Consider the following 53,963-nt stretch of genomic DNA (forward strand, 5'->3'; position numbering starts at 1 on the left):
GGGCACACCGGCACCGAGGCGCACATGGGCCACCACCGGTACCTCACCCGCAACGACGGCGAGCTGATCGTCACCGACTACCCGTACGTGGCCGAGCCGGTGTCACCGTTCGAGGTCGAGTCGGTGGAGTTCCCGGCCCCGGAGCACCCGGTCCACGCGCTGCGGCCGGCCAACCCGCTGCACGTGTGCTGGGGCTTCTACGCGCCGCGCGTGTCGTTCGCGTACCCGGCCCGCCCGAACGTGCCGGACGAGGTGGCGGACCTTCACCAGGTGCCGGCCCGCCGGGCCCGCAGCGGCCTGCCGTCCGGGTCGTAGACCAGCCGGTACGCGGGCAGCGCCCAGAGCCGCGTACGCCAGGGCAACCGCTCCGGGCGGTGCGGCCGCAACCGGCCCGGCGGACGGGGACCCGCCCGGCCCCCGGCGTGCCAGCGCTCCAGTTCCTCCGCCGCCGCGGTGATCGCGGCGACCGCGTCCGCCGGGTCCAGCAGGTCGCCGTCCTGCGCGCCGCCGGGATCGCGGTCCAGGTGCTCGCGCCACAGCCGCAGCCGCAGGTCGCGGGCGAACACCCGGGCGCCGTCGCCCAGCCCCGCCGGGTCGGCCGGCGCCCGCTCGTCGCGGGTGTCGTCGAGCACCGCGCAGGACAGCTCGCTGTCGTGCGTCCAGGACCGGCGGTTGAAGTTGTCGCTGCCGACGCTGGCCCACACGTCGTCCACCACGCAGACCTTGGCGTGCACGTAGACCGGCGTGCCGTCGTGGTTCTCCACGTCGAACACGTGCACCCGTTCCGGCGCGGCCCGGTGGCACAGCGACAGCGCCTGCTCCCGGCCGACCATGTTCGGCGGCAGCGCGAGCCGGCCGTCCACGTCCGGATGCCGGGGCACGACCGCCACCAGGTGCAGGTCCGGGTGCTCCTGCAACGCCTGCGCGAACAGCTCGGCCACCTCGGTCGACCAGAGGTACTGGTCCTCCAGGTAGATCAGCCGCCGGGCCCGGCGTACCGCCTTGGTGTAGCCGCGGGCCACTGTGCGCTCGCCGTCCGGGGCGAACGAGTAGCGGGGCCGCACGGCCGGGTAGGTGCGCAGCACCTGCACGTGGTGCGGCCCGCAGCGCGGCGGGTCGGCGGGCTGTCCGGGCAGCGGGTCCGGGCGCAGGTCGGAGCCGCGCAGCCGGTCCCGCAGGTACGCCATCGGGTTCTCCGAGTCCAGCGGCATCGGGTCGGTCCAGCGCTCCCGGAACGTGGTGTCCAGCGCGCCGACCACCGGCCCGCGCACCGCCAGCTGCACGTCGTGCCACGGGGGCGTGGGGCCGTACCGGGGGGACATGCCGACCGGCTGCGGGTCGCCGGCGTGGCCGGCGTCGTCGCGGCGGCTGTGGCACAGGTCGATGCCGCCGGCGAAGGCGATGTCGCGGCTCGGGTCGCCGGGCCGGCGCAGCACCACGAGCTTCTGGTGGTGCGAGCCGCCGCGCCGGACCCGCTGGTCGAGCAGCACCTCGCCGCCGGCGGCGCGGATCGCCTCGCTGAGGTCGCGGTTCTCCTCCTCGCTGTAGGAGAGCGTGTCGAGGTGGGAGCGCCAGATGAGGCCCTTGACGATGACCCCGCGCTGGGCGGCCCGGGCGAACAACTGCGCCACGGTCGGGCCGTCCGGGCGCATCCGCTCGTCCGGGTCACCGCGCCAGTCGGTGAAGAACAGGTGGTCGCCCGCGGACAACGCCTCCACCTCGCTGACCAGCCGGTCGAAGTACGCGGCACCGTGAATCAACGGCTCGGCGAGGTTTCCATCGGCCCAGACGGGTAACTCAGACCTCGGGTTGGCGCGTTCCTGTGCGGTGAGGAACCAGTCCCGCAGAGTCACGTTCCACCCCCCGAGGTCGACGACGTCCTCACACGGTAGGACCCCCGGCAGGGCCCCGCACGTCGAGCAGCAGGTCGGCGCCGGTGCCGCGCGTCAGGGGTGCGCCGGACCCCTGGATCGCGATACCGAGGAGGCACCGACATGCCCGCCGAGACGACGAACACCGTGACCGACCGCGACCAGGCGGTGGAGGGGGAGCGGGGTGCGCTGGTGGCGGTCCTGTTGATGGTGATCCTCGGGGTGGCCGGGATCTTCGCCGTCTCCTGAGACCGCGGCCGGGCGCCCCGGCGAACCGGGGCGCCCGTAGCAGGTCAGGGCCGGTCGCCCTGGCCGTCGGTGTGCGGCACCCGCCCGGTCGGGATCACCCCGAGCCGGCCGGCCTGGAAGTCCTCGACCGCCTGGATCAGCTCGGCGCGGGTGTTCATCACGAACGGGCCGTAGTGCGCCACCGGCTCGCGGATCGGCTGGCCGCCCATCAGGTAGAGCTCCAGCGCCGGGGCGTTGGAGTCCTGCGTGCGGTCGGCGGTGATCCGCAACGCCTCACCGGGACCGTGCACGGCGAGCTGGCCGAGGTGGATCGGCCGCCGGTCGGTGCCGACCGTGCCGCGGCCGGCCAGCACGTACACCAGCGCGTTGAAGTCCGACCGCCACGGCAGGCTCAGCTCGGCGCCGGGCTGCAACGTGACGTGCGCGATGGTGATCGGCGTGTGCGTCGAGCCCGGACCCCGGTGCCCGGCGACCTCGCCGGCGATGACCCGGATCAGGCCGCCGCCGTCGGGCGTGGTCAGCAGCGCCGACTCCCGGCCGCGGATGTCCTGGTAGCGCGGCGCGCTCATCTTGGCGACCCGGGGCAGGTTGACCCAGAGCTGCAGGCCGTGGAACAGCCCGCCGCTCATCACCAGGTGCTCCGGCGGCGCCTCGATGTGGAGCAGGCCACTGCCGGCAGTCATCCACTGGGTGTCGCCGTCGGTGATGGTGCCGCCGCCACCCGTCGAGTCCTGGTGGTCCATGATCCCGTCGATCATGTAGGTCACCGTCTCGAAGCCGCGGTGCGGGTGCCAGGAGGTGCCCTTCGGCTCGCCCGGCGCGTAGTCGACCTCGCCCATCTGGTCGAGGTGGATGAACGGGTCCAGCTCGGTCATCGGCACGCCGGCGAAGGCCCGGCGGACCGGGAAGCCCTCGCCCTCGTACCCGCTGGGGGCGGTGGTGACCCGGCGGACCTGGCGGTATTCGGTGGCCTCGCCGAGCTCGGGCAGGCGGGGCAGGACGAGGACGTCGTCGACGGTGATCGCGGGCATCGCGGGACTCCTTACTTGTCGGCCGGGGTGGACGATGCGGTGTGGTCGGCGCGCAGGCGCCGGCCGAGCCGCTCGAAGACCCGGGTGAGGCAGGCGACCTCGGCGTCGTCGAGGTCGTCGATCAGGTGGGCGCGTACGGAGCGCAGGTGGTGCGGCGCGGCCTCGCGCAGGGCGAGCAGGCCGGCGGCGGTGAGCACGGCTTCGCTGCCGCGCCGGTCCGCCGGACACGCCTCCTTCGCCACCAGGCCGCGCTTGCGCATCGTGGTGATCTGGTAGGTCAGCCGGCTCGGTGAGAACACCAGCCGGTCGGCCAGCTCACCCATGCGCAGCCGCTGGCCGGGCGCCTCGGAGAGCAGCACCAGCACGTGGTAGTCGGCGAAGCTCAGGTCGCTGTCGGCGCGCAGGTCGTCCTCGAGCCGGGTGAACAGCCGCTGGCTCGACTCGATGTACGCGCGCCAGCAGGCCATCCGCTCGGCGTCCAGGCTCTCCGTCATGGCTCCGAGAATAGCACTACTTAAAATTTAAACAAGTGTCCCTGCTGTGCTCGGCCAGCCAGTCAAGGGTGACTCTTTAAAACCTGAACGGGTGGCCGGGCTAGGGTCGGGGGATGGACGATCTCGACCTGCTCGACTGGCGGGAGCGGGTGGCCCGGCTCTACCTGTCCGACCTCGACCTGGCCGGGTTCCGGGCCGCGCGCGACGAGCTGTTCCGCACCCACCCCAGCAGCCCGGTGCCGCCCGCCGACCGGCCGGGCTTCACCGGGCTGCGCTGGTACCCGCCCGACCCGTCGGCAGTGGTGGAGGCCCCGCTGCGCCAGGCCTCCGGTGAGCTGCGCATCGACACCGGCGGCCCGGACGGCGTGGTCGCGTACCGGCGGGTCGCGGTGGCCGAGACGCCGTGGGGACCGCTGACGCTCTGGTGGATCGAGGCGTACGGGGGCGGGCTGTTCCTGCCGCTGCGCGACGGCACCTGCGGCGACGGCTCGTACGGCGGGGGCCGGTACCTCACCGACACGGTCAAGGGCACCTTCGGCCGCGGCCTGACCGTGCTCCCCGGCGACCGGGTCCGGCTGGACGCCAACTACCTCTACAACCCCAGCTGCGCCTACGACGACAGGTGGGCCTGCCCGCTGGCCCCGCCGGAGAACCGGGTGGACGTGCCGCTGCGGGCCGGGGAGCGGGCGTACCACTGACGCGACGAGGGAGGACCCCGGCGGGGCCCTCCCTCGCTGTCGCGTACCGCCGGTCAGCGGGCGGTGGCGCCGGTCGGTGTCAGGTGCATCCGGCTGAGCAGCTGCTGCGCCTGACCGGCCATCTCCGCGTCCACCGTCACCGCGTACTGGGCGGCCCGCAGTGAACTGGCCGACGTGAAGTCACGCTGGCCACCGCTCATGGCGTGCGCGACAGCGCCGAACACCGCACCCCAGATCGCGCCGATCACCAGCCCGACCAGGATCACCGCCAGCCAGTTCCCGGCGGTGAAGATGCCGAACAACAAGCCGATGAACAACCCGAACCAGGCGCCGGTGCCGGCCCCGAGCAGGGCCGCCCGGCCCGTGGTGAGCCGTCCCATCACGGTCTCCACGAGCGTGAGGTCCGTACCGACGATCGAGGTACGTTCCACTGGGAACCGGTTGTCGGCCAGATAGTCCACCACGCGCTGGGCGGACGGATAGTCCGGGTACGAGCCGATCGTGACGGTCGCCGCCCCGGCCTGCGGGCCGTGCCCGTCCCCGCTCGGCGGCGTCGGGCGACCGCCCGGGCCGGACGGGAGGTTGTCGCTGCCCGGCATTCCGGGTTGCCAGGCCGCGGTCGGAGTCGAGGGTCTGGTCATGAGCATCCTCCTTCGTCAACCCGCCGCGTTCCCGGCGCCGGGCAGCGGTAACGCGCCGGGCCGGACCGATGTGGCGAGGCATGCCGGTGCCCCGGGCCGGGTAGCCACACCCGTGCCGACCCGACACATCAGCGAGCACGGCTTCCTCGCCGACGGGCGCAGCGCGGCGCTGGTCGACAGCGACGGCTCGGTCAACTGGTGGTGCCCGCCCCGGTTCGACGCGCCGTCGGTGTTCGGGCGGCTGCTCGACTCCGACGCCGGGCACTGGAGCATCCGCCCCGAGGGCGCGGCCACCAGCAGCCGGTCCTACCTGGACGACACGCTGGTGCTGCGTACCGTCTTCACCACGGCGACCGGCACGGTCGCCGTCACCGACGCGCTGGCGCTGGAGCACGGCGCGCGGGGTCACGACATCGGGATGCGCTCGCCCCGGGTGCTCGCCCGGCTGGTCGAGGGGCTCACCGGCGAGGTGCCGATGCGCGTCGAGTACGCGCCGCGCTTCGAGTACGGCCGGGTCGGCGCCTACCTCACCGAGCACGACGGCGTGGTGGCCGCCACCGCCGGCGCCTGCCGGCTGGAGCTGCGCGCCGACGTCCCGCTGACAGTCGCCGAGGGGGCCGCCGCCGGACGGTTCACCGCCCGCGCCGGCAGCGTCCACCGCTTCACCCTCGGGTACGCCCCGACGTACGCCGGCACCGCACCGGCGCTGCCCGACGCCGCCGAGGTGGTGGCCGGGACGGTCGCCGGCTGGCGGTCCTGGTCGGCGCTGCACGACTACCAGGGCGAGTACCGCGACGAGGTGCGGCGCAGCGCGCTCGCGGTGCAGGGCATGACGTACGCGCCCAGCGGCGCCGTCGTCGCGGCGGCCACCACCTCGGTGCCGGAGAAGGTCGGCGGCGACCGCAACTACGACTACCGCTACGTGTGGCTGCGCGACTTCAGCCTCACGCTCCAGGCGCTGTGGCGGGCGGCCTGCCCGGACGAGGCGGACCGGCAGTTCACCTGGGTGGCGCGGGCGATGGGCCGGATCGGCGACGAGCCGGTGCCGATCATGTACGGCGTCGAGGGGGAGCGGGACCTGACCGAGCACGACCTCGACCACCTGGCCGGGTACGAGCACAGCCGCCCGGTGCTGGTCGGCAACGACGCCTGGCGGCAGCGGCAGAACGACGTGCTGGGCGAGGTGCTCGACGCCGCCTGGCTGATGCGGTACTACCTCGACCCGATGTCACCGGAGGTCCGCGACCTGCTGCGGACGCTCGCCGACCAGGCCGAGCGCGGCTGGCACCGGCCCGACGCGGGGATGTGGGAGGGGCGGGGCCCGGAGCGGCACTACGTGTCGTCGAAGGTGGAGTGCTGGACCGCGCTGGACCGGGCGGTCCGGTTCGGCTCCCGCATCGGCGAGCCCGCCGACGTGGCGCGCTGGGCCGCCGCCCGCGACGAGATACGGGCGACGGTGCTCACCCACGGCTGGAACGAGCGGGTCGGTGCGTACACCGGGGCGTTCGGTGCCGACGACCTGGACGCCTCGGTGCTGGTCATGCCGCTGGTCGGTTTCCTGCGGGCGGACGATCCGCGGATGCGCGCCACGATGGACGTGCTGGAGCGGCGGCTGTCCCGCGACGGGCTGCTGCGCCGCTGGGACGGCGACCCGGCCGGGTTCGTGATCTGCTCGTTCTGGCTGGCCGCCTGCCTGGCCGAGGCGGGGGAGCTGGACCGGGCCCGGCGGCTGTTCGAGCGGCTGGCCGCCCGCACCAACGACCTCGGCCTGTACGCCGAGCAGATCGACCAGGACACCGGCGAGCAGGTCGGCAACTTCCCGCAGGCGTACTCGCACATCGGCCTGATCATCGCCGCCGGCCGCATCACCGACGCCGCCGCCCGTGCCCGTGCCCCCGCCTCCCGCCACCCCGCGCCCGCTTCGCGTCGATCATGAGGTTGACGGCGATGTCGATCTCCCTGAGTGCCGCCAACGTCATGATCGACCCCGGGAGCGGGGGGTGGGGGAGGATGAGGCGGTGGAACTCGTGATCATGGCGGACACGCATGTGCCGAAACGGGCGCGGGATCTTCCGGGGCCGCTGTGGGCGGCCGTCGAGGCCGCGGACGTCGTGGTGCACGCCGGGGACTGGGTGGACGTGGCGCTGCTGGACGCGCTGGAGGAGCGGTCGCGCCGCCTGGTCGGCGTGTACGGCAACAACGACGGGCCGGAGCTGCGCGCCCGGCTGCCCGAGGTGGCCCGGGTCGAACTGGACGGCCTGCGCGTCGCGGTGGTGCACGAGACCGGTCCGAAGACCCGCCGCGAGGAGCGCTGCGCCGCCGCGTACGGCGACCGCGACCTGCTCGTCTTCGGACACTCGCACATCCCCTGGGACACCGTCGCCCCTGGTGGCCTGCGCCTGCTCAACCCCGGCTCGCCCACCGACCGGCGGGCGCAGCCGTACGCCACCTACCTGACCGCGCGGGTGGCGGCGGGGCGGCTCGACCGGGTCGAACTGCACCGCCTGCCCCCGCGCTGACCTCAGCGGCCCCGGCCGGTCTCCGCCTGGAGCTCGTCGATCCGCCGGGACGCCTCGGCCTTGGTCAGGCCCTCCGGCACCGGCTCGCCCGCCTCCTGGGCCAGGGTGTGCAGGTACGACTCCTGGGCGGCGGTGGGCGGCTCGTCGCCGGTGACCCAGTCGTCCGGGTCCTTGACGGCGGCGTCCGGGTTCACGTTCCTGCCGCTGGTGTTGGCGCGCTCGGCCATGCTGATTCACCTCTCCTCGAACAGGTGTACCACTACCCCCGGCCCGGCGGGTTCATGCCGCCCGCCGCCTACGATCACCTGGTGGCGGCGGAGCGGGCGGGCGTGGTGGTGGTCGGCGCGGGCATCGCCGGGGTGGCGTGCGCGACCGAGTTGGCGCGGGCCGGCATCCCGGTGCGGGTACGCGAACGCGCCCGGGTCACCGGCGGGCGGATGGCCAGCAAGCGCTTCGACGGCCGCCCGGCCGACCTGGGCGCCGCGTACTTCACCGTGGACGACGCGGACTTCGCCGCCGTGGTGGACCGGTGGCGGGACGCCGGGCTGGCCCGGGAGTGGACCGACACGCTCGTCGCGTACGGGCCGCGCGGACGCGAGCAGGTCACCGGCCCGATGCGCTGGGCCGCCCCGCGCGGGCTGCGGTCGCTCGTCGAGCACCTCGCCGCCGACCTGCCGGTGACGCACGACCGGCTGGTGATGACAGTCGAGCCCGGAGCCCGGGTGGACGGCACCGCTGCCGAGGCGGTCGTGCTCGCCATGCCCGGCCCGCAGGCCGCGCTGCTGCTGGACCCGGCGCTGGCCGAGGCGACCCGGGCGGTGGCCGCGCAACGTTGGTCGTCGGCGTTGACCGGAGTGCTGCACTTCCCGGCCCGCCGCTGGGCGGACTTCCGCGGCGCGTTCGTCAACGACCACCCCGTGCTCAGCCTGGTCTGCGACGACGGCGACCGGCGTGGCGACGGCGCGCCGGTGCTCGTCGCGCACACCACCGCCGGGTTCGCCGCCGGGCACCTGCTCCAGCCCACCGCCGCCCGCCCGGCGATCGAGCAGGCGGTCCGCGACCTGCTCGGACTGCCCGAGCCGGCGGTGTCGGGCCACGTGCACCGCTGGACGTACGCGTCCCCGGCCGCGCACGCCGGGAGCGCCACGTTCCACCTGGACGACGACGGCATCGGCCTGGCCGGTGACGCGTTCGGCCGCCCGCGCGTGCAGACCGCCTGGCGCTCCGGCCGGGACCTGGGCCGCGCGCTCGCCGCCCGGCTGGGCTGATCCGGCCCCGACCCGGGGCGCGCTCAGCCGGTGGCGCCCACCGGTTGCGCCGCCGACCCGGCCCGCGTGTCCTCGCCGGTGCGTTCGCCCTCCCGGTCCAGCAACTGCATGACCGGTGTCGCGGCGATCCCGTGCGCCACCACCGACACCACCACCACGAGACCGACAGTGGCCCAGACCAGTTCCGCCTGCGGGAAGTCGGTCTTGCTGGTGGCGTACGCCAGGTAGTAGAACGAGCCGACACCGCGGATGCCGAACAACGAAATCACCCAGTGCTCGGCCGGTCTGCCCGGCGCCCCGCGCAGCGACAGCCACCCGGCCAGCGGCCGGATCACCAGCACCAGGGCCAGCCCGGCGAGCGCCGCCGGCCAGGTCAGCGGCGCGAGCAGCCCGCCGATCACCGCGCCGCCGAACAGCAGCAGCAACAGCACCGTGAGCAGCCGCTCCACCTGCTCGGCGAAGTCGTGCAGCACGGAATGGAACTCGTGCGTACGCTCGGCGGCCCGGATCGCGCGGGCGGCCACGAACACGGCCAGGAAGCCGTACCCGCCGATCACCTCGACCAGCCCGTACGCGAGGAACGTCGCGGCCAGCGCGAGGAAGCCCTCGGAGTGCCGGGCCAGCCGCAGCTTGCTCGGGGCGCGGAAGAACAGCTTGCCGAGCAGCCAGCCGACGAGCAGCCCGCCGCCCACCCCGGCGGCGAGCTTGTAGAGCACGTCCACCGCGAACCACTCGGCGAGCCAGCCGGACGGCGCGAGCCCGGTGGTGGCGATCGCGATGGCCGCGTACACGAACGGGAAGGCGAGCCCGTCGTTCAGGCCCGCCTCCGAGGTGAGCGCGAAGCGCACCTCGTCCTCCGAGTCCTCCACATCGGTCGGTTCGCCCACCTGCACGTCGGAGGCGAGCACCGGGTCGGTGGGCGCGAGCGCCGCGCCGAGCAGCAGCGCCGCGGCCGGCACCAGACCGGCCCACCACCAGCCGAGCAGCGCCACCGCGGCGATGCACAGCGGCATCGCGATCGCCAGCAGCCGCCACGTCGACGACCAGCGGGCCCAGCTCAGCGGACGGTCGATTTTCAGGCCGGCGCCCATCAGCGCGACGATCACGCCGACCTCGGTGAGGTGGGTGGTCAGTTCCGGCCAGCGCAGCGGGTCCGGTGTGGGCAGACCGGTGGGCAGCACGAACACGAGCATGCCGAGCCCGAGGAACGCGATCGGCATCGACAGCGGCCGTCGCTCCAGGACCCGGGGCAGCACCCCGGCCAGCAGCGCACCGACGCCCAGCAGAGCGAACGCGACATCGACCGGTTCCACGACACCACCCTTCCGACGCCCGGCGGCCGGGCGGTGGAGTCCAGCAGTGCCCCGAAGCGGGCCCGGTTAAGCGTTCGCGTGCCCGCCGGTTGACCGCCGGTCAGCCGAGCGTGCCGATGGCGCTGTCCGGCAGGGCGTCCAGCAGCGCCGCCGGGTCGTCGTAGACCGCCACCGCGCCCGCGCCGGCCAGCTCCGCCCGGCCGGTGCCGCCGCAGGTCAGCCCGATGCAGGGGATGTCCAGCTTGCCGGCCGCTGCCACGTCCCAGACCGAGTCGCCGACGAACACCACCCGCTCGGCGGTCAGCCCCGACTGCTCAAGCGCGGCGACCAGGATGTCCGGCGCCGGTTTGCTCTCCTGCGCGTCGGCTGACGAGGTGACCGAGTCGATCACGTCGTCCGCGTCCAGCGCGGCCCGCAGCGCTGTCACCTCGTGCTCGGCGGCCGAGGTCGCCAGCACCACCCGCAGCCCGCGCTCGGCGCAGGCGCGCAGCAGTTCCCGCGCCCCGGGCAGCGGCGCCAGCCGCTCCCAGTACTCCGCGTACAGCGCGTCGTGCGCGTCGCGCAGCCGGCCGTCGGCGTCCCGGTCCCGCTCCGCGCCGAGCAGGTGGTCGAGCAGCTTGTCCGAGCCCATGCCGATGGACCTGTGGATCCGCGCCATCGGCACCCGGTGGTCGGCCTGGCGCAGCGCCTCCCACCAGCTCACCGTGTGCAGGTACGTCGTGTCGACCAGGGTGCCGTCCACGTCGAACAGGACACCGCGTCGCTTGTCGTCGGCCATGTCCGGCTCCTACCCGGCCGGGGCGTCGCCGACGCGCGACTCACCCGCCGGAATGAGGATCTCGAACCACACAGTCGATCCGCGTACGGTCGGGTCGGTGCCCCACGCGTCGCTCAGCTCCTCGATCAGCCCGAGCCCGCGGCCCCGGCTGCTGAGCGTGTCGGTCTGCGCCCGGGTGACCTGACCCCGGGTGCCCGAGTCGGCCACCGACACCAGCAGCCGCTCCGCGGACAGGTCGACCTCGACCCGGGCGGCGGTACCGGCGTGCAGCAGCGCGTTAGTGGTCAGCTCGCTCGTGCACAGCACCGCCGCGCCGATCACCGCCTCCGGCACCCGCCACTCGCCGAGCTGCGCGGTCATCCAGTGCCGGACCCGGCTCGGCGCGGTCGGCTCGGCCGGCACCTCCATGCTCGCCGACCGGCTGGGGCGCACCGCGTACTCGACGGCGAGCACCGCCACGTCGTCCTCGGTGGCGCCCGGCACCGACGCGGTCGCCACCGCGCACAGCGCGCGCGGGTCGCCGCCGGCCGCCCCGGTCACCGCCGCGCCCAGCCCGGCCATCCCGGCGGCCAGGTCCTGCCAGCGCCGCTCCACCACGCCGTCGCTGTAGAGCAGCAGCGTGTCGCCCGGGCGGAACGGCACGGTGGCGGTACGCGCCCGCCCGCCCAGGCCCAGCGGAGGAGCGGGCGGCACGTCGACGAACTCGGCCACCGGCGCGCCGGGTCCGGCGCGCCGGATCAGCGGCGCGGGATGACCGGCGCTGGCCAGCGTGACCAGCTCCCGGTCCGCCTCGACCACCCCGAAGACCACTGTCACGAACAGCTCCTGGGTGCCGCCCTCGACGCCGAGGCTGGCGACCAGCCGGTCCAGCCCGTCGAGCACCGCGTCCGGCCGGGAGTCGACCAGGGCGAGCGCGCGCAGCGCGGCGCGTACCTGGCCCATCCGGGCCGCGGCCTGCACGTCGTGCCCGGCCACGTCGCCCAGCACCACGCCCAGCGCGCCGGTCGGCAGCAGGAACGCGTCGTAGAAGTCGCCGCCGGCCGCGTTGCCGTCCACGCCCGGGTCGTAGCGGGCGGCGATACGCAGCCGGGGCAGCTCCGGGAGCCGTTCCGGCAGCATGCTGCGTTGCAGCATCTGGGCGGTGCCGTGCTGGGTCTCGAAGCGGCGGGCCCGCTCGGCGGCCTGGCCGACCAGCTCCGCGGAGGCGGTCAGCAGCGCCCGTTCGGCGGGGGACCAGGGGCGCGGCGTCCGGTAGCCCACTGTCAGCGAGCCCCGGACCACCGTGGTCCGCAGCGGCAGCGCCGCCAGCGCGCGGATCTTCTCGTCGTGCCGGTCCGCCGCGACGCCGCGCAGCGGCTGCCCGTCGGCGGTGAACGAGGCCACGCCGCTGCGCGCGGTCACCACCGCCGGCAGCGGTGACTCGGCGGACATCCGGCGCCACAGCGGGGGCAGCCGCTCGTCGGCCTCGTCGAGCAGTTCGCCGCGGATGCGGCGGACCAGCCGCCACGCGCTGCCCTCGTCCACCGCGAACGACACCCGGTCGGCGTCGAAGGAGTGCAGGCAGTAGCGCAGCGTCACCCGGGCCACGTCGTCGAGCGTGAGCGTGCCGGCCAGTGCCGCCGCGAAGTCGCTCAGGCTCTGCAACTGCTGGGTCAGCTGGGTGGTCTGCGCCGAGACGGTCAGCACGCCGACGATGCGGCCGGTGGAGTCGCGTACCGGGCAGTGGCCCCTGGTGAACACGGCTGGCTCGGCCGGGCCCTGCCGGTCGGCCGGCAGCACCGCCTCCCGTTGCAGGAACGGCTCGCCGTGCCGGTAGACCCGCTCCAGCGCCTCGCCGGCGCCCGGGTCGCGCCACACCTCGGCGAACGCCTCGGCCGCCGGCCGGCCCAGCGCCTCCGGGTGCCGGTCGCCGATCAGTTCGGCGTACCCGTCGTTGTAGAAGACCACCAGGTCGTCGCCGAGGAGCAGGGCCATCGGGACCGGGGAGGCGAGCACCACGTCCGCCACGGCGCGGACCGCGGGGTCCCAGGTGTGCGGGGCGCCCAGCGGCGTACCGGCCCACGGGTGGGTGGTCCCGGCCGCCTGCCCGCCGACGACGGGATCGGTGGGCGCTCCCGGTGCGGGGGCGGACGGTGTGGGAACCCGACCGACGGTGCCTGGCATGACCGCAGCCTAACCGGAGCATGGCCGGGTGGTTCCGATCATGCGTCCGTGGCGGACGCGGCTGGCCCGCGGCGCGGATGTTCGGGCAGGTCACGGCCGATTCGGCAGGCCATGTCGGGAAATTGGCCCGGTCCGGCCCGGCGTGCGGCCCAGGTCACCGGGTATGCGGGCGGCGCAGTTCACGCGACAGGAGGGACATCATGCCGAAAACCCTCGCGGTCGGACAGGTCGACATCAGTGCGGCCTGGACCGACTTCTGGAGGTCGGTGCTGCTCTTCGTACCGCGGGCGATCGCGTTCATCGCGATCCTCGTCGTGGGTTGGCTCATCGCCCGAGCCGTCCTCAAAATCGTGGACGCGGCACTGGAACGGGTCGGGTTCGACCGCGCCGTGGAGCGCGGCGGGATCAAACGGGCCCTGGAACGCACCAAGTACGACGCCAGCGACATACTGGCCAGACTGGCCTACTACGCGGTCCTGCTGTTCACCCTGCAGTTCGCCTTCGGGGTGTGGGGACCGAACGCGATCAGCGACCTGATCCGCGGGGTGGTGTCCTGGCTGCCGCGGGCCTTCGTGGCGATCGTGATCGTGGTGATCGCCGCCGCCATCGCCAACGCCGTCCGGGACCTGGTCTCGGGTGCGCTCGGCGGGCTCTCGTACGGCCGGGTGCTGGCCGACGTGACGGCGATCTTCATCCTGGCGCTCGGCATCATCGCCGCGCTGAACCAGGTGGGCATCGCCACCACGGTGACCACACCGGTGCTCGTGGCGTTCCTCGCCACCGTGGCCGGCATCCTGATCGTCGGTGTCGGTGGTGGTCTGGTCAAGCCGATGCAGGACCGCTGGGACGGCTGGCTGCACCGGGCCGCCGAGGAGTCCCGGGCGATCCGGCAGCAGCGGCAGGCGCAGCAGGCCGGCCGTGGCGACTACGAGCGGCGGATGGCCGACCGGGGCGGGCAACCGGCACCGGCGGCGCAGCAGTCGTCCATGTCGGGCGCGGGCACGTACCGTTCCGGCGAGGCAGGGGACGAGACACAGCAGTTCCGCCGGCCGAACGGCTGACGGCAACGGGTGACGGGGTGTCCGCGGGGCGATCGCGGGCGCCCCGTAGCCGTGCCCTGGTCAGGCGAGGTGGCGCGGGTCCAGCCCGCGGGCCAGCAGGCACACCGCGAGCAGGCGGGTGAGCGTCCAGTCCGGCTCGGACCAGTCCACCGGCTCGGCCGGCGGCGTCCAGCCGTGCTCGGCCGCCGCGTCGCGCAGCCCTTCGACGTACCCGGCGAGCGCCGCCACCGTCAGTGGCCGGCGGTCGCCGTCGAGGCTGTCGCGTACCCCGGCGGCGTGCTGGTCGACCTCGGCGAGCAGCCCGGGGTTCGCGTGGGCCGCGGCGAGGCCGGCGGTGCCGACGGCGGCGGTCAGCGAGGTGAGGGTCGTCCGCGCGGCCACGGCCGCGGAGCGGCGGGTCGCGACCCGGTTGTTCGGCACGCGCATGGTGTCCGAGGCTAACGCCGCCCGCCGGGGTCCGGCCTCGGCCGAGCGGGGGATGTCCGGGTCGTCCGGGGGAGCCGTCGCGTCGTCCGGCGGGATTGAGTCGCCCGTGCGGGGGCAGAAGTCCGGTACGCAGAGCACGCGACCGGGGTCACGGAGGGACACGATGGGACAGCGGGCCGACGGACCGGACCGGGCACACCGGCGCCCGGAGGGAGTGAGTGACGCCACGGTCGAGGCGCTGGGCAAGCTCAGCGAGGCCCTGGAGTGCGTCGAGCGGGCCCGCGGCCACCTGTACGAGCTGCACCAGCTCATCGGCCACGCCGACCTGATGCTCGACGACGCGGTGGAGATGTTCCGCGCCGCCGGTCACCCGGCGCTCGCCGAGCGGATCGACAGGGAACTGCTCGGCCGCAACGTCATCGCCGGGCGGTGGACGTTCCAGATCGTCGAGGACTTCGACGACGGGTACTACGCGCTCTTCCGGGAGCTGGACCGGCGGGCCCGCGACGAGCTGGTCGAGGGCCGGCGGCACCTCTACGAGGCGGAGATGAAGGAGCGCCGCCGCAGCCGGGGGATGCCGGGGCACGAGGCGCGCCCCGGCACGCGCTGACTCAGTCGGAGGAGCGGGCGTCGGCCGGGCGGCGGCGGGCGCCGTCGTCGGCGATGATCACGGTCGCGACCATCAGCGCCACCACCAGGCTGAACAGCCAGGAGCTGTCCTCGGTGAACCGGGCGGAGACCGGAGCCTGGAGCGCGGCGAGCAGGAAGCCCAGCCACGCGAGCTTGCGCTGACGGTTGGAGAGGAAACCGGAGCCCTGTTGCATCCCGAAAGTCTTGCGCGCATGAGGGGGAGTGCCGTCAGCCGTTCGGCCGATTCTAGATGGGCTGTCCGTTTTCCCGGCCGTCCGTACCGCACTTTTTGTCGTTTCGGCCGAGCATGAATCCGGTGGCTGCGGGCATCGGCACGGGTGCCCGCAGCCACCGGCGGATCACATGCTGTCGGGGCCGGTCCGCCCGATCGTCGACGGCCGGTACGCCCGGTCCGCATCGGTCATCTCCCGCCGCTCGGCCTCCGGGCCGGCGCCCCGGTCCACCGCCTCCGGGCCGTGCCCGAACGCGGCCTCCTCGCCGGCGTCGTTGGCGGTGACGTCGTCGCCCTGGCCGTCCGTGGCCGACCGGGCGATGGCCTGGTCCAGCTCGTGCAGGGGAGTGCGGTCCTCGTCGCGCCACACGTGGCGGTCGTTGTCGGTCATTCCCCTGCGGTACCCGGACCGGATGATCGCAAACGGCCGGGCACGGCGATGGCCGCCGGCACCGCCGGCGGCCATCCAGACTCGGGTACGGGGGAAGGTGGCTCAGGGGGTGGGGCGGTCGACAGCGCCGCGCCAGGCGCCGGTCTCCTGACCGCGCCGCTCGATGAACTGCTTGAACCGCTCCAGGTCGCCCTTGGCACGCCGGTCGACCACGCCCAGCTTGTCGCCGGCCTGCTCGACCACGCCGTGCGGCTCGAACTCCATCTGGAGCGTGACCCGGGTGTGCCCCTCGTCGAGGCGGTGGAAGGTCACCACGCCCGCCTGCTGGGTGCCCCCGGTGGAGCGCCAGGCCACCCGCTCGTCCGGCAGCTGCTCGGTGATCTCGGCGTCGAACTCGCGCTTCACGCCCGCGATCTCCACGGTCCAGTGGGTCATCGTGTCGGAGAGCTGCCGCACCTCCTGCACGCCGTCCATGAAGTGCGGGAACTCCTCGAACTGGGTCCACTGGTCGTACGCGGTCCGGATCGGGACGTCCACGTCCACGTGCTCGGTAACGCCACTCATGTCGGGGTTCCTCCTGTTCCGCCGGTGTGTCTCGGACGGGCCGTGGGCCGGCCCGCTCACCAGCGCGTCGTCTCGTTCCTGTGCCCGAGCGCGGCCCACACCTCGGAGATCGTCTGGTAGTGGGCGCCCGCGGGCAGGGTCTCCAGGGCGGCGACGATGTCCGTCGGCGCCTCGTTCTCCCGCGCGTTCGCCAGCAGCGCCTCCCGGTCGCCGGGCAGGGCGGTCATCGTGATGAACCGCCCCAGACGGCTGCGCGCCTCGACGTCCTCGGAGCTCATGCCCTGCGGCGTGCCGCTGCGCAGCTCCCCGGCCGGCGCCGTGGTGGCCTCCGGCTGGTCCTCGCCGGCCGGCTCCGGGATCCGGAACTCCTCGGCCCGCGAACCGCCGGTGCCGGCGCCTTGGACGAGACCGCTGACCTCGCTGCTCATCTGGTCGTCGACCCTGGGCGAGTGCTTGCTGCTGCCACGTTCCATGCCTTGGGAGATGCCCCGGGGGACCGCCGGTAAACCGGCGCCGGCCGGGAGAGCCGGTCATCCGGGCGGCAACCGGTCGGCCGTCTTCTCCCCGTCCGCCTTCTCGTCGCCGGCCGGGGCGCGCGGCGGCAGCACCGGGTCGTCCGGGTCCTCGACCCCGGCCTGCATCGCCCGCCCGCGTTGCAGCTCGGCGTTCACCTGCACGCCGAGCATCAGCGCGCAGTTGGACAGGTAGAGCCACACCAGGAACGCGATGACCGCGCCGAGACTGCCGTACGTGACGTCGTACGAGCCGAAGTTCGCCACGTACAGGCCGAAGCCGAAGGAGGCGAGCACCCAGGCCACGAGCGCCAGCGCGCCGCCCGGGGTCAGCCAGCGGAACCGCGGCTGGCGGACGTTCGGCGCGATCCAGAACAGCAGCGACAGCAGCGTCATCGCGACCACCGCGAGCAGCGGCCACTTCGCTACCGACCACGTCGTGCGGGCCACCGCCCCGGCGTGCAGCAGGTCGCCCACCGCGTCGGTGACCGGGCCGCTGACGATCAGCCCGGTGGCCACCACCGCGAGCAGCACGATCGTCACCGCGGCCATGCCGATCTGCAACGGGCGCAGCCGGTAGAACGGCCGGCCCTCGCGTACCCCGTAGATCGCGTTGGAGGCGCGGGTGAACGCGCCGATGAACCCGGACGCGGACCAGAGCGCGCCGAGCAGACCGAAGCTGAGCAGCACCTTGGCCGAGCCCTGCTGCTCGACCACGTTGCGCACCACACCCACGAACGCGTCGTTGCCGACCACCGAGCCGGCGCCGATCTCCCGAGCCAGGTCGATCACGGTGTCGACGGTGCGCGGGCCGTCGGAGACCAGGCCGACCAGCGCCACCACCACGATCGTGGACGGGAACAGGGCCAGCACGCCGTAGTAGGTGAGCGCCGCGGCCCAGTCCGCGCAGTTGTCGGTGACGAAACCCTTGCCGCTGCGTACCAGCACGCCGCGCCAGGTGCGCCAGTTGAGCTGGCGGATCCGGCGGGGGAGGCGGGACCGCGTCCGGCCGCCGACCGTCTGTGGTGTCGTCACGGTCATGTCCGCCTCCTCCAGGCCTCGCCGTCGGGCGTGGCCGGGCGGTACCCCCGGGGGGAAATCGACAAACCGGGTGCCGGTTTGCCCGCCGGGCGGGAGGGAACCACACCAGACAGCCGATCGAGACTCCAGGAGGACGAGATGCCCGGGCGCGAGGTACTGCCCAGCACGCTGCGGCGCTCGCCGGCGAAGGCGCAGCGGACCTGGGAGAAGACGCACGACTCGGCAGTCGAGACGTACGGCGAGGGGGAGCGGGCGCACCGCACCGCCTTCGCCGCCGTCAAGCACGAGTTCGAGAAGGTGGGCGACCACTGGGAGCCCAAGGGCCGCAAGGGGCCCAGCGACAAGCAGGCCGAAGGCGGCGGCCCGGCCCGGCGCGCGCCGACGGCCGGCGGGGTGGACGCCAACGCCACCAAGGACCACCTCATGGAGGTGGCGAAGAAACTGGACGTGCGCGGCCGGTCCCGGATGACCAAGCCGGAACTGGTCAAGGCGATCGAGAAGGCCAACGACAACGCGACCCGCAAGGCCCGCGGGGGTCGCTGACCCCTGGGGGTACGCGCCGAGCCCGGGACCGCCTCGGTCCCGGGCTCGTGTCGTGCCGTCTCACCAGTGGCCGCCGCCCGGCGCCTCCAGGTGCACCGCCTTCACGGTGCTGAACTCGTCCAGCAGTTCCGGGCCGTACCCGAAGCCCTGACCGCTGCCCCGGCGCGGCTGGGACGCGCCGCCCGGCGCCCCGCCGAACACCGAATTGATCTTCACGGTGCCGACCGGCAGTTCCCGCCAGGCGCGCTGGGCGTGGCTCATCGAGCCGGTCAGCACGGTGGCGGCCAGGCCGTACGGGGAGTCGGCGGCGCAGCGCAGTCCTTCGCTGAACGAGTCGACCACCACCACCGGGGCGACCGGCCCGAACGTCTCCTCGCGGACCAGCGCCATGTCGTGGCGGCAGCCCTCGACCACGGTGGCCGGGTAGAACGCGCCGGGCCCGTCCGGCAGCACGCCGCCCGCGCGTACCCGGGCGCCGTCGGCGAGCGCGGCGGTGACCTGACCGTGGACGTGGTCCCGGTGCCGCCGGTCGACCAGCGGCGCGAGCTGCGTGCCCGGGTCCCGGCCGGGACCCACGGTCAGCGCCTCGGCGCGCGCCACCAGCGCGTCCAGGAAGCCCTCGGCGACGTCGCGGTGCACGTAGATCCGCTCGACCGCCACGCAGATCTGACCGGCGTTGGCGAAGCAGCCGAGCGCCGCCTGTTCGGCCGCCCAGATCGGGTCGACGTCCGCGTCCACCACGAGCGGGTCGCTGCCGCCGTTCTCCAGCAGCACCTTCGCGCCCGTCCGCGCGCCCGCGGCGGCGATCGCCCGGCCGGTGGCGGTGGAACCGACGTGGGCGATCACGTCCAGCTCCTGGCCGGCCAGCGCGGTGCCCACCTCGCCGCCGCCGGTGAGCAGCGACAGCACCCCGGCCGGCAGCGCCGAGTCCAGCGCGCGGGCCAGCAGCCAGCCGGTCGCCGGGGTCCGCTCGCTCGGCTTGTAGACCACCACGTTGCCGGTGACCAGTGCCGCGCCGAGCAGGCCGCAGGACACCGCCACCGGGTCGTTCCACGGGGTGATCGCGGCGACCACGCCGCGCGGCTCGGGGGCCATGAAGTCCAGCGCGTCGTGCGCGCCGTGCAGCGTCCGGCCGCCCCGTAGCGGGGCCAGCTCGGCGTACTGTCGCAGCGTGCCGATGCCCGCAGCCACCCCGCCCCGCGCGTCGTCGAGCGGCTTGCCCATCTCCGCCGTGGTCGCCTCGGCCAGCTCGTCGGCCGACGCCTCGACCGCGTCCGCCGCCCGGTGCAGCGCCGCGGCCCGTTCCGCCGCTGCGGTCGCGGCCCATTCCGCCGCCACGCCCCGGGCCGCCTCGACCGCCTTGGCCACCTCGTCGGCCGTCGCGACGGGCGCCCGGGTCACCGGCGACCCGTCCGCCGGATCGTGGACGACCAGTTCGCCGCCCTCGCCGCCGGCGCCCCACACTCCACCAATGAGCTGCGCAACCGTGTACATGCGGCCCTGCTTGCCCCGGCCTGGGCGGGGCAAACGCGTTTCGCCCGGGGACCGGCCGGGTAGGCGGATCGGATGACCTCCACCGCAGACGCCGTCGTCATCGGGGCCGGGCACAACGGGCTGGTGGCCGCGAACCTGCTGGTGGACGCCGGCTGGGACGTCGAGGTCCTGGAGGCCACCGAGGCGCCCGGCGGGGCAGTGCGCTCCGCGTACGTCACGGCGCCCGGTTACCTCAGCGACCTCTACAGCTCCTTCTACCCGCTCGGCTACGCCTCGCCGGTGCTCGACGGGCTGGGCCTGGAAGGGCACGGCCTGTCCTGGACGCACGCGCCGGACGTGCTGGCGCACCTGCTGCCGGACGGCCGGGCCGCCGTGGTCAACCGCGACCTGGACACCACCGCGGCCTCGCTGGAGGCGTTCACGCCCGGCGACGGGGAGCGCTGGCGGCACGCGTACGCCGACTGGTGCCAGGTGGCCGAACCGATGCTGCAGACCATCACCACGCCGTTCCCGCCGGTACGCGGCGGGCTGGGCCTGCTGCGGCAGCTCCGGGTCGGCGGCGCGCTCCGGCTCGCCCGCCGCCTCGTGCTGCCGGTACGCAAGCTCGGCGCGGAACTGTTCGAGGGCGAGGGCGGTCCGGTCCTGCTGGCCGGCTGCGCCCTGCACACCGACCTGTCCCCGGAGGACGCCGGCTCCGGCGTGTACGGCTGGCTGCTCGCCATGCTCGGCCAGCAGGTGGGCTGGCCGGTGCCGGTCGGCGGCGCCCAGCGGATCACCGACGCGCTCGTCGCGCGGCTGGTCGAGCGGGGCGGGCGGATCACGTACGGCGCCCGGGTCGAGCGGGTGCTCACCGCCCGGGGCCGGGCGATGGGCGTCCGTACCGCCGGCGGCACCGACTGGCGTGCGCGGCGCGCGGTGCTCGCCGACGTGCCCGCCCCGGCGCTCTTCCTCGACCTGGTCGGCGCGGCGGCGCTGCCGCCCCGGATGGTCGAGGACCTGGCGCACTTCAAGTGGGACGGCTCCACGCTCAAGGTCGACTGGGCGCTGTCCGCGCCGGTGCCGTGGAAGAACCGCGACCTGGCCGGCGCCGGCACCGTGCACCTGGGCGCCGACCTCGACGGGCTCACCACGTACGCGGCCGAGCTGGCCCGCGGCGAGCTCCCACGGGATCCGTTCCTGCTGGTGGGGCAGATGTCGGTGGCCGACCCGAGCCATTCACCACCGGGCACCGAGTCGCTCTGGTCCTACACCCACCTGCCGTTCCGCCGCGACTGGCGGGCCGAGGAGGTCGCGGGGCACGTGGAGCGGATGGAGGAGGTGCTGGAGGCGGCGGCACCCGGGTTCCGGGCGTCGATCGTCGGGCGGCACGTGGCCGGCCCGGCCGACCTGGAGGACGCCGAGCCGAGCCTGGTCGGGGGAGCACTCGGCGGGGGTACCGCCGCGGCGTACCAGCAGTTGTTCCTGCGGCCTATCCCCGGCCTGGGCCGCGCCGACACCCCGGTGGACCGGCTCTACCTGGCCAGCGCCTCCGCCCACCCGGGTGGTGGCGTGCACGGCGCACCGGGAGCGAACGCGGCGCGCGCCGCGCTGGCACGCGACCGGGCGGTCACCGGCGAGGTGTACGCCCGCACGATCGCCGCCGCCCACCGCACCATCTACCGCTGACCCGACCGAGCCCCACCACTGCCCCTCACGCTGCCGCAGACCGCCGCCCGCACCGACTGCGGAACACCCACCGCAGCCTCTCGGCGAACGAGATCGGGCGTCCACCTCTGAGGGCTGTTCCGGGGCGTCACGCTGGGTGTCCGGTGTCGCCCCGCGGGATGACCGCGCCGCCGCCTTTGCTCTGCAGCCGCCTGCGCATCGGTCACGGACCGTGTCCGAGGCGGGCGCTCGGCGAAACGGTGTCCCGGACAGCGCCCCTGCTCAGGGCGGTGTTGCGCCGATGGCTGCAGAGCAAAGGGGCGACGAGGGAATGTGGCGAGACGACCGCGCCCTCACGCGCGGTGACAATGACGCAGCGTGAGGGCGCGGTGGAGGTGCGGGAGAGACGGGTCAGGAGTCGAGGTTGCGGTGCCGGCTGCGCAGCTTGAACGGCATCAGCGCGCTCTCGATCTTCGTGGCGGTGGTCATCTTCGAGTCGCCGTCGCGGCGCTCCTCGAAGCGGATCGGCACCTCCAGGATCGTGTGGCCCAGCTTGGTGGCGAGGTAGTGCATCTCCACCTGGAAGCTGTAGCCGTTGGACTGGACCCGGTCCAGCCCGATCGCGCGCAGCGCGTCCGCCTGCCAGATCTTGAAGCCGGCGGTCAGGTCGCGGATGCGGACCCGCAGCAGCGTGTGCACGTACAGGTTCGCCCAGCCGCTGAGCGCACGCCGGTACAGCGGCCAGTTCTCGTCCAGCTCACCGCCGGGCACGTAACGGGAGCCGATGACCACCGAAGCCTGGGTGGACAGCAGCGCCCCGAGCATGCCGGGCAGCGCCTCCGGCGGGTGCGACAGGTCGGCGTCCATCTGCGCGACGAAGTCCGCGCCGTCGTCGAGCGCCCGGCCGATGCCGTCCACGTACGCCCGGCCGAGGCCCTCCTTGCCCGGGCGGTGCACCACCATCACCCGGTCCGGGTGCTCGATGGCCAGCTTGTCGGCGACCTCGCCGGTCCCGTCCGGGGAGTTGTCGTCGGCGACCAGCACCTTCAGCCCCGGCAGTGGCAGCGCGAGGAGGCGCTCGACCAGCACCGGGAGGTTGCCCGCCTCGTTGTAGGTCGGAACGACGACGGTCAGGCGCGCATCCCCCCACGGGGAGGGTAACTGCACGGGTTCGATCATCACGGACATCCTCGGTCAGCCGACAGGTTCACCTGAGAGGGTAGCCAGTCCCTCGCGCGGCGGCCGCACAGACGCCCCGCCGGCGATCGATCACCGCTCCGGCTTCTGCCGCGTCGCGATGTCGGACAGCCGGGCCAGCGTCTCCCGGTTACGAAGATGCAGCACCAGGTCGTTGAGCTTGGTCCGGATCCACCGCAACGGCCCGGCGGCGAAGTCCTCGCCGAGCGTCACCCGGGTCCTGCCGTCGTCGAGCGGCTCCAGGGCGAACGCCACGATCGCCTCCCCGGCCGGCCACAGCCCGGCGCGCAGCACCAGCCGGTGCGGCGCCCGGCACTCCAGCACCGTCGACTTGTCCTGGAGCGAGAACGGCCACGGCCCGGCCCGGTGGTGCAGCCGGCTGCCGACGCGCGGCCACGTGTCGTCCACGTCCCGCACGTGCGCGGTGCCCACCACCCAGTCGCTGTACGTCCACCCGTCCGCGAGCACCTCGAAGACCTGCTCCGGGGGCGCGTCGATCACCTTCTCCACAACCGCCATCACCGAGCGGTACCCCCGCGGGGGCGGTCGCTAACGGCGATCCGGGTTAGCTTCTCCGGGGCGGCGGGTATCGCCGGACCGGGCCGGTCGTGGCAGTCGTGCACCCGGCTGTGCGGCACCGGCGGGGCGGCCTGGCGCCGACGCCGACGTTTACTCCTCGGGGCCTCGGGAACCCGCCGCCCGTGCGACGGGACCAGGAGCGGGATCAGTGCAGGTCAGCCCGGGTTGACCCGGGTGCTGACCGGTTCCCGTCCGGCCTGTACGACGCGGTCCTGCTGGACCGGGACGGCACCCTGGTGGAGGACGTGCCGTACAACGGCGACCCCGAGAAGGTACGGCCCGTGCCCGGCGCCCGGGAGGCACTGGACCGATTGCGGGCGGCCGGGTTGCGGCTGGCCGTGGTCACCAACCAGTCCGGCCTGGCCCGGGGATACTTCACCGCGCACGACCTGCGTCTGGTCAACGCCCGGGTGGAGGAACTGCTCGGGCCCTTCGACCACTGGGTGATCTGCCCGCACGCGGAAGCCGACGGGTGCGCCTGCCGCAAGCCCGCGCCCGGCCTCGTCCACGAGGCAGCCCGCGCGCTCGGCACCACGCCCACCCGGTGCGTGCTGATCGGCGACATCGGCGCGGACACGGCAGCCGCCGCGGCTGCCGGCGCCGCCGCGATCATGGTGCCCACGCCCGCGACCCGGGCCGCCGAGGTGGCCGCCGCGCCCACTGTCGCCGCCGACCTGCCGGACGCGGTGGGCATCGTGCTGGCCCGGATGCGCCTGACGGCCGCGCCGCAACCCGCGCGCCGGTCGCGCCGGGGCACAGTGCTGGTGGTCCGCAGCGACGCGGCGGGCGACGTGCTGGTGACCGGGCCGGGCATCCGAGCGGTAGCGGCCGGAGCGCAGCGGGTGGTGCTGCTGTGCGGGCCACGCGGCCGGGCCGCCGCCGAACTGCTCCCCGGCGTGGACGAGATCATCGAGGCACCGCTGCCGTGGATCGACGCGCCCGCCCCACCCGTCGACCCCGGCGCCGTACGCGCGCTCACCGACCGGCTCTCGGAGGTACGCGCCGACGAGGCCGTCGTGTTCACCTCCTTCCACCAGTCCGCCCTGCCTCTGGCCCTGCTGCTGCGCCTGGCCGGGATACCGCGGATCAGCGCGATCAGCGACGACTACCCGGGCAGCCTGCTCGACGTCCGCCACCGCGTGCCGGCAGGCGTACCCGAACCGGAACGTGCCCTGTCCCTCGCGGCCGCCGCCGGTTTCGCGCTGCCCGGCCAGGACGAACCGGCGTTGCGCATCCGCGCCGACCGGCTTCCGCCGCCCGCGGCCGACGCCGGCGAGCCCGGCTACGTGGTCCTGCACCCCGGCTCGTCGGTGGAGACCCGCGCCTGCCCGGAGGAGCTGGCCACCCGCGTGGTCCGCGTGCTCGGCGCGGCCGGTTACCGGGTCGTGGTCACCGGCGGACCGGACGAGCGGGAGCTGACCGCGCGCGTGGCCGCGGCGGGCGGTGTGGACCTGGGCGGGCGGACCGGGCTGGACGACCTGGCGGCGGTGATCGCCGGCGCCGGCGCGCTGGTGGTGGGCAACACCGGACCGGCGCACCTGGCCGCCGCGCTCGGCGTGCCGGTGGTGAGCCTGTTCGCGCCGACGGTGCCGTTCGGGCAGTGGGGGCCGTACCGGGTGCCGACGGTGCGGCTGGGCGACGCGGGGGCGGCGTGCCGGGACACCCGCGCGACCGTCTGCCCGGTGCCCGGGCACCCGTGCCTGTCGGCTGTCGAGCCGGGACGGGTGCTGGAGGCGTTGCGGCTGCTCGGCGTGCCGGCGCCGGTGGCGGGCGGGGTGGCCGGATGAACATCCTGCTGTGGCACGTCCACGGGTCGTGGACGACCTCCTTCGTGCACGGCAAGCACCGCTACCTGGTGCCGGTCACCCCTGATCGGGGCCCGTACGGGCTGGGCCGGGCGCGCACCTACCCGTGGCCGGACAGCGCCGTGGAGGTCACTCCCGACGAACTGCGCGACACCGACGTCGACCTGGTGATCCTGCAACGCCCCGAGGAACTCGACCTGGCCGCCGAGTGGCTCGGCCGGCGGCCCGGGCGGGACGTGCCGGCGATCTACGTCGAGCACAACACGCCGAAAGGCGACGTGCCGAACACCCGGCACCCGATGGCCGACCGCGACGACCTGCTGCTCACCCACGTCACCGCGTTCAACGAACTGTTCTGGGACAACGGCGGCACCCGCACCACTGTCGTCGACCACGGCGTCGTACCACCGGCCGTCGAGTGGACCGGCGAACTCGACCGCCTCGCCGTGGTCATCAACGAGCCGGTACGCCGCTGGCGGGTCACCGGCACCGACCTGCTCGCCCGGTTCGCCGCGCTGGCGCCGCTGGACGTCTACGGGATGAAGGTGGACGGTCTCGCCGCCCACCTCGGCCTGCCCGAGGACCGGCTGACCAGCCACGACGACGTACCCCAGCACGCCATGCACGCCGAACTCGCCAAACGGCGCGCGTACCTGCACCTGTGCCGCTGGACCTCACTCGGCCTCAGCCTCATCGAGGCCATGACCATGGGCATGCCCGTCGTGGCACTTGCGACCACCGAGGCGGTGGAGGCGGTGCCACCGGCCGCGGGCGCGCTGTCCACCCGCGTCGACACGCTCGTCGACGCCGCCCGTGGCCTGCTGGACGACAGGGAGTCCGCCCGCCGGGCGGGCGCCGTGGCCCGGGCCGCCGCCCGGGACCGCTACGGCCTGGATCGATTCCTCGCCGACTGGGACCGGCTGCTGGAGGAGGAAGTATGCGCATCGCGATGATCTCGGAGCATGCCAGCCCGCTCGCCGTCCTCGGCGGGGAGGACGCCGGTGGCCAGAACACGCATGTCGCGGAGCTCTCCGCCGCGCTCGCGGCCGCCGGTCACGACGTGCGCGTCTACACCCGGCTCGACGCGGTGGACCTGCCGGTGAGCGTCCGCACCCCGGACGGGTACGAGGTGGTGCACGTGCCGGCCGGGCCGGCCGAACCGGTGGCCAAGGACGACCTGCTGCCGTACATGCCGTCGTTCGGGCAGTGGCTTGCCGGCCGGTGGCGCACCGGCGACTGGCAGCCCGAGGTGGTGCACGCGCACTTCTGGATGAGCGGGCTCGCGGGTCTCGCCGCGGCCCGCCGCGCGGGCGTGCCGGTGGTGCAGACGTACCACGCGCTCGGCACCGTCAAGCGCCGCCACCAGGGCGTGCAGGACACCAGCCCGCCGGGCCGCGTCGAGCACGAGCGGAAGCTGGGCCGCTCGGTGGACCGGGTGGTCGCCCAGTGCCAGGACGAGGTCGCCGAACTGGTCCGGATGGGCGTGCCCCGGTCCCGGATGACAGTGGTGCCGTCGGGGGTGAACCTCACGACGTTCTCCCCGCTCGGCCCGGTCGCCGACCGCGACGGCGGCCGGGCCCGCATCCTCACCGTCGGCCGGCTGGTCGAACGCAAGGGCTTCCAGGACGTCATCCGGGCCGTCGCCGAGGTGCCCGACGCCGAGTGTGTCGTCGTCGGCGGGCCGCCGGCCGGACTGCTGGAGACCGACCCGTACGCGCTGCGCCTGCGCGCACTGGCCCACTCCCTCGGCGTCGCCGACCGGGTCCGGCTGGTCGGCGCGGTCCCCCGGGAGGAGATGGGCCGCTGGTACCGGTCGGCCGACGTGCTCGTGGCCGCACCCTGGTACGAGCCGTTCGGGCTCACCCCGCTGGAGGCGATGGCCTGCGGCGTACCGGTGGTCGCGACCGCCGTCGGCGGGCTGATCGACACGGTGGTGGCCGGACGCACCGGCGACCTGGTGCCGCCCCGGGAGCCGGCCGCCCTGGGCGCGGCACTCCGGGGCCTGCTCGGCGACCGGATCCGCCGCTTCGCCTACGCCACCGCCGCGCTGGAGCGGGCCCGCACCCGCTACTCCTGGGCCACCACCGCGGACCGCCTCACCGAGCTGTACGGCGAGGTGGCCACCGTGCGCCGTCCGACCCGGGTGGTCGCCTGATGACGGCCGGGACGCCGGCGGCCGGCGCGACGGTGCTGGAGGACCACCTGAGCCTGCTGGCCGCCGCGCTGCTGCCGCTGCGGGAGGCGGAACAGATGCTGGCCCGCTGGGGTGAGGAACTGGCGCAGCGGCTCGCCGCCGGTGGCCGGCTGCTGGTGGCGGGCAACGGCGGCAGCGCCGCCGAAGCCCAGCACCTCACCGCCGAACTCGTCGGCAAGCTCCGCCACGACCGCCAACCCCTGTCCGCCATCGCCCTGCACGCCGAAACCAGCGCCCTCAGCGCCATCGCCAACGACTACGGATACGACGAGACCTTCGCCCGGCAGGTCCGCGCCCACGGCCGGCCGCACGACATCCTCCTGCTCCTGTCCACCAGCGGCACCAGCACCAACCTCCTCACCGCCGCCCACGCCGCCCACCAGACCGGCCTGCGCTGCTGGGCCTTCACCGGACCCGCACCCAACCCCCTCGCCGACCTCTGCCACGAGCACCTGGCGATCGACTCGCCGGACGGGCAGGTGGTGCAGGAACTGCACCTGGTGGCCTCGCACGTGCTCTGCGAGTACGTCGAACTGGCGCTGCCCGCCGCGCTCGCCGCCCAGACCCAGGCCGGGCCGGTACGCGCCGGTGTCGAGGTCGTCCTCACCGAGCCGGATCTCACCGAGCCGGACCCGACGGCGCCGGCCGGACGGGGAGGCCCGGCATGAGGGGACCGGTGGTGGTGCTCGGTGACACGCTGCTGGACCGCGACGTCGAAGGTCTGGTGAACCGGCTCTGCCCGGACTCCCCGGTGCCGGTGCTCGACGAGACCGTCTCCGCCGACCGGCCGGGCGGCGCCGGGCTGGCCGCCGTCTTCGCCGCCGCGCAGGGCGCCGAGGTCGCGCTGGTCACCGCCGTCGCCGACGACGCGGGCGGGGCCCGGCTGGGCACCCTGCTCGCCGCCGCCGGGGTCCGGCTGTACGCGCTTCCGCTGGCCGGCGCCACCCCGGAGAAGATCCGGCTGCGGGCCCGCGGCCGGGTGCTGCTGCGTCACGACCGGGGCGGGAGCGCCGGTACGCCGGGTCAGCCCAGCGACGCCGTGCTGCGGCTGATCGCCGACGCGTCCGCCGTACTGGTCAGCGACTACGGCCGGGGCGTGGCGGCTCATCCGGCGCTGCGCGCCGCGCTGACCGCCACCCGGGCGCCGGTGGTCTGGGATCCGCATCCGCGCGGACCGGCCGCCGTACCCGGTGTGCATCTGGCGACCCCGAACGAGCCGGAGGCCCGCGAGCTGGCAAAGACGCCGCCGGGTGGTTCCCGCCTGGCCGTCGCGTCCCGCAGCGCGCACGCGTTGCGCCGCCGCTGGCAGGCGCGCGCGGTCGCGGTGACACTCGGCGGGGACGGCGCCCTGCTCAGCCACGCCGGGTCCACGCCCCTTGTGGTGCCGGCGCCGCCCGCCGAGGGGGACACCTGCGGGGCGGGCGACCGGTTCGCGTCCACCGCGACCCTCGCGCTGGCCCGTGGGGCGCTGGTGTCCGAGGCGGTGCAGGAGGCGGTCGCCGAGGCGTCCGCGTACGTGGCCGGCGGCGGCGTCGCCGCCGCGCTGCCCGCGCCGGTGCGCGCGGTGGCCCCGGAGGTGGTCACCGGCGGCGGGGACCGGATCGGCGCCGGGGCGGCCGGCGAGGTGGTGGCCCGGGTACGCGCGGCCGGCGGCACCGTCGTCGCGACCGGCGGCTGCTTCGACCTGCTGCACGCCGGGCACGTGGCGACGCTCCAGGCGGCCCGGCAACTCGGCGACTGCCTGGTGGTGTGCCTCAACTCCGACGCCAGCGTCGCCGGGCTCAAGGGCCCGGAGCGCCCGGTCGTGCCGCAGGGCGACCGGGGGCGGCTGCTCGCCGCGCTCGGCTGCGTCGACGCGGTGCTGATCTTCGACGAGCCGACCCCGGAGGCGGCGCTGTCCTGGCTGCGTCCGGACATCTGGGTCAAGGGCGGCGACTACGCCAGCGGCGGTGGCCCGGAGACGCTGCCCGAGACGGAGATCCTGGCCCGCTGGGGCGGCCACACAGTGGTCGTGCCGTACCTCGACGGGCGCTCGACCACCGACATGATCGCGGCGGCGCGGGCCGGGCGGGGCAGCGGCGGCTGGCCGGCCGCGTCGGTCGACCCGGCCGAGGCCGTCGCGCAGGTCCGGTCCACGGCGAAGGGAGCACGATGAACGAGCGACGCATCCGACCCGGCGCGGTCGCGCCCGCCGGTCCGACGGTGGCGGCGTGAGCGCCGGCGCGCCCGGAGCCGGGCCGACCGTCCTGGTCACCGGCGGCTCCAGCGGGCTCGGCGCGGCGGTGGTCGCCGCGGTGGCCCGCGCCGGGGGACGCCCGCTGGTGCTGGACCGGCAGCGCCCCGCCGACGGGGTGCCCTGGGTCGAGTGCGACCTGGCCGACACCCGCGCCGCCGAGGCCGCCACCCGCGAGCTCGCGGAACGCTCCGGCGGGCTGGACGCCGTGGTCACCGCCGCCGGGATGGACGTCCCCGGGAAGCTGGCCGACATCCCGGCGGAGACCTGGGAGCGGATCGTCACGGTGGACCTGCTCGCCACCGCCGCGGTGATCCGGGCCGCGCTGCCCTGGCTGGAGGCGTCCCGGGGCAGCATCGTCACCGTGGCCTCCACGCTCGGGGTGAAGGCGGTCGGCGACGCGACCGCGTACTGCGCGGCGAAGTTCGGGGTGGTGGGGTTCACCCGCGCGCTCGCCGCCGAACTCGCCGGCGCGGTCGGGGTGACGCTGCTGATCCCGGGCGGGATGCGGACCGCGTTCTTCGACGAGCGGGACGCGCAGTACCGCCCCGGCCCGGACGCGGTGCTCAACGAGCCCGCCGACACCGCCGCCGCGGTCATGTTCGCGCTGTCCCAGCCGGCCGGTTGCGCGGTACGCGAGATGGTGGTCTGCGCCGCGCAGGAGTCCTCGTACCCGTGATCCTGGTGCTGCGCGCGCTCGGGGTCGGCGACCTGGCCACCGCCGTGCCGGCGCTGCGTGGCCTGCGCGCCGGCCTGCCGGGCCGGGAGCTGGTGCTCGCCGCACCGGCCTGGCTGGCGCCGCTGGCGGAGCTGACCGGGGCGGTCGACCGGGTGCTGCCCACCACCGGGCCGGACCGGATCGCGTGGACCGGACCGCCGCCCGAGGTGGCGGTCAACCTGCACGGCCGCGGACCGCAGTCGCACCGGGCGCTGGCCGCCGTCCGCCCCGGCCGGCTGCTCGCCCACCGCAACCCGGACGCCGGCCACCCGGACGGCCCGGCCTGGGACGACGACGAGCACGAGGTCCGCCGCTGGTGCCGGCTGCTGCACGCGTACGGGCTGCCGGCCGACCCGGGGGACCTGGCGCTGCGGCGTCCGGCGGCGACCGGCGTACCGGCCGGGGTGACGCTGCTGCACCCGGGCGGCAAGATCCCGGCGAAGCGCTGGCCGGCGGACCGGTTCGCCGGGCTGGCCCGGGAGCTGGCCGCGTGTGGGCACCGGGTGGCTGTCACCGGCTCGCCGGACGAGCGGGCGCTGGCCGAGCGGGTCGCCCGCGACGCCGGGCTGCCGCCGGGGGCGGTGCTGGCCGGCCGGACCGGACTGGCCGAGATGGCCGCGCTCGTGGCGGGCGCGCGGCTGGTGGTCAGCGGGGACACCGGCGTGGCGCACCTCGCCACCGGCTACGGCACCGCCTCGGTGGTGCTGTTCGGCCCGGTGCCGGCGGCGCACTGGGGCCCACCGCCGGACCGGCCCCGGCACCGGGCGCTGGGTGCGATCGAGCCCACGCCCGTCAACCCGGATTCGACCGGGTCGGGCGGGGTAGGAACCCACCCGACATTGGATGCCATCGGGATCGACGAGGTGGTGGCTGCGGTGGCCGACGTGGAACGGGTCTCCGGTGCGGTTGCGGCGTAGCGATCCGGGCCGGCCGGGATACGCGCGCCGGCGCCGCGGCAAGGGCTGGCTGTTCCTCGACCCGGCCGGCGAGCCGGTACGCGACGCCGGGGAGCTGACCCGGCTGCGCGAGCTGGTGATCCCGCCCGCCTGGCAGGACGTGTGGATCTCGCCGTACCCGAACGGCCACATCCAGGCCACCGGCATCGACGCGGCGGGCCGCAAGCAGTACCTCTACCACCCGGGCTGGCGGCGCAAGCGCGACGAGGCCAAGTTCGACCACGTGCTGGAGGTGGCGCACCGGCTGCCCGCGCTGCGCGACCGGGTCACGCACGACCTGGCGCTGCGCGGCCTGCGCCGGGAGCGCGTGCTCGCCACCGTCGCCCGGCTGCTCGACATGGGCGCGTTCCGGGTCGGCAGCGACCAGTACGCCACCGGGGACGACCCGACGTTCGGCGTGTCCACGCTGCGCCCCGAGCACGCCCGCTCCCGGGGCGGCTGCGTGGTGTTCGAGTTCCCGGCCAAGGGCGGCATCGACCAGGTTCGCCGGATCGAGGACGCCGAACTCTGCCGGGTGCTGCTCAACCTGCGCCGTCGCCGCCGCGCCCAGGAACGGCTGTTCGGCTACTGGGACGGCCGCTCCTGGCGCGACGTGCGCAGCGACGAGGTGAACGACTACCTGCGCGACGCCAGCGGCGGCGAGATGACCGCGAAGGACTTCCGTACCTGGCACGCGACGGTGCTGGCCGCCGCCGAACTGGCCACCGTGGGCCCGCAGCGCTCCGCCACCGCCCGCAAGCGTGCCGTGGCCGGGGTGATGCGTTCGGTGGCCGAACTGCTCGGCAACACCCCGACGGTGGCCCGCACCTCGTACGTGGACCCGCGCGTGGTCGACCTCTACCACGACGGGGTCCTGGCGCCGGTGCAGCCGGAGATGCCGCGCGAGGCGGTGGAGAAGTCGGTGCTGGCGCTGCTGGAGGAGGAGGCCGGCTGACCGCCGACCGACCCCGTCGGTCCTGGGGGAAGCGCGACGGGGCCGGAAATCTCGGCCGCCGGTGCGGTCCCGGGGAAGCATCACCGGGCGGGGCCGCCCGCGGCCGGGACCGCCGCGGGCGCCAAGCCCGGCCCCCCGATATCCGTGGGCTCACCGCGAGCGGTAGCCCAGGTTTCAGTATGTACGGGACAGGTTGACGGCGGATGCCGTGCTGTTGACGATCCGTGCCGGTTCCAGGTGACGGGCCCGGAACGCCTGCGGTGTCTCACCCTGCGCGGCCCGGAAGACCCGGCTGAAGTGCGCCTTGTCGCGGAAACCCCAGCGGGCGGCGATGACCTGGATCGAGCGGTCGCTCAGCGCCGGGTCGGCCAGGTCGCGGCGGCACCGGGCCAGTCGCTCGTCCCTGATGTACGCGGCCACAGTGGTCTCCTCGTCCTCGAAGAGCCGGTGCAGCGAGCGCACCGAGATGTGGTGCGCGTCGGCGATCGCGCCCGGGTCCAGCGAGGCGTCACCGAGGTGCTGGCGCACGTACGCGCGCACCTGGGCCTGGAGGGCGCGGCGCCGGACCTCGGTGGGCACCTCGTCCTCGGACACCAGGTTGCGGCCGAGCAGCGTGGCGATCAAGTCGAGCCCGACGGCGCCGAGCCGCTCCGCGTCGGCCGCGTGGTACTGCTCGGGGTGGGCGGTGATCCGGATGAGGAAGTCGGCGACCAGCCCGCCGACGCCCTCGGAGCCGGACATCCGGCCGGCGAACAGGGGAGCGAGCCGGCGGGGCGGCAACGGCAGCGCGTCGTACGGCATCAGCGCCACGATCGAGCGGGCGTACGCCGGCCCGCCGGTGTCGGCGTGGTGGCTGACCTCGTGCGGGCGGGAGCAGTCGTAGAAGGTGAGGTCGCCGGGGCGGCAGCAGGCGCGCTGCCCCGCCTGGTCGGCCTGGCTGGTCCCGGTGAGCGTCAGCGCGAGCAGGTAGTAGTCGGGGTCGGAGCGCTGGATCAGCTTCGAGGTGCGCACGCAGTCCACCGACGGGTAGCGGTAGCGGATGAGCTGCATCCGGCCCAGGTCGATGAACTCGGCCCGGGCGACGAAGTCGTCGGCGTGCGCGCTGTGCACCCGCAGGGGCGTCGGCGTGCCCGCCATCATGTCGAGCCACATGCCGAACCGCTCCGGCGGCGGCAGCGCCTCCGTGTCGAACACCTGACGTCGCAGCTTCCCGTCCATCAACGATCCCCCGTGGCTCGCCACTCCTGCTCTAAGCAGGACGCCCCACGGGGTCGAAAAGCGACACCCGTGGGGCGTGACGTCCGTCATTGACGGATCTGCTAACCTTCTGTTAGGAGTCCGTTCAGTCGTTCAGCACCTGGGACAGCCGGTCCCGGAAACGGCGCTCGGAATCGGTCACCGCGTCGCCGCCCAGGCCCAGGATGCCGCCGGTGGAGGCCGCGCCCACCACCTGCTCGGCGATCTCCACCAGCCAGTGCCGGTACGCCCCGGCCTGCCCCTCGTCCACCCGCGCGGTGAGCAGCGCGGACGCCTGCCCGGCCCGGGCCAGCACGTCCTCGATCATCGCCTTCGGGTCCTGCGGCGTGATCACCGGCAGCTCCGCGCCGGTCTCCGGGTCGCCGACGCGGTCGACGACCTCACCGGCCACCGCGGCGACCAGCGGGCTGGCCGACTCGCGGCCGGCGGCGATGGTCTCCAGCCCGGCGGCGTTCTCCGCCATGGTGCGGCGGGTGCCGTCGGACTCGGCGGCGGCCGCCGCGGTGAGGACCGACTGCGGCAGCCCCACCAGCAGCCCCCACTCCTCGTCGGAGACGCCGAACCGGGTGTACGCCGGCTGCTCGATCACGATCAGGCCCCTTTCGCCGTGGTCGTCGTTGTCGACGGGCGCCCCCGCGGCGCCCGGGTCAGGCTAGTCCAGCTCCAGCAGGCCCTGTTCGGACACCACGCGCACGGACAGCGTCTTGTAGCCCACCTCGTCGAAGAGCACCGTCATCCGGTCCTCCTCGTAGCTGAGCACCAGGCCGGCGCCCCACTCCGGGTGGCGCACCTGGCTGTGCACCGGGAACGGTCCGACCGCGCCGTCACCGGCGACGCTGGTGCCCGCGTGGCAGTTGTCGCAGTGCCCGCAGACCTCGTTCATCTGCTCACCGAAGTACGCCAGCAGGGCCTGGCCCCGGCAGCCGGTGGTCTCGGCGAACGCGCGCATCATGTCGGTACGCGAGCGGGTCACCGTCTGCTGCCGTTCCGCCTCGGCCAGCGCGGCCCGGCCCGACTCGGCGGCCGCCGGGGCGTACCGGGGCGCGCCGATGCGCTGCCTGGCGCGTGGCTCGGCGGCGCCGACCTGCTCCAGCAGGGACAGGTACTGCCCCATCTTGCGCGGACCGAGGCCGGTCAGCTCGCGCAGCTCCTTGCGGTTGCGGGCCTTGCCGCGCAGCACCGCGGCGAGTTCGGTCAGTTCCTTCTCGTCCGGCAGGCCGCCGCTGAAGTAGCGCTGGAGGCCGACGTCCTCGGCGCGCCACAGCAGCAGCACCCGGGCCGGCGAGCCGTCGCGCCCGGCCCGGCCGATCTCCTGGAAGTAGCTGTCCGGCGAGTCGGGCAGCGCCATGTGCACCACCCAGGCGATGTTCGGCTTGTCGATGCCCATGCCGAACGCCGATGTGGCCACCATGATCGGCACCCGGTCGGCGAGGAACGCCTCGTGCAGCTCGTGCCGGGCCGCGGTGGGCATGCCGCCGTGGTAGAACTCGGCCGGGAAGCCGGCGCCGGTGAGCCGCTCGGCCAGCTCCTCGGCCGCCCGCCGGGTGGGCACGTAGATGATGCCGGGCCGCTCGTCGTCGCGCAGCAGCGCGAGCAGCCGCCGCCACCGGTAGTCGTCGGTCGGGCAGTGGGCCACCTCCAGGAAGAGGTTGGGCCGGTCCAGCCCGGAGACCACCACCTCCGGCTCGCGCAGCCGCAGCCGGGCGATGATGTCGTCGCGTACCGGCGGGGAGGCGGTCGCGGTGAGCGCCACCACCGGCGGGCGGCCCAAGCCGTCGATCAGGTGACCGAGCGCCAGATAGTCCGGCCGGAAGTCGTGGCCCCACGCGGAGATGCAGTGCGCCTCGTCGATCGCCACCAGCGCCGGCTTCAGCTCGCGGACCTCGGCGAGCCGGTCCGGGTTGCTCAGCGCCTCCGGCGTGATGAACAGGAACTCCGCGCGCCCGGCCCGGATGTCCTCGATCGCCTCGGCCTGCTGGGCGGCGCTCTCGTCCGAGCTGATCCGCACCGCGCGCAGCTCCGGGCGCTGCCGTTCGTTGAGCGCGGCGATCTGGTCCTGCTGCAACGCCAGCAGCGGGGAGATCACCACCGTCGGGCCGGGGATCAGGCTGGCCGGGATCTGGTAGATCGCCGACTTGCCGGCGCCGGTGGGCAGCACCACGAGGGCGTCGCGGCGCTTCATCACGGCGCGCATGGCGGCGAGCTGGTTGGGCCGCAGCGCGGTCCAGCCGAACAGGTTCCGCGCCGCCCGGCGCAGGCTGGAGGAGTGCGTGGTCAGTTTCATCAAGCGCCTCAGCTACCCCCGGCGATCCCGCGCGAAACCGGCGCCGCCGCTCACCGCCCGGCGCGGATCAGCGGCGGAACATGGCCCGGATCGCGATCAGCAGGAACAGGCCGCCGACCACCAGGCCGAGCAGGCGTACGCCGGGGATGTCGGCGGCGCTGGTGGCGTCGGCGAGCGGCAGAACGGACATGTGGGAACTCTCCCACGCGAGGTCCGGGGGACGCCAGCGGCTAACAGTAAGGATTGTTGACTATTTAGCTGCGCGGTGTGACCATGTCAGCACCCGCCGGCCCCGGCGGGTCCGTGGGGGAGACGGGGGTACGACAGCACATGAGCGAGCGGACCGAGGGATCGACCGGAGACCTGGCGGCGCTCGCCGCCGCCGTCCTGCAACCGGGGTTCGTCGGCACGACACCGCCGCCGTGGGTGTGCCGCTGGCTCGGCGAGGGCCTCGGCTCGGTGGTCCTGTTCGCCCGCAACGTCGTCGACCACGAGCAGGTCGCCACGCTCACCGCGAACCTGCGCGCCGAGCGGCCGGACGTCATCGTGGCGATCGACGAGGAGGCCGGCGACGTCACCCGGATCGAGTCCGCCCGGGGCAGCTCCCGTCCCGGCAACTACGCGCTCGGCGCTGTCGACGACCCGGCGCTGACCGAGGAGGTCGCCCGCGACCTGGGCGCCGAACTCGCGGCCGTCGGCGTCACGCTCGACTACGCCCCGGACGCCGACGTCAACTCCAACCCGGCCAACCCGGTCATCGGGGTGCGCTCCTTCGGCGCCGACCCGGACCTGGTCGCCCGGCACACCGCCGCCTGGGTACGCGGCCTCCAGGCCGGCGGCGTCGCCGCCTGCGCCAAGCACTTCCCCGGGCACGGCGACACCCGTGTCGACTCGCACCACGACCTGCCCCGCATCGGCGGCGACCGGGCCCGCCTCGACGCGGTCGAGCTGGCCCCGTTCCGCGCCGCCGTGGCGGCCGGGGCGCAGGCGGTGATGACCGGCCACCTGCTGGTGCCGGCGCTGGACCCGGAACTGCCCGCCACGCTCAGCCCGCGCGTGCTCGGCGGCCTGCTGCGCGAGGAGATGGGCTTCGGCGGCGTGGTGGTCACCGACGCGGTGGAGATGCGCGCGGTCGCCGACCGGTACGGCTTCACCGGCGCCGCGGTGCGCGCGCTCGTGGCCGGCGCGGACGCGATCTGCGTGGGCGGGGAACGGGCCACCGAGGCCGACGCCCGCGAGCTGCGTGACGCGATCGTGGCTGCGGTGATCAGCGGGGAATTGCCCGAGGAGCGGCTCGCCGAGGCGGCCAAGCGCGTCGGTCAGCTCGCCGCGTGGAGCGTCGCCGCCCGCGCCCGCCGGGTCGCCGGCCAGCCGTCCGCCGACGGCTCACCGATCGGGCTCGCCGCCGCCCGCCGCGCGGTACGGGTCACCGGCGACGCCGCACTGCTGCCGCTGACCGGTCCGGCGCACGTGGTGGAGTTCGCGCCGCCGCGCAACATCGCCATCGGCGAGGAGACGCCGTGGGGCATCGCCGCGCCGCTGGCCCACCTGGCCCCGGGCACCACCACCGCCCGCTACGCCGCCGACGCCGTACCGGCCGACCCGGGCGCGGCGCCCGCCGGCCGGCCGCTGGTGCTCGTGGTGCGCGACCTGCACCGCCACGACTGGATGCGGGACGCGGTGCGCCGGGCGCTCGCCGCCCGCCCCGACGCGGTGGTGGTCGAGCTGGGCGTGCCCGAGCTGGTCACCGGCGCGGTGCACCTGGCCACCCACGGCGCCACCGCCGCCGCGGCGCGGGCCGCCGCCGAGGTGCTGACCGGGGCGCGCTGACTCCCGGTCCGGCCGGGTGGGGAGGTCCCCCGGCCGGGCCGGGCCTCACGGCTTGTCGGCCACCAGGTCGGCGTACTCCGGGTGGCGCTCGATGAACGAGGTCACGAACGGGCACTGCGGCACGATCCGGCCGCCCCGGGCGCGGACCTGGTCCAGCGCGCCCCGGACCAGCGCGGCCCCGACGCCCTGACCCTGGAACCGGTCGTCGACCTCGGTGTGCGTGAAGACGAGCGTCTCGCCCCGGGGCGTGTACGCGGTGAACCCGGCCAGCGCGTCGTCCACCAGGATCTCGAAACGGCGCTTCGCGGCGTTCTCCTCGACCAGAAAACTCACCGGATCATTCTCCCTCCGGGCCCGGCCAGCCGGTCCAGTTCGGCCAGCAGCCGGTCCACCTCGTCGACGGTGTTGTAGTGGTAGACGCTCGCCCGCACCGCGCCGCCGCTGCCCCGCAGGCCCATGCCCTCGAAGTACTCATAGGCGTAGTAGTCGCCGTGCGACAGGCACAGGCCCGCCTCGCCCAGCGCCGCCGCGATCTGCGCCGGGGTAGCTCCGGCCACCCGGAACGATACCGTCGGGCAGCGCCGCGCCGGTGCGCCGTACACGGTCACGAACGGGCGGTCGGCCAGCCCGGCGAGCAGCCCGTCGAAGACCGCCTCCTCGTGCGCCTGCGCGGCGGCCAGCCCGGCGCGTACCCGCTCCCGCCGGTCGCCGGTCGCGTCCGGGTCCAGGCCGGCCAGGTGGTCCACCGCGGCGGTCACGCCGGCCAGCAGCGGGAAGCTCGGCGTGCCGTACTCGAACCGGTCCGGCACCGCGTCGGCGGAGGGCACGAGCTTCGCCGGGCGCAGCACCTCCCAGCGCGCCGGGTCGGCGACCATCGCCGCCAGGTGCGGCCCGGACCACTTGTACGCGCTGGTCACCAGGAAGTCCGCGCCGAGCGAGGCCAGGTCGGTCGGGCCGTGCGGCACCGAGTGCACGCCGTCCACGCACATCAGCGCGCCGGCGGCGTGCGCGGTCTTGGCGATCGCCGCCACGTCCGGCACGGTGCCGATCGCGTTGCTGCCGGCGGTCACCGCCACCAGCCGGGTCCGGTCGGTGACCAGGTCGGCGTACTGGCCGGCGGGCAGCTCACCGGTCGCCGGGTCGAACTCGGCCCAGCGCACCGTGGCGCCGGACGCCTGCGCGGCCTGCACCCACGGGCGGACGTTCGCGTCGTGGTCCAGGCGGGAGACCACCACCTCGTCGCCCGGACGCCAGCCGGCGCCGAGCGTCCGGGCCAGCGTGTACGTCAGCGCTGTCGCGCTCGGCCCGAGCACCACGCCCGACGGCTGCGCGCCGAGCAGGTCGGCGACCGCCGCCCGCGCCCCGGCGACCAGGTCCAGCGCCCGGCGCCCGGGCCGGAAGGCGGTGCTGCGGTTGCCCGTCGCGGCGCGCATCGCCCCGGCCACCGCCTCGACGACAGCGGCGGCGGTCTGGGTGCCCCCGGCGCCGTCGAAGTGGGCGAATCCCTCGCTCAGGGCAGGGTAGGCGGCCCGGACCCGGGCGACGTCGAAAGCCATTCCGGCACCCTAGCGCGCACCCCGGACACCCCGCCCGGCGTGGCCGGGCGCACCCGCGTGCTCGGTCGCTGTGGAACGGGCCGCCTATCCTTGGACGGGTGACGATCCGACGCGCCACCCCCGCCCCCGCCCGCCGCGCCGCCGGTCTGCTCGCCGGTCTCGCCCTCGGCGCCGCACTGCTCGCCGGATGCAGCTCCGAAGGCGCCGAGACCGACTGCGGCCTGGACGCCTGCACGATCACCTTCGACCGCGGCGTGGAGGCCAGCGCCCGGATCCTCGGCGTCGAGGCGAAGCTGATCGGCGCCCAGGGCGACCAGGTGACCGTCGAGGTCGCCGGGGAACAGCTCTCGCTCACCGTGGGCCAGCAGGCCACCGAGGTCGCCGGCTTCCAGGTCAGCCTGGACAGCGTCGACGACCAGCAGGTGGTGGTGCGGGTCGCCCGCGACCTGAGCGCCTGATCGGTTTCGGCCGTCCCGGCGGGCGGCGACGTTTGGAAAATCGCCCGCCGGGAGATTGAGGGCTCATGTCTCTCACCCGGAACGCCGGAGCCACCGCCGCCCAGGCTCGAAACAGCCGGTGGCTCGAACTGTTGACCCGTGGCGGCTTCATCGAATATGGAATCGTGCACCTGCTCCTCGCCTGGCTGGCGCTGCAGATCGCCTTCGGGAACTCGGGCGAGGAGGGTAACCAGAACGGCGCGCTGCGCACCCTCGGTGAACAGCCGCTCGGGAAGTTCCTCCTGATCGCGATGGCGGTCGGCCTGTTCGCCATGGCGATCTGGCAGGCTTTCGAGGCGATCTCCGGCCACGTCTCCAAGACCGGCAAGGAACGACTGTTCGAACGGATCGCCTCGGTGGTCCGGGTCGTCGTGTTCGTCTGGCTGGGCTGGACCGCGATCAAGGTCTTCCAGGACGCCAGCTCCAACGCCTCCGACCAGCAGCAGCAGCTCTCCGAGAAGCTGATGGCCTCCGACGGCGGCCGGTGGCTGGTCGGGCTGGCCGGGCTCGCGCTCGCCGCGCTCGGCGTCGGCATGGTGATCTACGGCCTGAAGAAGAAGTTCGAGCGCAACCTCAAGACCGGCGAGATGAGCCCGAAGACCCACCAGCTCACCCGTCGGCTCGGCATGGCCGGGTACGCCTCCCGAGGCGCCGTGTTCGCCATCGCCGGCGTGCTTGTCGTCGTCGCCGCGGTGAACTACGACCCGGAGAAGGCGCGTGGCCTGGACGCCGCCCTGCGGACGCTGCGCGACCAGTCGTACGGGCCGTGGCTGCTGGCGCTCATGGCGCTCGGCATCGCCGCGTTCGGTGTCTACTGCTTCTTCCAGTCCCGGTACCGCAAGGTCTGATCCTGGTCGATACCCGGGCCGCCGGGCACCATTGGGCCTTTGCCCGATTCCCGCCCGGTCGGAGGAGAGAGAGTTCGTGCAGAGTTACGTCGTGACAGTCGCCGCCGCGCTCGCCGCGGCGGCGATCGCGTTGGTGCTGGCCCAGGTGGTGCACCGCGTCATCCGCCGCCTCGGCCGCCGCTCGCTGCTGATGACCGAGCTGACCGAGCACGCGCACCGCGCGTTCCAGCTCGCCCTCACCGTGGCCGCGGTGCAGTTCGCGGTCCGGTTCACCACCGCGTACGCGGTCGGCAGCCCGTGGCGGCAGTTCGTCCTGCACACGCTGGTGCTCGCGACGATCGCCGCCACCGCCTGGCTGGTGGCCTCGCTGCTGGTGGTGGCGGAGGACACCGCGCTGGCCCGGTTCCGGGTCGACGTGCCGAACAACAGGCACGCCCGCCGGGTGCGGACCCAGGTGGTGCTGCTGCGCCGGCTCACCATCGCGGTGATCGTGATCCTCACGGTCGGCGTGATGCTGATGACGTTCCCGGCCGTACGCGGCGTCGGCGCCGGCGTGCTGACCTCCGCCGGTGTGATCGCCGCGGTCGCCGCGCTGGCCGCGCAGAGCCTGCTCGCCAACGTCTTCGCCGGTCTCCAGCTCGCGTTCAGCGACGCGGTACGCCTGGACGACGTGGTGGTGGTCGAGGGGGAGTGGGGCCGGATCGAGGAGCTGACGCTCAGCTACGTGGTGGTGCAGATCTGGGACGACCGCCGGCTGATCCTGCCCACCTCGTACTTCACCAGCCGGCCGTTCCAGAACTGGACCCGGACCGAGGCGGCGGTGCTTGGCACCGCCGAGTTCGAGCTGGACTGGGCCGTCCCGGTGCAGGCGATGCGGGAGGAGCTGCGCCGCCTGTGCGAGGGCACCGAGCTGTGGGACGGCCGGGTCTGCGTGCTCCAGGTGACCGACGCGACCGGCGGCATGGTCAAGGTCCGCGCGCTGGTCAGCGCCGCCGACGCGGGCAGCCTTTGGGACCTGCGGTGCCTGGTCCGCGAGCACCTGGTGACCTGGGTACGCGACCAGCGCCCGACCGCCCTGCCCCGGCTGCGCGCCGAGGTCGGCGAGGTCACTGGCCCGCTGCCCTGGCAGGCGGTGCAGCCGCGCCGCCCGGTACGCCGCCAGGTCGGCACCGAGGCGCCCGACGACGCGCGTGTCTTCGGCGGCAGCGACGACGGCGAGGCCCGCAGCGAGGTGTTCGTGGGCCGGGAGGAGCACGCCGAGGCGCGTCGCTGACCCCGTACCCCGATCGGAACCCCCGGCCGCCCACGGCGCCGGGGGTTCCCGCGTACGGGCGGCTTTCCGGCCGGACGGGTTTGGCCGGGCGGTAGCGGGGGACGTGGTGCGCACGCCCCGGATCCGGTGCCCGGCACCGGGTTCCGGCGGCACGCGGCCGGGCGGACCGGCCGCTCCGCGCAGGATTGACGGGCGGCGACTCCGGGCATACAGCGCGGTGATGACGAAAGGAGGACAGCATGGCTGACGTCGCGAGTCGCAGCACGTCGCGGACCGGGAGCGAGCCGTCCACCGCCGAACTGGTACAGCGCGCCACCGAGCAGGTCACCCGCCTGGTGCGAGACGAGCTGGCCCTGGCCCGTGCGGAGCTGACCCAGAAGGGCAAGCACGCCGGGATCGGGATCGGTCTGTTCGGCGGCGGCGGGGTGATGGCGCTCTACGGCGCGGGCGCCCTGGTCGCCACCGTGATCCTGCTGCTGGCGCTTGTCATGCCGGCGTGGCTGGCCGCCCTGATCGTGGCGGTGGCGCTGTTCCTGCTCGCCGGGATCCTGGCGCTGGTGGGCAAGAAGCAGGTCAGCCGTGCCGTCCCGCCGGTGCCTGAGGCGGCGGTCCGCAGCGTGCGGGCGGACGTCGACACGGTCACCGCCGCGGTGAAGGACGGGAGGCGGGCATGACCGGTAACGGGACCGGGGACGTGGCGGCGCTCCGGGAGGAGATCCGCCGGACCCGGGTGGAGCTCGGTGAGACGATGGAGCTGCTCGCGGCCAGGGCCGATCCGAAGGCGCTGGTACGGCACTCCGCCGAGGCGGCGAAGGCGCGGATGCGCGAGCAGGCGTCGCTGACCGCGGCCCGGGTGCGCGGGCGGGCGGCGGAGCGGGCCCGGCTGGTCCGGGCGCAGGCGTACGAGAAGGGTGAGGCGGTCGGGCGCAACCCGTTGCCGTGGGCGGCCATCGCGGCCGGCGCGCTGGTGACCGCGGTGGTGCTGGTGATCGTCCGAGGGAGGCGCAGGTGAGCGGCAGGGTCGGCAAGGCGGCGTACAAGCCGGTGGGGGTGCTGCTCGGCTTGGCCGCCGGTGCCGTCGCCGGGGCGATCTTCCGTCAGGTCTGGAAGGTGACGGCGGGCGACGGCGAGGCGCCGAGCGCCACCGACGAGGACCGCCGCTGGGGCGAGGTGCTGGCCGCCGCGGCCCTGCAGGGGGCCATCTTCTCGGTGGTGCGGGCCGCCGTCGACCGGGGCGGGGCAGTGGGTGTACGCCGGCTGACCGGTCGCTGGCCGGACTGACGAAAAGGCCGGAAAGGCCCCTTTCCCGAGCGCGGGGAGGGGGCCTTTCGCATGGCTCCGGCGGGGCCGCGCAGCGCCGTCCGCGCGACCTTCAGGTCACATGTCGGAGAATTTCGTCCGCTAGGCTGTGCGAAGTTTTTGCGTACGTGGTTTGCTGTCTCACGCTGTTGAGAGACGCGTGGGTTGAGAGAAGTCTCCTGCATTGGGGGCCGCCTCAGGCGCCGCTGCTCGAAAACGGCCAATCGGCCGCACGGCGTGCTCGGCCGCCAGTTTTAGAAGGAGATACACATGGCGCAGGGAACCGTGAAGTGGTTCAACGCTGACAAGGGCTTCGGCTTCATCACCGTCGACGGCGGGGGTGCTGACGTGTTCGTCCACTTCTCGGCCATCCAGACCAGCGGCTACCGCACGCTGGAGGAGAACCAGCGGGTGGAGTTCGAGATCGCCCAGGGTCAGAAGGGTCCGCAGGCCGAGCAGGTCCGCCCCATCTGAACTGACCGCACCGGCCGCGCCGGCCGGTGCCGGAAGCCCCGCATCCCGTACGGGAGGCGGGGCTTCGCCTTGCCCGCACCTCAGCGGCGTCGCGCCCGCATGCCCCACCAGAGCCCGGCCAGTCCGAACAGGACCAGCACCGGGCCGGCCATCGCCCAGATCCGCTGGTCGCTCATCGCGCTGCCCTCGACGTAGCCGAGGCCGAGCATCGTCCACAGCGCACCGATCACCACGGCGAGCAGCCCCAGGGTGAGCCGGAACCAACCCCTCATCGTTCCCCCTCCGACGACAGCCCCGCTCCAGCATGCCCGCCGCCGGCGCCCGGCGACGCCGCGCCGCGCGGCCGGTTCACCACCGGTCGTGCACCTGCGGGCGGATCAGCTCGTCGTAGGTGGCCCGCACCGCGGCCAGCTCCACCTCGGTCAGTGCCGGTTGCCCGGCCGCCTCGGCGTTGCGCCGTGCCTGCTCGGGGGAGCGGGCGCCGGGGATCACCACCGTCACGCCCTGCTGGTCGAGGACCCACCGCAGCGCGAACTGCGCCATCGTGCGGTCGTCGCCGACCAGCGGCGCGAGCCGGCGTACCGCGGCCAGGCCGCTGTCGTAGTCCACGCCGGAGAACGTCTCGCCGACGTCGAACGACTCGCCGTGCCGGTTGAACGTGCGGTGGTCGTTCGCCGGGAACGTGGTGTTCTCGTCGTACCGCCCGGAGAGCAGGCCGCTGGCCAGCGGCACCCGGGCGATGATCCCGACCCCGGCGGCAGCGGCGGCGGGCAGCACCCGCTCGAGCGGCTTGTGCCGGACCGCGTTGAGGATGATCTGCACGCTGGCCACACCGGGCCGGGCGATGGCGGTGAGCGCCTGGTCGCAGGTCTCCACGCTGACGCCGTACCCGGCCACGCGGCCCTCGGCGACGAGCGTGTCGAGGGCGTCGAAGACCCGGTCGTCGGCGAAGACGGCGGTGGGCGGGCAGTGCAGCTGCACCAGGTCGAGCGTGTCGACGCCGAGGTTGGCCCGGGACCTGTCGGTCCAGGCCCGGAAGTTGTCCAGGGTGTACGCCTCGGGCGTCTGCTCCACCCGGCGGCCCATCTTGGTGGCGACGGTGAGCCCGTGCCCGGGGCGGGAGCGCAGGAACCGGCCGATCAGGGCCTCGCTGCGGCCGTCGCCGTACACGTCGGCGGTGTCCAGGAAGGTGACGCCCGCGTCGACGGCGGCGGTCAGGACGGCGAGCGCCGCGTCCTCGCTGACCTCGCCCCAGTCCGCGCCGAGCTGCCACGCGCCGAGTCCGATGATGCCGACGTGCCGGCCGAGCCGGTCGAAGCTGCGCTGTTCCACCCGGTCGAGCCTAGTGAGCGGCTTGCCGTGGCGCGCGCCGGGCCGTACCGTCTAACAAGACGTACGTACGGTTTGGAGGCTGTCATGTGGGATCCGCGCACCTACCTGCGCTACGGCGACCAGCGCTCCCGGCCGTTCCACGACCTGCTGGCCCGCGTCGGCGCCGAACACCCGCGCGCCGTGGTCGACCTCGGCTGCGGCCCCGGCACCCTCACCGCCACGCTCGCCGCCCGCTGGCCCGGCAGCCGGATCACCGGCCTGGACTCCTCCCCGGAGATGATCGCCCGGGCGACCGCCGAGGGCGGACCGGTCACGTACGCCGTCGCCGACGTCCGCGACTGGCGGCCGGAACCCGGCGTGGACGTGCTGGTCGGCAACGCCGTGCTCCAGTGGGTGCCGGAACACCGCGACCTGCTCCGCCGCTGGGCGGGCGCGCTGCCGGCCGGCGCCTGGCTGGCGTTCCAGGTACCCGGCAACTTCGACGCGCCCTCGCACCGGCTGCTGCGCTCCGTCGCCGGCCAGGACCGGTGGCGCGACGCGCTCGCCGGCAAGCTGCGCGAGGCGCCCGTCGACGAACCGGTCGGCTACGCCACGCTGCTGACCGACGCGGGCTGCGCGGCCGACGCCTGGGAGACTACGTACGTGCATCTGCTGCCCGCCTCCGGCGCCGACCACCCGGTGCTGGCCTGGATGGAGGGCACCGCGCTGCGCCCGGTCCGCGCCGCGCTGGACGCCGCCGTCTGGGCCGCCTTCCGCGCCGAGCTGGGGGTACGGCTCGCGCAGGCGTACCCGGTGCGGCAGGGTCAGGTGTACTTCCCGTTCCGCCGGATCTTCATGGTGGCCCGTACCGGCGCCCGCGCAGAGGAGAACTCGTGACCGACCTGCCCACCTTCATCGCCGGACTGCCCAAGGTGGAGCTGCACGTGCACCACGTCGGCTCGGCGTCGCCCCGGATCGTCGCCGAGCTGGCCGCCCGGCACGAGGGGCGCAGCCCCGTCCCGGCCGACCCGCAGGCGCTCGCCGACTACTTCGCGTTCCGCGACTTCGCCCACTTCATCGAGGTCTACCTGAGCGTGGTGGACCTGATCCGCGACGCCGACGACGTCTGGCTGCTCACCCACGAGGTCGCCCGGGAACTGGCCCGCCAGCAGGTCCGCTACGCCGAGCTGACTGTGACGCCGTACTCGCACGTCAACCGCGGCATCCCGGCGCCGGCGTTCTGCGAGGCGATCGAGGACGCCCGCAAGCGCGCCGAGGCCGACTTCGGCATCGCACTGCGCTGGTGCTTCGACATCCCCGGCGAGGCCGGCCTGCCCGCCGCCGAGCAGACGCTGCGGATCGCGCTCGACGAACGACCCGACGGGCTGGTCAGCTTCGGCCTCGGCGGCCCCGAGATCGGGGTGCCCCGGCCACAGTTCAAGCCCTGGTTCGACCAGGCGCGGGCCGCCGGGCTGCGCTCCGTGCCGCACGCCGGCGAGACCACCGGCCCGGAGACGATCTGGGACGCGCTGCGCGAACTGGGCGCCGAGCGGATCGGCCACGGCATCTCCGCCGCGCAGGACCCGGCGCTGCTGACCTACCTCGCCGAGCGGCGGATCCCGCTGGAGATCTCCCCGACGTCCAACGTGCGCACCCGTGCCGTACCCAGCCTGGACGCGCACCCGCTGCCCCGGATCGTCGAGGCCGGTGTGCCGGTCAGCATCAACTCCGACGACCCGCCGATGTTCGGCACCACGCTCAACGACGAGTACGCGGTGGCCGCCCGGCTGCTGCGGCTCGGCCCGGACGGGGTGGCCGCGCTGGCCCGGGAGGCGGTGGCCGCGGCGTTCCTGACGCCGGCCGAGCAGGCACGGATCACCGCCGAGATCGACGCGTACCTGGCGAGCGCGGCACGCTGAGCGGCCGTACCGGTGCCGGCCGTCGTGATCCCCGAGGCGGCCGGCGCCGCGCGGTCAGCAGCATCGCGGACAGCGCGAGCACGGTGAGCGCGACGGTGGGACCGGGAGCGGCGGGCGCGGGCCGGACGGGCCCGTGCGCGAGCACCGGGTCCTGCCAGACCGCGAGCGTGAGCGCGATGCCCAGGCCGATGACGGCGGCCCAGCGGAGCAGACGACTGACGGCCGGTGGCATGACGGTCACCTCGCGCCCGGGATCGACGGGAGAGCGCGCGCGACGGGAGCGAGGTGTGGGGGGACCGGACTCCCGCCGCGCGCATGATCCGACGGCCGGAAGGTCTTACGGGGCGTCCCGGCCGACGGAACTGATGGGTTCTGTCAGCGATCCTGGCAGTTCACGCCGGTTTTCCGGCCGTCGTTAAACCACCTTTAAGGAGAACTTGCGCCCGTACACAGTCACGGGTCAGCGCGGGCGCGGCCAGCGCCGCCCGGCACGCGGCTCGCGGGCCTCCCGGGCCATCCGCCCGACCAGCCCGAACCGGTTCACCTGCCGGGGTGCCGCGTCCGGGTCGGCCAGCAGCATCACCACGCTCGCCCCGCCGAGCCGGGCCCGGTCGATGCTCACCGAACCGTTCGCCTGCAACGCGACCCGCTTGGCGATGTCCAGCCCGAGCCCGGTCGAGCCCTTGTCGCTCTCACCCCGGCGCAGCGCCCGGTCCGGGTCGGCGATGCCCGGCCCGGCGTCGTCGATGCGGATCGCCACCCAGCCGTCCCGGCGGCTCACCGCCACCTCGAACGCGGTGCCCTGCGGCGTGTAGCGGAACACGTTGCCGATCACCGCGTCCAGCGCGGCGGCCAGCTCGGCGCGGGGCACCGGCGCCGGGATGCGCAACTGGGCCCCGACCACCCGGTGCGGCCGGTTCTGGTCCCCGGCCAGCGCCGACCAGAAGACCATCCGGTCCCGGACCACCTCGCTCACGTCGCACGACGCCGGCGCCGACTCCTGGGCGACCGCCTTGCGGGTCGTCTTGATGAGCTGGTCGACCTCGCCCTCCAGCGTGACGATCGCCTGCCGGATACGCCGGATGCCGCGCCGCCGGTCCAGCTCCGCCTCGCTGAACGTGCCGATGCTCGTGTCGTCGGACTCCAGCGCCTCGGCGTCCAGCCGCAGCGCGGTCAGCGGCGTACGCAGCCGGTGCGACAGGTCGGCGACCAGTTCGTGCTCGTCGGCACGCAGCGCCACCAGCCGTTCCGTCATCCGGTTGAACGCGTGCCCGGCCTCGGCCAGCTCACGCGGGCCGGTCGGCTCGACCCGTACCCCCAGCTCGCCGTCGCCCACCGCGAGCGCCGCCTTGACCAGGTCGCCGGTGGCGTCCACGGCCCTCGCCGCCACCCGGTCGACCACGGCGACCGCCGCGCCGACAAGCGCCAGGCCGATCGCGAACAGCAGCAGCCACCGCCCGCCGCCGCCGGAGTCGAGCACCTCGTCGGGGACGAACACCTCCACCACGGCGACCCGGTCACCGAGCACCACCGGGTCCAGCCGCAGCACCCCGCCGTCCACCTCGGTCACCACCGACTGCCGCTGCGCGGCGGCGTCGGCGAGCACCCGCGGGTCGGCACGGCCGGCGGACTCGTCCGCGCCGATGCCGTGCACGACCGGGCGCATGGCCGGATCGTCGCCGGCCGCGGCGGCCACCGCCCGTTCGATGGTCGCGGTGTCGGTGCTGACCGCCAGCGCGCCGGTCACCAGCGCGGCCCGGCGTGCCGCGTCGGCCAGCTCCGCCTCCCGGGTCCGGTCGGCGAGGGTCAGCCCGAGCGGGATGAGGAAGGCGAGCGCGATCAGGCCGCACAGCCCCGCGGTGAGCCCGGCAAGGCTGAACCTTAGTCCGGCGCCACCAGCCGGAAGCCGACCCCCCGCACGGTGCGCAGGTAGCGCGGCTTCGCCGCGGACTCGCCCATTTTGCGGCGGAGCCAGTACAGGTGAACGTCGATAGTCTGGTCCTCGCCGACCGATGGCTGCCGCCATACCTCCTCCAAGAGTTCCCGCCGGGACACTACCCGGCCGGGACGCGCGGCGAGATACGCCAGCAGGTCGAATTCCTTACGGGTCAGCGCCAGCGCCTCCCCGTCCAGCACCGCGCTGCGCTCGCCCACGTCGACGCGCAGGCCGCCGACCGTGTGCACGGCCGGCGCGACGGTACGGCTGGCCCGGCCGGCCCGGCGCAGCACAGTGGTGATCCGGGCGTCCAGGTGCGCCCCGGTGAACGGCTTGACCATGTAGTCGTCCGCGCCGGCGCGCAGCAGCCGCACCACCGACTGCTCGTCGTCGCGGGCGGTGGCGATGATGATCGGCACGTCGGTGATGCCGCGCAGCATGCGCAGCGCGTCCGAGCCGTCCAGGTCGGGCAGCCCCAGGTCGAGCACCACCAGGTCCGGTGTCTCCGCGGCGACCCGGCGCAACGCGTCCAGCGCGGTGCCGACGGCGTGCACCGCGTGCCCCCGGTCGGTCAGCGACCGCAGCATGGCGCCGCGCACGACGTGGTCGTCTTCGACCAGCAGGACGGTTGCCACGTCAGCACCGTACTCGGCGTGGCAAGCCGGTCGCGTTGCGGCGGTCCGGGGAAGTGGGCAAGCTGGGACGGCGATGACGTTCACGCTCTTCCCCGACACCCGCCTCACGCTCGCCCGCGACGCGCTGGCCGGCCTGTCGGTGGGCGACGCCCTCGGCTCCCAGTTCTTCGTCCCGGGCCGGCAGCCGGACGACCTCGCCGCCGGGCGGCTGCCCGAACCGCCGTGGGAGTGGACCGACGACACCGAGATGGCGTGCTCGGTGGTGGCCGAGCTGGCCGCCGACGGCCGCATCGACAGGGACCGGCTGGCGCTGGCGTTCGCGCAGCGTTGCGAGCCGTACCGGGGGTACGGGCCGGGCGCGGTGACGGTGCTGCGGCTGATCCGCACCGGCACGCCCTGGCCGGTGGCCGCCGCGTCCGCGTTCGACGGGCAGGGCTCCTGCGGCAACGGCGCCGCGATGCGCGTCGCGCCGCTCGGCGCCTGGTACGCCGACTCCACCCGGCGCGCCGCCGAGCAGGCCCGCGCCTCCGCCGAGGTGACACACGCCCACCCGGAGGGCGTCGCCGGCGCGGTGGCGGTCGCGGTGGCCGCCTCGCTCGCCGCCCGCGCCCGCCTCGACGGCGGCCGGCCCGACCCGGCCCGGCTGCTCACCGCCGTCGCCGGGACGCTCGACCCGGCCGGTGAGGTGCACCGCGGGGTACGCCGGGCCGCCGCGCTGCTCGGTCACTCCGCCGCCGCGGCGGCCGACGCGCTCGGCAACGGCTCCCGGGTCACCGCGCAGGACACCGTGCCGTTCACGCTCTGGGTCGCCGCCACGCTGCTGCACGACTACCCGGCAGCAATCCGCGTCTGTGTGGAGGCGGGCGGCGACGTGGACACCACCGCCGCGATCGTGGGCGGGATCGTGGCCGCGTACACCGGGGTGGGCGCGCCGGGCGGCGTGCCGGAGGGCTGGCTGACCGCCCGCGAGCCGCTCCCCGGCTGGCTCACCGCCTCCGCCTGACGGGCCATTCCCGGCGCGCCCGAGATCTTGGTACGAAACGGCCCCTCTGAGGGCCGTTTCGTACCAAGATCTTCGGTGGTCCCGCATGGTGGATGGCTGTTTCCGGTTGTTGGGCGGCGTGGCGGTCAGGGACGTGCGGCGCCGGCGGTGACGGGCTCGCCGGTGTCGGAGGGCGTGCCGGTGTCGGGGGTGTCGTTGCTGTCCTGGGGGAGGGTCATGGTGTCGCGCCGGCGGCGGCTCAGCAGCCAGCCGATCGCCGCGCCACCCGTCAGCCCGGCGAGCAGGCCGCCGCCGAGCAGTAGGTCAGCGCTCGGCCCGTCGTCCGCCGCGCCGGCCGCCGGTGCCGTGCCGCCCGGCGCGCCGCCCTGCGCCCCACCGGCAGCGCCGGGGGCGCCCGCCGCGCCGTGACCGCCGTGCGCGCCGCCGTTCGCCCCGGCGCCGGGGCCGCCGTCGTGCGTCACGGTGCCCGGCAGCGGCGGCAGCAGGTCGAGCGTCGGCGCGGGGTGCGCGCCACCCGCCGGGTCCGCCCACCGGACCACGGTGCCGTCGTCGTACGTCTGGGTCACGGTGAACGTGAGCCGGTCGGTGGCGGGCATCGGTCCCATGCCCAGCGGCAGCCGGGCCGCCCCGGTGCCGGTGCCGGGCATCCGCAGCCAGCTCACCGAGTGGGTCACCTGGTTCAGTTCGGCCGCATGCATGCCGGGGACCGGCTGGTCGAGCGTGCGGGTGGTGATGGTGGGCGCCCAGTCCGGCACCGACAGCGGGTACACCTCGCCGATCGGGGCGTCCGCGGGCATGGTCAGCTCGATCCGGGTGGTCCGGGTGCCGGGCTTGTCGGCCGGCACCAGCACGGACAGTTCGATCGCGTCGCCCTGGCGTACCTGGGCGGGCGAGGTCGTGACGGTCACCCCGGCCGCGTGCGCCGCTGCGGGCCAGCCCACCACCCCGGCGAGTACGGCCGCCAGCGACGCCGCCGCCCACCGGCCCTGACGGGTCATCCTCATGGTCGTCCCCATCCTTCTCGACTGGGGCCGGTACCGGCTCCGGCCCCACCTGGTAGTTCGGGCGGCAGGGCGAAAAGGTTCAACCCGGCACGGAACTCGCCGAAGGCGGGCACCGGCGTCGGCGGCGGTCGGGGTCCGGGCGACCGATAGCATCGCAGGGGCCGGTCACCGGCCCTTCCGTACCGTCGACGACAGGAGTCACCGTGTCCGCACCCCGTACCCCCGTCGTGGCCGACCCCGTCGTCGTCGCCGCCGGGACCACGGCGGCCGACGCGGTGGCCGCGGCCGGCCTGCCGATGAGCGGGCCGAAGGCGATCGTGGTGGTCCGCGACCCGCAGGGCCAGCTGCGCGACCTGGACTGGCGCCCGGCCGAGGACGTCGCGGTCGAGCCGGTCACGCTGGACAGCCCGGACGGGCTGAACGTGCTGCGTCACTCCACCGCCCACGTGCTGGCCCAGGCCGTGCAGGACGTCTTCCCGGACGCCAAGCTCGGCATCGGCCCGCCGATCGAGAACGGCTTCTACTACGACTTCGGCGTCGACAAGCCGTTCCAGCCGGACGACCTGACCAAGCTCGAGAAGCGCATGCAGGAGATCGTCAAGTCCGGCCAGCGGTTCCGCCGCCGCCGGTTCGCCGACCTGGACGAGGCGCGGTCCGAACTGGCCGCCGAGCCGTACAAGCTGGAGCTGATCGAGGTCAAGGGGGAGGGGCTGGACTCCTCCGAGGTGATGGAGGTGGGCGGCGGCGAGCTGACCATCTACGACAACCTCGCCGCGAACGAGGACAAGGTCTGCTGGTCGGACCTGTGCCGGGGCCCGCACCTGCCCAACACCCGGCTGATCGGCGCGTTCAAGCTGATGCGCTCGGCCGCCGCGTACTGGCGCGGGTCGGAGAAGAACCCGCAGCTGCAGCGCGTGTACGGCACCGCGTGGCCGACCCGCGACGAGCTCAAGGCGTACCTGAAGCTGTTGGAGGAGGCCGCCCGCCGCGACCACCGCAAGCTCGGCGCGGACCTCGACCTGTTCAGCTTCCCCGACGAGATCGGGTCCGGCCTGCCGGTCTTCCACCCCAAGGGCGGCGTGCTCAAGCGGGTGATGGAGGACTACGTCCGCGCGCGGCACGTCGAGGAGGGCTTCGACTACGTCGGCACCCCGCACATCTCCAAGGAAGGTCTCTTCCACACCTCGGGACACCTGCCCTACTACAAGGACACGATGTTCCCGCCGATGGAGATGGAGGGCAGCGACTACTACCTCAAGGCCATGAACTGCCCGATGCACAACCTGATCTACCGGTCGCGCGGGCGGTCCTACCGGCAGCTGCCGCTGCGGCTGTTCGAGTTCGGGACGGTCTACCGGTACGAGAAGTCGGGCGTCATCCACGGCCTGACCCGGGTGCGCGGCTTCACCCAGGACGACTCGCACTCCTACTGCACCCGCGAGCAGGCGCCGTCGGAGATCAAGCACCTGCTCGGCTTCGTGCTCAGCCTGCTGCGTGACTTCGGCATCGACGACTTCTACCTGGAGCTGTCGACCCGCGACGAGTCGAAGCCGGACAAGTTCGTCGGCTCCGACTCCGACTGGGCGACCGCCACCGCCGTGCTGGAGCAGTGCGCGCTGGAGACCGGCCTGGAGCTGGTGCCCGACCCGGGCGGCGCGGCGTTCTACGGCCCGAAGATCTCCGTGCAGGCCAAGGACGCGATCGGCCGGACCTGGCAGATGTCGACCATCCAGTACGACTTCAACCAGCCCAAGGGCTTCGGGCTGGAGTACCAGGCCGCCGACGGCACCCGGCAGCAGCCGGTGATGATCCACTGCGCCAAGTTCGGGTCGATCGAGCGGTTCATCGGCGTGCTCACCGAGCACTACGCGGGCGCGTTCCCGGCCTGGCTGGCGCCGGTGCAGGTGGTCGGCATCCCGATCCGCGACGAGCACGGCGACTACCTGGTCGACTTCGCCGCGACGCTGCGCCGGCACGGCGTCCGGGCCGAGGTCGACCTGGGCGACGACCGCATGCAGAAGAAGATCCGCAACGCGCAGCAGCAGAAGATCCCGTTCATGGTGATCGCCGGGGACGACGACGTGGCCGCCGGCACCGTCTCGTTCCGCTACCGGGACGGGTCGCAGCGCAACGGCTTACCGATCGACGAGGCGGTGGCGCACGTCCGCGAGGTGGTGGAGTCGCGCACCAACGCCGGCCCCACCGCCACCGCCGCCGAGTAGACGCCCCGCCGGCCGCGCCGCCCGGGCGGCGGCGCGGTTCGGCGGCGACCCGGCCCGGATCGTAGGATCGCCTGTGTGACAGGGGCGGAGCGGGACACCGGGTACGGCGGCGACAACGGTCTGGCGGACGGGCTGGACCGGCTCTGGACGCCGCACCGGATGACCTACATCTCCGGCGAGGACCGGCCCGAGGGCGGATACGAGAAGCCGGCCGGCTGCCCGTTCTGCCTGGCGCCCGGCCTGCCGCCGGAGGAGTCCCTGGTGGTGGCCCGGGGCGAGCACGTGTTCGCGGTGCTCAACCTCTACCCGTACAACCCCGGCCACCTGCTGATCTGCCCCTACCGGCACGTTGCCGACTACACCGAGCTGGACGAGCCGGAGACGGTCGAGCTGGCCGCCTTCACCAAGGCCGCCATGCGGGTGGTCCGGCACGTGT

The 53,963-nt window shown here is 74.5% G+C and carries 60 protein-coding genes (2 of these 60 cut by a window edge); 31 read left to right on the top strand and 29 right to left on the bottom strand.

The features are described from left to right. A protein-coding gene (locus CLT75_RS02615) for a hypothetical protein (protein WP_135239313.1) crosses the window boundary here: on the top strand, positions 1-315 show its 3' end. Its footprint begins 423 nt before the window's first position; only the last 315 of its 738 coding nucleotides appear in the window; its start codon lies beyond the left edge, outside the window; the stop codon is at positions 313-315. On the opposite strand, the gene CLT75_RS02620 is transcribed toward CLT75_RS02615, so the two are convergent. Then, positions 264-1,853 (bottom strand): phospholipase D-like domain-containing protein, encoded by a 1,590-nt coding sequence (locus CLT75_RS02620; RefSeq protein ID WP_135239314.1) that lies wholly within the window; start codon positions 1,851-1,853, stop codon positions 264-266. The two genes, CLT75_RS02615 and CLT75_RS02620, sit on opposite strands and share 52 nt — an antisense overlap. A gap of 141 nt (positions 1,854-1,994) precedes the next feature. Here CLT75_RS02620 and CLT75_RS32990 point away from each other — a divergent pair, with 141 nt between their 5' ends. Next, on the top strand, positions 1,995-2,120 hold the full coding sequence (locus CLT75_RS32990; RefSeq protein WP_013285371.1) for a hypothetical protein: 126 nt from the start codon (positions 1,995-1,997) through the stop codon (positions 2,118-2,120). A 44-nt stretch (positions 2,121-2,164) separates the two neighbouring features. On the opposite strand, the gene CLT75_RS02625 is transcribed toward CLT75_RS32990, so the two are convergent. Together CLT75_RS02625 and CLT75_RS02630 are read right to left on the bottom strand one after the other, a co-directional pair. Further along, positions 2,165-3,151, bottom strand: coding sequence for a pirin family protein (locus CLT75_RS02625; protein ID WP_135239315.1), 987 nt, complete (start codon positions 3,149-3,151; stop codon positions 2,165-2,167). Positions 3,152-3,162: 11 nt separating this feature from the next. Continuing rightward, positions 3,163-3,645: a MarR family transcriptional regulator gene (locus CLT75_RS02630; protein WP_135239316.1), complete on the bottom strand. Its 483-nt coding sequence runs from the start codon at positions 3,643-3,645 to the stop codon at positions 3,163-3,165. Between the two features lie 113 nt (positions 3,646-3,758). Here CLT75_RS02630 and CLT75_RS02635 point away from each other — a divergent pair, with 113 nt between their 5' ends. Next, positions 3,759-4,343, top strand: a complete 585-nt coding sequence (locus tag CLT75_RS02635; protein ID WP_135239317.1) for a DUF1684 domain-containing protein — start codon at positions 3,759-3,761, stop codon at positions 4,341-4,343. 53 nt (positions 4,344-4,396) lie between these two features. On the opposite strand, the gene CLT75_RS02640 is transcribed toward CLT75_RS02635, so the two are convergent. Further along, the gene (locus tag CLT75_RS02640; RefSeq protein ID WP_135239318.1) at positions 4,397-4,984 is read right to left on the bottom strand and encodes a general stress protein; all 588 of its coding nucleotides are present in this window, start codon (positions 4,982-4,984) and stop codon (positions 4,397-4,399) included. Between the two features lie 112 nt (positions 4,985-5,096). Between CLT75_RS02640 and CLT75_RS02645 the strand changes: the two genes are divergently transcribed. Further along, positions 5,097-6,920, top strand: coding sequence for a glycoside hydrolase family 15 protein (locus tag CLT75_RS02645; protein WP_135239319.1), 1,824 nt, complete (start codon positions 5,097-5,099; stop codon positions 6,918-6,920). 82 nt (positions 6,921-7,002) lie between these two features. Continuing rightward, positions 7,003-7,503, top strand: a complete 501-nt coding sequence (locus CLT75_RS02650) for a YfcE family phosphodiesterase (RefSeq protein ID WP_135239320.1) — start codon at positions 7,003-7,005, stop codon at positions 7,501-7,503. Between the two features lie 2 nt (positions 7,504-7,505). Here CLT75_RS02650 and CLT75_RS02655 read toward each other — a convergent pair whose 3' ends face one another. Continuing rightward, on the bottom strand, positions 7,506-7,730 hold the full coding sequence (locus tag CLT75_RS02655; RefSeq protein ID WP_135239321.1) for a DUF3072 domain-containing protein: 225 nt from the start codon (positions 7,728-7,730) through the stop codon (positions 7,506-7,508). Between the two features lie 54 nt (positions 7,731-7,784). Here CLT75_RS02655 and CLT75_RS02660 point away from each other — a divergent pair, with 54 nt between their 5' ends. After that, a complete protein-coding gene (locus CLT75_RS02660) occupies positions 7,785-8,771 on the top strand; it encodes an FAD-dependent oxidoreductase (RefSeq protein WP_209310424.1) in 987 nt (328 codons plus the stop codon). A 23-nt stretch (positions 8,772-8,794) separates the two neighbouring features. Here the strand turns inward: CLT75_RS02660 and CLT75_RS02665 are convergent, their stop codons facing one another. The 3 genes from CLT75_RS02665 to CLT75_RS02675 all read right to left on the bottom strand — a co-directional run bounded on the left by CLT75_RS02665 (position 8,795) and on the right by CLT75_RS02675 (position 13,025). Further along, positions 8,795-10,084, bottom strand: coding sequence for a cation:proton antiporter domain-containing protein (locus CLT75_RS02665; protein ID WP_135239323.1), 1,290 nt, complete (start codon positions 10,082-10,084; stop codon positions 8,795-8,797). Positions 10,085-10,184: 100 nt separating this feature from the next. Continuing rightward, complete coding sequence (locus tag CLT75_RS02670; RefSeq protein ID WP_135239324.1) at positions 10,185-10,862, bottom strand: HAD family hydrolase; 678 nt, start codon at positions 10,860-10,862, stop codon at positions 10,185-10,187. A 9-nt stretch (positions 10,863-10,871) separates the two neighbouring features. Continuing rightward, on the bottom strand, positions 10,872-13,025 hold the full coding sequence (locus tag CLT75_RS02675) for a SpoIIE family protein phosphatase (protein ID WP_135239325.1): 2,154 nt from the start codon (positions 13,023-13,025) through the stop codon (positions 10,872-10,874). 200 nt (positions 13,026-13,225) lie between these two features. Between CLT75_RS02675 and CLT75_RS02680 the strand changes: the two genes are divergently transcribed. Then, positions 13,226-14,086, top strand: a complete 861-nt coding sequence (locus CLT75_RS02680; protein WP_135239326.1) for a mechanosensitive ion channel family protein — start codon at positions 13,226-13,228, stop codon at positions 14,084-14,086. Between the two features lie 60 nt (positions 14,087-14,146). Here CLT75_RS02680 and CLT75_RS02685 read toward each other — a convergent pair whose 3' ends face one another. Beyond that, positions 14,147-14,512: a DUF6401 family natural product biosynthesis protein gene (locus CLT75_RS02685; RefSeq protein ID WP_209310257.1), complete on the bottom strand. Its 366-nt coding sequence runs from the start codon at positions 14,510-14,512 to the stop codon at positions 14,147-14,149. A gap of 163 nt (positions 14,513-14,675) precedes the next feature. On the opposite strand from CLT75_RS02685, the gene CLT75_RS02690 reads away from it, so the two are divergent. After that, positions 14,676-15,122 carry a hypothetical protein gene (locus CLT75_RS02690; RefSeq protein ID WP_135239328.1) on the top strand — a complete coding sequence of 149 codons (447 nt, stop codon included), beginning with the start codon at positions 14,676-14,678 and terminating at the stop codon, positions 15,120-15,122. A gap of 1 nt (position 15,123) precedes the next feature. Here CLT75_RS02690 and CLT75_RS02695 read toward each other — a convergent pair whose 3' ends face one another. From CLT75_RS02695 to CLT75_RS02715, 5 genes are all read right to left on the bottom strand, one after another. Then, positions 15,124-15,336 carry a hypothetical protein gene (locus tag CLT75_RS02695; protein ID WP_013285387.1) on the bottom strand — a complete coding sequence of 71 codons (213 nt, stop codon included), beginning with the start codon at positions 15,334-15,336 and terminating at the stop codon, positions 15,124-15,126. A gap of 165 nt (positions 15,337-15,501) precedes the next feature. Then, the gene (locus CLT75_RS02700) at positions 15,502-15,765 is read right to left on the bottom strand and encodes a hypothetical protein (protein ID WP_030270328.1); all 264 of its coding nucleotides are present in this window, start codon (positions 15,763-15,765) and stop codon (positions 15,502-15,504) included. A gap of 102 nt (positions 15,766-15,867) precedes the next feature. After that, positions 15,868-16,329, bottom strand: a complete 462-nt coding sequence (locus tag CLT75_RS02705) for an SRPBCC family protein (RefSeq protein WP_013285389.1) — start codon at positions 16,327-16,329, stop codon at positions 15,868-15,870. 56 nt (positions 16,330-16,385) lie between these two features. Beyond that, positions 16,386-16,802, bottom strand: a complete 417-nt coding sequence (locus CLT75_RS02710) for a DUF2795 domain-containing protein (protein ID WP_135239330.1) — start codon at positions 16,800-16,802, stop codon at positions 16,386-16,388. A gap of 57 nt (positions 16,803-16,859) precedes the next feature. Further along, positions 16,860-17,882 carry a YihY/virulence factor BrkB family protein gene (locus CLT75_RS02715; protein ID WP_135239331.1) on the bottom strand — a complete coding sequence of 341 codons (1,023 nt, stop codon included), beginning with the start codon at positions 17,880-17,882 and terminating at the stop codon, positions 16,860-16,862. 138 nt (positions 17,883-18,020) lie between these two features. On the opposite strand from CLT75_RS02715, the gene CLT75_RS02720 reads away from it, so the two are divergent. After that, a complete protein-coding gene (locus tag CLT75_RS02720) occupies positions 18,021-18,425 on the top strand; it encodes a ChaB family protein (protein ID WP_135239332.1) in 405 nt (134 codons plus the stop codon). 60 nt (positions 18,426-18,485) lie between these two features. Here CLT75_RS02720 and CLT75_RS02725 read toward each other — a convergent pair whose 3' ends face one another. Then, a complete protein-coding gene (locus CLT75_RS02725; protein WP_135239333.1) occupies positions 18,486-19,919 on the bottom strand; it encodes an aldehyde dehydrogenase family protein in 1,434 nt (477 codons plus the stop codon). Between the two features lie 72 nt (positions 19,920-19,991). On the opposite strand from CLT75_RS02725, the gene CLT75_RS02730 reads away from it, so the two are divergent. Further along, on the top strand, positions 19,992-21,584 hold the full coding sequence (locus CLT75_RS02730; RefSeq protein WP_135239334.1) for a phytoene desaturase family protein: 1,593 nt from the start codon (positions 19,992-19,994) through the stop codon (positions 21,582-21,584). Between the two features lie 390 nt (positions 21,585-21,974). On the opposite strand, the gene CLT75_RS02735 is transcribed toward CLT75_RS02730, so the two are convergent. Together CLT75_RS02735 and CLT75_RS02740 are read right to left on the bottom strand one after the other, a co-directional pair. Then, entirely contained in the window at positions 21,975-22,742 is a 768-nt protein-coding gene (locus tag CLT75_RS02735) for a polyprenol monophosphomannose synthase (protein WP_135239335.1), read from the bottom strand. Between the two features lie 90 nt (positions 22,743-22,832). Then, positions 22,833-23,279 (bottom strand): SRPBCC family protein, encoded by a 447-nt coding sequence (locus CLT75_RS02740; protein ID WP_135239336.1) that lies wholly within the window; start codon positions 23,277-23,279, stop codon positions 22,833-22,835. 182 nt (positions 23,280-23,461) lie between these two features. Between CLT75_RS02740 and CLT75_RS02745 the strand changes: the two genes are divergently transcribed. Genes CLT75_RS02745 through CLT75_RS02780 form a run of 8 tightly spaced genes read left to right on the top strand, consistent with a single transcriptional unit; the run spans position 23,462 to position 32,179 of the window. Beyond that, positions 23,462-25,126, top strand: coding sequence for an HAD-IIIA family hydrolase (locus CLT75_RS02745; RefSeq protein ID WP_135239337.1), 1,665 nt, complete (start codon positions 23,462-23,464; stop codon positions 25,124-25,126). Beyond that, entirely contained in the window at positions 25,123-26,097 is a 975-nt protein-coding gene (locus tag CLT75_RS02750; RefSeq protein ID WP_135239338.1) for a glycosyltransferase, read from the top strand. The genes CLT75_RS02745 and CLT75_RS02750 overlap by 4 nt, the downstream gene beginning before the upstream one ends. After that, positions 26,082-27,299 (top strand): glycosyltransferase, encoded by a 1,218-nt coding sequence (locus CLT75_RS02755; RefSeq protein WP_135239339.1) that lies wholly within the window; start codon positions 26,082-26,084, stop codon positions 27,297-27,299. The genes CLT75_RS02750 and CLT75_RS02755 overlap by 16 nt, the downstream gene beginning before the upstream one ends. Continuing rightward, positions 27,299-28,006: an SIS domain-containing protein gene (locus CLT75_RS02760; RefSeq protein ID WP_135239340.1), complete on the top strand. Its 708-nt coding sequence runs from the start codon at positions 27,299-27,301 to the stop codon at positions 28,004-28,006. Before CLT75_RS02755 ends, CLT75_RS02760 begins: the two co-directional genes overlap by 1 nt. Beyond that, a complete protein-coding gene (locus CLT75_RS02765) occupies positions 28,003-29,493 on the top strand; it encodes a PfkB family carbohydrate kinase (protein WP_135239341.1) in 1,491 nt (496 codons plus the stop codon). Before CLT75_RS02760 ends, CLT75_RS02765 begins: the two co-directional genes overlap by 4 nt. A gap of 55 nt (positions 29,494-29,548) precedes the next feature. Next, positions 29,549-30,250 carry an SDR family oxidoreductase gene (locus CLT75_RS02770; RefSeq protein ID WP_135239342.1) on the top strand — a complete coding sequence of 234 codons (702 nt, stop codon included), beginning with the start codon at positions 29,549-29,551 and terminating at the stop codon, positions 30,248-30,250. After that, positions 30,247-31,206: a glycosyltransferase family 9 protein gene (locus CLT75_RS02775; RefSeq protein ID WP_135239343.1), complete on the top strand. Its 960-nt coding sequence runs from the start codon at positions 30,247-30,249 to the stop codon at positions 31,204-31,206. The genes CLT75_RS02770 and CLT75_RS02775 overlap by 4 nt, the downstream gene beginning before the upstream one ends. Continuing rightward, a complete protein-coding gene (locus CLT75_RS02780; RefSeq protein ID WP_135239344.1) occupies positions 31,190-32,179 on the top strand; it encodes a DNA topoisomerase IB in 990 nt (329 codons plus the stop codon). Before CLT75_RS02775 ends, CLT75_RS02780 begins: the two co-directional genes overlap by 17 nt. Before the next feature lie 174 nt (positions 32,180-32,353). Here CLT75_RS02780 and CLT75_RS02785 read toward each other — a convergent pair whose 3' ends face one another. The 4 genes from CLT75_RS02785 to CLT75_RS32995 form a co-directional block, all read right to left on the bottom strand. Then, on the bottom strand, positions 32,354-33,397 hold the full coding sequence (locus CLT75_RS02785; RefSeq protein WP_135239345.1) for an AraC-like ligand-binding domain-containing protein: 1,044 nt from the start codon (positions 33,395-33,397) through the stop codon (positions 32,354-32,356). A gap of 124 nt (positions 33,398-33,521) precedes the next feature. After that, a complete protein-coding gene (locus CLT75_RS02790) occupies positions 33,522-34,025 on the bottom strand; it encodes a hypothetical protein (protein WP_135239346.1) in 504 nt (167 codons plus the stop codon). A 63-nt stretch (positions 34,026-34,088) separates the two neighbouring features. After that, the gene (locus CLT75_RS02795; protein ID WP_135239347.1) at positions 34,089-35,720 is read right to left on the bottom strand and encodes a RecQ family ATP-dependent DNA helicase; all 1,632 of its coding nucleotides are present in this window, start codon (positions 35,718-35,720) and stop codon (positions 34,089-34,091) included. A 67-nt stretch (positions 35,721-35,787) separates the two neighbouring features. Then, positions 35,788-35,910, bottom strand: a complete 123-nt coding sequence (locus tag CLT75_RS32995) for a hypothetical protein (RefSeq protein ID WP_318333417.1) — start codon at positions 35,908-35,910, stop codon at positions 35,788-35,790. 140 nt (positions 35,911-36,050) lie between these two features. Between CLT75_RS32995 and CLT75_RS02800 the strand changes: the two genes are divergently transcribed. After that, positions 36,051-37,550, top strand: a complete 1,500-nt coding sequence (locus CLT75_RS02800) for a glycoside hydrolase family 3 N-terminal domain-containing protein (RefSeq protein ID WP_135239348.1) — start codon at positions 36,051-36,053, stop codon at positions 37,548-37,550. Positions 37,551-37,595: 45 nt separating this feature from the next. Here the strand turns inward: CLT75_RS02800 and CLT75_RS02805 are convergent, their stop codons facing one another. Further along, positions 37,596-37,883, bottom strand: a complete 288-nt coding sequence (locus tag CLT75_RS02805; RefSeq protein WP_135239349.1) for a GNAT family N-acetyltransferase — start codon at positions 37,881-37,883, stop codon at positions 37,596-37,598. After that, positions 37,880-39,106, bottom strand: coding sequence for a cysteine desulfurase-like protein (locus CLT75_RS02810; RefSeq protein ID WP_135239350.1), 1,227 nt, complete (start codon positions 39,104-39,106; stop codon positions 37,880-37,882). Before CLT75_RS02810 ends, CLT75_RS02805 begins: the two co-directional genes overlap by 4 nt. A gap of 98 nt (positions 39,107-39,204) precedes the next feature. Here CLT75_RS02810 and CLT75_RS02815 point away from each other — a divergent pair, with 98 nt between their 5' ends. From CLT75_RS02815 to CLT75_RS02845, 7 genes are all read left to right on the top strand, one after another. Beyond that, positions 39,205-39,564 (top strand): hypothetical protein, encoded by a 360-nt coding sequence (locus CLT75_RS02815; protein ID WP_135239351.1) that lies wholly within the window; start codon positions 39,205-39,207, stop codon positions 39,562-39,564. 65 nt (positions 39,565-39,629) lie between these two features. Continuing rightward, positions 39,630-40,451, top strand: coding sequence for a DUF1206 domain-containing protein (locus tag CLT75_RS02820; protein WP_135239352.1), 822 nt, complete (start codon positions 39,630-39,632; stop codon positions 40,449-40,451). Between the two features lie 76 nt (positions 40,452-40,527). Next, positions 40,528-41,724 carry a mechanosensitive ion channel family protein gene (locus CLT75_RS02825; RefSeq protein ID WP_135239353.1) on the top strand — a complete coding sequence of 399 codons (1,197 nt, stop codon included), beginning with the start codon at positions 40,528-40,530 and terminating at the stop codon, positions 41,722-41,724. Between the two features lie 239 nt (positions 41,725-41,963). Further along, positions 41,964-42,398, top strand: a complete 435-nt coding sequence (locus tag CLT75_RS02830; RefSeq protein WP_013474843.1) for a phage holin family protein — start codon at positions 41,964-41,966, stop codon at positions 42,396-42,398. After that, entirely contained in the window at positions 42,395-42,736 is a 342-nt protein-coding gene (locus CLT75_RS02835) for a DUF3618 domain-containing protein (protein WP_013285415.1), read from the top strand. The genes CLT75_RS02830 and CLT75_RS02835 overlap by 4 nt, the downstream gene beginning before the upstream one ends. Further along, entirely contained in the window at positions 42,733-43,005 is a 273-nt protein-coding gene (locus tag CLT75_RS02840; protein ID WP_013285416.1) for a DUF4235 domain-containing protein, read from the top strand. The genes CLT75_RS02835 and CLT75_RS02840 overlap by 4 nt, the downstream gene beginning before the upstream one ends. A 288-nt stretch (positions 43,006-43,293) precedes the next feature. After that, on the top strand, positions 43,294-43,497 hold the full coding sequence (locus CLT75_RS02845) for a cold-shock protein (protein ID WP_007075740.1): 204 nt from the start codon (positions 43,294-43,296) through the stop codon (positions 43,495-43,497). A gap of 80 nt (positions 43,498-43,577) precedes the next feature. On the opposite strand, the gene CLT75_RS02850 is transcribed toward CLT75_RS02845, so the two are convergent. Together CLT75_RS02850 and CLT75_RS02855 are read right to left on the bottom strand one after the other, a co-directional pair. After that, positions 43,578-43,769 carry a hypothetical protein gene (locus tag CLT75_RS02850; RefSeq protein WP_135239354.1) on the bottom strand — a complete coding sequence of 64 codons (192 nt, stop codon included), beginning with the start codon at positions 43,767-43,769 and terminating at the stop codon, positions 43,578-43,580. Positions 43,770-43,845: 76 nt separating this feature from the next. Next, positions 43,846-44,829 (bottom strand): aldo/keto reductase, encoded by a 984-nt coding sequence (locus CLT75_RS02855; protein WP_135239355.1) that lies wholly within the window; start codon positions 44,827-44,829, stop codon positions 43,846-43,848. A gap of 84 nt (positions 44,830-44,913) precedes the next feature. Here CLT75_RS02855 and CLT75_RS02860 point away from each other — a divergent pair, with 84 nt between their 5' ends. Both CLT75_RS02860 and CLT75_RS02865 read left to right on the top strand, forming a co-directional pair. Further along, positions 44,914-45,705, top strand: coding sequence for a trans-aconitate 2-methyltransferase (locus CLT75_RS02860; protein ID WP_135239356.1), 792 nt, complete (start codon positions 44,914-44,916; stop codon positions 45,703-45,705). Next, complete coding sequence (locus tag CLT75_RS02865; protein WP_135239357.1) at positions 45,702-46,727, top strand: adenosine deaminase; 1,026 nt, start codon at positions 45,702-45,704, stop codon at positions 46,725-46,727. The genes CLT75_RS02860 and CLT75_RS02865 overlap by 4 nt, the downstream gene beginning before the upstream one ends. Here the strand turns inward: CLT75_RS02865 and CLT75_RS02870 are convergent. The 3 genes from CLT75_RS02870 to CLT75_RS02880 form a co-directional block, all read right to left on the bottom strand. Next, complete coding sequence (locus CLT75_RS02870) at positions 46,684-46,959, bottom strand: hypothetical protein (protein WP_135239358.1); 276 nt, start codon at positions 46,957-46,959, stop codon at positions 46,684-46,686. The two genes, CLT75_RS02865 and CLT75_RS02870, sit on opposite strands and share 44 nt — an antisense overlap. A 228-nt stretch (positions 46,960-47,187) precedes the next feature. Further along, the gene (locus tag CLT75_RS02875; protein WP_209310425.1) at positions 47,188-48,579 is read right to left on the bottom strand and encodes a sensor histidine kinase; all 1,392 of its coding nucleotides are present in this window, start codon (positions 48,577-48,579) and stop codon (positions 47,188-47,190) included. Between the two features lie 29 nt (positions 48,580-48,608). After that, complete coding sequence (locus CLT75_RS02880; protein ID WP_013285422.1) at positions 48,609-49,298, bottom strand: response regulator transcription factor; 690 nt, start codon at positions 49,296-49,298, stop codon at positions 48,609-48,611. A 73-nt stretch (positions 49,299-49,371) separates the two neighbouring features. Here CLT75_RS02880 and CLT75_RS02885 point away from each other — a divergent pair, with 73 nt between their 5' ends. Further along, entirely contained in the window at positions 49,372-50,301 is a 930-nt protein-coding gene (locus CLT75_RS02885; RefSeq protein WP_135239360.1) for an ADP-ribosylglycohydrolase family protein, read from the top strand. 125 nt (positions 50,302-50,426) lie between these two features. Here CLT75_RS02885 and CLT75_RS02890 read toward each other — a convergent pair whose 3' ends face one another. Further along, positions 50,427-51,305: a DUF1775 domain-containing protein gene (locus tag CLT75_RS02890; RefSeq protein ID WP_486485043.1), complete on the bottom strand. Its 879-nt coding sequence runs from the start codon at positions 51,303-51,305 to the stop codon at positions 50,427-50,429. A gap of 203 nt (positions 51,306-51,508) precedes the next feature. Between CLT75_RS02890 and thrS the strand changes: the two genes are divergently transcribed. Further along, a complete protein-coding gene (gene thrS, locus CLT75_RS02895) occupies positions 51,509-53,527 on the top strand; it encodes a threonine--tRNA ligase (RefSeq protein WP_135239361.1) in 2,019 nt (672 codons plus the stop codon). A 75-nt stretch (positions 53,528-53,602) separates the two neighbouring features. Continuing rightward, positions 53,603-53,963: the 5' portion of an HIT family protein gene (locus tag CLT75_RS02900; protein ID WP_135239362.1), read on the top strand. Its footprint extends 200 nt past the window's final position; the window shows 361 of its 561 coding nt (coding positions 1-361); it begins with the start codon at positions 53,603-53,605; its stop codon lies beyond the right edge, outside the window.

It is taken from the genome of Micromonospora sp. CNZ285, assembly GCF_004637285.1.

What these genes read in the sequence shown, in the direction of transcription:
- CLT75_RS32990 (WP_013285371.1), top strand. Translation starts at nt 1,995, where the DNA reads ATGCCCGCCGAGACGACGAACACCGTGACCGACCGCGACCAGGCGGTG.
- CLT75_RS02625 (WP_135239315.1), bottom strand. Translation starts at nt 3,151, where the DNA reads ATGCCCGCGATCACCGTCGACGACGTCCTCGTCCTGCCCCGCCTGCCC.
- CLT75_RS02630 (WP_135239316.1), bottom strand. Translation starts at nt 3,645, where the DNA reads ATGACGGAGAGCCTGGACGCCGAGCGGATGGCCTGCTGGCGCGCGTAC.
- CLT75_RS02635 (WP_135239317.1), top strand. Translation starts at nt 3,759, where the DNA reads ATGGACGATCTCGACCTGCTCGACTGGCGGGAGCGGGTGGCCCGGCTC.
- CLT75_RS02640 (WP_135239318.1), bottom strand. Translation starts at nt 4,984, where the DNA reads ATGACCAGACCCTCGACTCCGACCGCGGCCTGGCAACCCGGAATGCCG.
- CLT75_RS02655 (WP_135239321.1), bottom strand. Translation starts at nt 7,730, where the DNA reads ATGGCCGAGCGCGCCAACACCAGCGGCAGGAACGTGAACCCGGACGCC.
- CLT75_RS02660 (WP_209310424.1), top strand. Translation starts at nt 7,785, where the DNA reads ATGCCGCCCGCCGCCTACGATCACCTGGTGGCGGCGGAGCGGGCGGGC.
- CLT75_RS02670 (WP_135239324.1), bottom strand. Translation starts at nt 10,862, where the DNA reads ATGGCCGACGACAAGCGACGCGGTGTCCTGTTCGACGTGGACGGCACC.
- CLT75_RS02675 (WP_135239325.1), bottom strand. Translation starts at nt 13,025, where the DNA reads ATGCCAGGCACCGTCGGTCGGGTTCCCACACCGTCCGCCCCCGCACCG.
- CLT75_RS02680 (WP_135239326.1), top strand. Translation starts at nt 13,226, where the DNA reads ATGCCGAAAACCCTCGCGGTCGGACAGGTCGACATCAGTGCGGCCTGG.
- CLT75_RS02685 (WP_209310257.1), bottom strand. Translation starts at nt 14,512, where the DNA reads ATGCGCGTGCCGAACAACCGGGTCGCGACCCGCCGCTCCGCGGCCGTG.
- CLT75_RS02690 (WP_135239328.1), top strand. Translation starts at nt 14,676, where the DNA reads ATGGGACAGCGGGCCGACGGACCGGACCGGGCACACCGGCGCCCGGAG.
- CLT75_RS02695 (WP_013285387.1), bottom strand. Translation starts at nt 15,336, where the DNA reads ATGCAACAGGGCTCCGGTTTCCTCTCCAACCGTCAGCGCAAGCTCGCG.
- CLT75_RS02700 (WP_030270328.1), bottom strand. Translation starts at nt 15,765, where the DNA reads ATGACCGACAACGACCGCCACGTGTGGCGCGACGAGGACCGCACTCCC.
- CLT75_RS02705 (WP_013285389.1), bottom strand. Translation starts at nt 16,329, where the DNA reads ATGAGTGGCGTTACCGAGCACGTGGACGTGGACGTCCCGATCCGGACC.
- CLT75_RS02710 (WP_135239330.1), bottom strand. Translation starts at nt 16,802, where the DNA reads ATGGAACGTGGCAGCAGCAAGCACTCGCCCAGGGTCGACGACCAGATG.
- CLT75_RS02715 (WP_135239331.1), bottom strand. Translation starts at nt 17,882, where the DNA reads ATGACCGTGACGACACCACAGACGGTCGGCGGCCGGACGCGGTCCCGC.
- CLT75_RS02720 (WP_135239332.1), top strand. Translation starts at nt 18,021, where the DNA reads ATGCCCGGGCGCGAGGTACTGCCCAGCACGCTGCGGCGCTCGCCGGCG.
- CLT75_RS02725 (WP_135239333.1), bottom strand. Translation starts at nt 19,919, where the DNA reads ATGTACACGGTTGCGCAGCTCATTGGTGGAGTGTGGGGCGCCGGCGGC.
- CLT75_RS02730 (WP_135239334.1), top strand. Translation starts at nt 19,992, where the DNA reads ATGACCTCCACCGCAGACGCCGTCGTCATCGGGGCCGGGCACAACGGG.
- CLT75_RS02735 (WP_135239335.1), bottom strand. Translation starts at nt 22,742, where the DNA reads ATGATCGAACCCGTGCAGTTACCCTCCCCGTGGGGGGATGCGCGCCTG.
- CLT75_RS02740 (WP_135239336.1), bottom strand. Translation starts at nt 23,279, where the DNA reads ATGGCGGTTGTGGAGAAGGTGATCGACGCGCCCCCGGAGCAGGTCTTC.
- CLT75_RS02750 (WP_135239338.1), top strand. Translation starts at nt 25,123, where the DNA reads ATGAACATCCTGCTGTGGCACGTCCACGGGTCGTGGACGACCTCCTTC.
- CLT75_RS02755 (WP_135239339.1), top strand. Translation starts at nt 26,082, where the DNA reads ATGCGCATCGCGATGATCTCGGAGCATGCCAGCCCGCTCGCCGTCCTC.
- CLT75_RS02760 (WP_135239340.1), top strand. Translation starts at nt 27,299, where the DNA reads ATGACGGCCGGGACGCCGGCGGCCGGCGCGACGGTGCTGGAGGACCAC.
- CLT75_RS02765 (WP_135239341.1), top strand. Translation starts at nt 28,003, where the DNA reads ATGAGGGGACCGGTGGTGGTGCTCGGTGACACGCTGCTGGACCGCGAC.
- CLT75_RS02785 (WP_135239345.1), bottom strand. Translation starts at nt 33,397, where the DNA reads ATGGACGGGAAGCTGCGACGTCAGGTGTTCGACACGGAGGCGCTGCCG.
- CLT75_RS02795 (WP_135239347.1), bottom strand. Translation starts at nt 35,720, where the DNA reads ATGAAACTGACCACGCACTCCTCCAGCCTGCGCCGGGCGGCGCGGAAC.
- CLT75_RS32995 (WP_318333417.1), bottom strand. Translation starts at nt 35,910, where the DNA reads ATGTCCGTTCTGCCGCTCGCCGACGCCACCAGCGCCGCCGACATCCCC.
- CLT75_RS02800 (WP_135239348.1), top strand. Translation starts at nt 36,051, where the DNA reads ATGAGCGAGCGGACCGAGGGATCGACCGGAGACCTGGCGGCGCTCGCC.
- CLT75_RS02810 (WP_135239350.1), bottom strand. Translation starts at nt 39,106, where the DNA reads ATGGCTTTCGACGTCGCCCGGGTCCGGGCCGCCTACCCTGCCCTGAGC.
- CLT75_RS02820 (WP_135239352.1), top strand. Translation starts at nt 39,630, where the DNA reads ATGTCTCTCACCCGGAACGCCGGAGCCACCGCCGCCCAGGCTCGAAAC.
- CLT75_RS02830 (WP_013474843.1), top strand. Translation starts at nt 41,964, where the DNA reads ATGGCTGACGTCGCGAGTCGCAGCACGTCGCGGACCGGGAGCGAGCCG.
- CLT75_RS02835 (WP_013285415.1), top strand. Translation starts at nt 42,395, where the DNA reads ATGACCGGTAACGGGACCGGGGACGTGGCGGCGCTCCGGGAGGAGATC.
- CLT75_RS02845 (WP_007075740.1), top strand. Translation starts at nt 43,294, where the DNA reads ATGGCGCAGGGAACCGTGAAGTGGTTCAACGCTGACAAGGGCTTCGGC.
- CLT75_RS02850 (WP_135239354.1), bottom strand. Translation starts at nt 43,769, where the DNA reads ATGAGGGGTTGGTTCCGGCTCACCCTGGGGCTGCTCGCCGTGGTGATC.
- CLT75_RS02860 (WP_135239356.1), top strand. Translation starts at nt 44,914, where the DNA reads ATGTGGGATCCGCGCACCTACCTGCGCTACGGCGACCAGCGCTCCCGG.
- CLT75_RS02870 (WP_135239358.1), bottom strand. Translation starts at nt 46,959, where the DNA reads ATGCCACCGGCCGTCAGTCGTCTGCTCCGCTGGGCCGCCGTCATCGGC.
- CLT75_RS02885 (WP_135239360.1), top strand. Translation starts at nt 49,372, where the DNA reads ATGACGTTCACGCTCTTCCCCGACACCCGCCTCACGCTCGCCCGCGAC.
- CLT75_RS02890 (WP_486485043.1), bottom strand. Translation starts at nt 51,305, where the DNA reads ATGAGGATGACCCGTCAGGGCCGGTGGGCGGCGGCGTCGCTGGCGGCC.